The organism is Mesorhizobium sp. M7A.F.Ca.CA.003.01.2.1 (assembly GCF_003998945.1).
Classification (GTDB): Bacteria; Pseudomonadota; Alphaproteobacteria; order Rhizobiales; family Rhizobiaceae; genus Mesorhizobium; species Mesorhizobium ciceri.
This window is the reverse complement of the sequence record NZ_RZRA01000001.1, coordinates 1-41,443: the sequence shown is the minus strand read 5'-3', so window position 1 is coordinate 41,443 and position 41,443 is coordinate 1. Positions and strand designations below refer to the sequence as shown.

General features: G+C 57.9%; 35 protein-coding genes and 2 pseudogenes. 22 read left to right on the top strand and 15 right to left on the bottom strand.

The window, feature by feature from the left end:
• From EN969_RS00185 to EN969_RS00130, 12 genes and pseudogenes are all read right to left on the bottom strand, one after another.
• Window positions 1-1,106: acyltransferase (locus EN969_RS00185; RefSeq protein ID WP_164758118.1), on the bottom strand; the 1,106-nt coding region annotated here is incomplete at its 3' end.
• Window positions 1,107-1,189: 83 nt separating this feature from the next.
• Window positions 1,190-1,750: a CpaD family pilus assembly lipoprotein gene (locus EN969_RS00180; RefSeq protein ID WP_063169261.1), complete on the bottom strand. Its 561-nt coding sequence runs from the start codon at window positions 1,748-1,750 to the stop codon at window positions 1,190-1,192.
• Between the two features lie 12 nt (window positions 1,751-1,762).
• Window positions 1,763-3,184, bottom strand: coding sequence for a type II and III secretion system protein family protein (locus EN969_RS00175; RefSeq protein ID WP_063170365.1), 1,422 nt, complete (start codon window positions 3,182-3,184; stop codon window positions 1,763-1,765).
• 71 nt (window positions 3,185-3,255) lie between these two features.
• The gene (locus EN969_RS00170) at window positions 3,256-3,942 is read right to left on the bottom strand and encodes a response regulator transcription factor (protein ID WP_063169262.1); all 687 of its coding nucleotides are present in this window, start codon (window positions 3,940-3,942) and stop codon (window positions 3,256-3,258) included.
• An 805-nt stretch (window positions 3,943-4,747) separates the two neighbouring features.
• Window positions 4,748-4,916, bottom strand: a pseudogene (locus EN969_RS35725) (transposase); the annotation flags it as partial.
• A gap of 714 nt (window positions 4,917-5,630) precedes the next feature.
• Window positions 5,631-6,665: an L-threonine 3-dehydrogenase gene (gene tdh / locus EN969_RS00160; RefSeq protein WP_127312796.1), complete on the bottom strand. Its 1,035-nt coding sequence runs from the start codon at window positions 6,663-6,665 to the stop codon at window positions 5,631-5,633.
• Between the two features lie 65 nt (window positions 6,666-6,730).
• Window positions 6,731-7,744, bottom strand: a complete 1,014-nt coding sequence (locus EN969_RS00155; RefSeq protein WP_063170366.1) for an adenosine kinase — start codon at window positions 7,742-7,744, stop codon at window positions 6,731-6,733.
• A 100-nt stretch (window positions 7,745-7,844) separates the two neighbouring features.
• Complete coding sequence (metK, locus tag EN969_RS00150) at window positions 7,845-9,020, bottom strand: methionine adenosyltransferase (RefSeq protein ID WP_063169265.1); 1,176 nt, start codon at window positions 9,018-9,020, stop codon at window positions 7,845-7,847.
• A gap of 57 nt (window positions 9,021-9,077) precedes the next feature.
• Window positions 9,078-10,415 (bottom strand): serine hydroxymethyltransferase, encoded by a 1,338-nt coding sequence (gene glyA / locus EN969_RS00145; protein WP_063169266.1) that lies wholly within the window; start codon window positions 10,413-10,415, stop codon window positions 9,078-9,080.
• A 37-nt stretch (window positions 10,416-10,452) separates the two neighbouring features.
• Window positions 10,453-10,797, bottom strand: a complete 345-nt coding sequence (locus tag EN969_RS00140; protein WP_082826567.1) for a helix-turn-helix domain-containing protein — start codon at window positions 10,795-10,797, stop codon at window positions 10,453-10,455.
• Window positions 10,798-11,853: 1,056 nt separating this feature from the next.
• Window positions 11,854-13,788, bottom strand: a complete 1,935-nt coding sequence (locus EN969_RS00135) for an HrpF/NolX family T3SS translocon protein (protein ID WP_024505366.1) — start codon at window positions 13,786-13,788, stop codon at window positions 11,854-11,856.
• Window positions 13,789-14,089: 301 nt separating this feature from the next.
• Window positions 14,090-14,788: a secretin N-terminal domain-containing protein gene (locus tag EN969_RS00130; RefSeq protein WP_024505367.1), complete on the bottom strand. Its 699-nt coding sequence runs from the start codon at window positions 14,786-14,788 to the stop codon at window positions 14,090-14,092.
• Between the two features lie 187 nt (window positions 14,789-14,975).
• Here EN969_RS00130 and EN969_RS00125 point away from each other — a divergent pair, with 187 nt between their 5' ends.
• From EN969_RS00125 to EN969_RS00070, 12 genes are all read left to right on the top strand, one after another.
• A complete protein-coding gene (locus EN969_RS00125; protein ID WP_024505368.1) occupies window positions 14,976-15,485 on the top strand; it encodes a nodulation protein NolB in 510 nt (169 codons plus the stop codon).
• Between the two features lie 9 nt (window positions 15,486-15,494).
• A complete protein-coding gene (gene sctJ / locus EN969_RS00120) occupies window positions 15,495-16,358 on the top strand; it encodes a type III secretion inner membrane ring lipoprotein SctJ (protein ID WP_024505369.1) in 864 nt (287 codons plus the stop codon).
• The gene (locus tag EN969_RS00115; RefSeq protein ID WP_306462320.1) at window positions 16,351-16,989 is read left to right on the top strand and encodes a nodulation protein NolU; all 639 of its coding nucleotides are present in this window, start codon (window positions 16,351-16,353) and stop codon (window positions 16,987-16,989) included. Before sctJ ends, EN969_RS00115 begins: the two co-directional genes overlap by 8 nt.
• Complete coding sequence (gene sctL, locus EN969_RS00110; protein ID WP_024505371.1) at window positions 16,986-17,609, top strand: type III secretion system stator protein SctL; 624 nt, start codon at window positions 16,986-16,988, stop codon at window positions 17,607-17,609. The genes EN969_RS00115 and sctL overlap by 4 nt, the downstream gene beginning before the upstream one ends.
• Window positions 17,606-18,964, top strand: coding sequence for a type III secretion system ATPase SctN (sctN, locus tag EN969_RS00105; RefSeq protein ID WP_063169268.1), 1,359 nt, complete (start codon window positions 17,606-17,608; stop codon window positions 18,962-18,964). The genes sctL and sctN overlap by 4 nt, the downstream gene beginning before the upstream one ends.
• Window positions 18,940-19,452 carry a hypothetical protein gene (locus tag EN969_RS00100; protein WP_063169269.1) on the top strand — a complete coding sequence of 171 codons (513 nt, stop codon included), beginning with the start codon at window positions 18,940-18,942 and terminating at the stop codon, window positions 19,450-19,452. The genes sctN and EN969_RS00100 overlap by 25 nt, the downstream gene beginning before the upstream one ends.
• An 89-nt stretch (window positions 19,453-19,541) precedes the next feature.
• The gene (gene sctQ / locus EN969_RS00095; protein WP_095769044.1) at window positions 19,542-20,570 is read left to right on the top strand and encodes a type III secretion system cytoplasmic ring protein SctQ; all 1,029 of its coding nucleotides are present in this window, start codon (window positions 19,542-19,544) and stop codon (window positions 20,568-20,570) included.
• Window positions 20,563-21,228, top strand: coding sequence for a type III secretion system export apparatus subunit SctR (gene sctR, locus EN969_RS00090; RefSeq protein WP_029354851.1), 666 nt, complete (start codon window positions 20,563-20,565; stop codon window positions 21,226-21,228). Before sctQ ends, sctR begins: the two co-directional genes overlap by 8 nt.
• Before the next feature lie 29 nt (window positions 21,229-21,257).
• Entirely contained in the window at window positions 21,258-21,506 is a 249-nt protein-coding gene (locus EN969_RS00085) for an EscS/YscS/HrcS family type III secretion system export apparatus protein (protein ID WP_081714428.1), read from the top strand.
• A gap of 8 nt (window positions 21,507-21,514) precedes the next feature.
• Window positions 21,515-22,333: a type III secretion system export apparatus subunit SctT gene (gene sctT, locus EN969_RS00080; RefSeq protein ID WP_063169270.1), complete on the top strand. Its 819-nt coding sequence runs from the start codon at window positions 21,515-21,517 to the stop codon at window positions 22,331-22,333.
• Window positions 22,330-23,367, top strand: a complete 1,038-nt coding sequence (locus EN969_RS00075; RefSeq protein ID WP_024505377.1) for an EscU/YscU/HrcU family type III secretion system export apparatus switch protein — start codon at window positions 22,330-22,332, stop codon at window positions 23,365-23,367. The genes sctT and EN969_RS00075 overlap by 4 nt, the downstream gene beginning before the upstream one ends.
• A 355-nt stretch (window positions 23,368-23,722) precedes the next feature.
• Entirely contained in the window at window positions 23,723-24,526 is an 804-nt protein-coding gene (locus EN969_RS00070; RefSeq protein ID WP_024505378.1) for a hypothetical protein, read from the top strand.
• A 525-nt stretch (window positions 24,527-25,051) separates the two neighbouring features.
• Here the strand turns inward: EN969_RS00070 and EN969_RS00065 are convergent.
• Window positions 25,052-27,166: a hypothetical protein gene (locus EN969_RS00065; protein ID WP_224570035.1), complete on the bottom strand. Its 2,115-nt coding sequence runs from the start codon at window positions 27,164-27,166 to the stop codon at window positions 25,052-25,054.
• A gap of 1,348 nt (window positions 27,167-28,514) precedes the next feature.
• On the opposite strand from EN969_RS00065, the gene EN969_RS00060 reads away from it, so the two are divergent.
• The 6 genes from EN969_RS00060 to EN969_RS00035 all read left to right on the top strand — a co-directional run bounded on the left by EN969_RS00060 (window position 28,515) and on the right by EN969_RS00035 (window position 34,423).
• Window positions 28,515-28,844: a hypothetical protein gene (locus EN969_RS00060; protein WP_081714433.1), complete on the top strand. Its 330-nt coding sequence runs from the start codon at window positions 28,515-28,517 to the stop codon at window positions 28,842-28,844.
• A 71-nt stretch (window positions 28,845-28,915) separates the two neighbouring features.
• Entirely contained in the window at window positions 28,916-29,158 is a 243-nt protein-coding gene (locus tag EN969_RS35720; RefSeq protein WP_224570034.1) for a nodulation protein NopA, read from the top strand.
• Between the two features lie 117 nt (window positions 29,159-29,275).
• Window positions 29,276-30,166 (top strand): hypothetical protein, encoded by an 891-nt coding sequence (locus tag EN969_RS00050; RefSeq protein WP_024505382.1) that lies wholly within the window; start codon window positions 29,276-29,278, stop codon window positions 30,164-30,166.
• 232 nt (window positions 30,167-30,398) lie between these two features.
• On the top strand, window positions 30,399-32,462 hold the full coding sequence (sctV, locus tag EN969_RS00045) for a type III secretion system export apparatus subunit SctV (protein WP_063169272.1): 2,064 nt from the start codon (window positions 30,399-30,401) through the stop codon (window positions 32,460-32,462).
• A gap of 53 nt (window positions 32,463-32,515) precedes the next feature.
• The gene (locus tag EN969_RS00040) at window positions 32,516-33,058 is read left to right on the top strand and encodes a tetratricopeptide repeat protein (RefSeq protein ID WP_082826568.1); all 543 of its coding nucleotides are present in this window, start codon (window positions 32,516-32,518) and stop codon (window positions 33,056-33,058) included.
• An 894-nt stretch (window positions 33,059-33,952) separates the two neighbouring features.
• Entirely contained in the window at window positions 33,953-34,423 is a 471-nt protein-coding gene (locus tag EN969_RS00035) for a MucR family transcriptional regulator (protein WP_024505385.1), read from the top strand.
• Window positions 34,424-34,651: 228 nt separating this feature from the next.
• Here the strand turns inward: EN969_RS00035 and EN969_RS00030 are convergent, their stop codons facing one another.
• Both EN969_RS00030 and EN969_RS00025 read right to left on the bottom strand, forming a co-directional pair.
• Window positions 34,652-34,864 carry a cold-shock protein gene (locus EN969_RS00030; protein WP_008874821.1) on the bottom strand — a complete coding sequence of 71 codons (213 nt, stop codon included), beginning with the start codon at window positions 34,862-34,864 and terminating at the stop codon, window positions 34,652-34,654.
• A gap of 1,543 nt (window positions 34,865-36,407) precedes the next feature.
• Window positions 36,408-37,529: a DUF418 domain-containing protein gene (locus EN969_RS00025; RefSeq protein ID WP_063169274.1), complete on the bottom strand. Its 1,122-nt coding sequence runs from the start codon at window positions 37,527-37,529 to the stop codon at window positions 36,408-36,410.
• 751 nt (window positions 37,530-38,280) lie between these two features.
• On the opposite strand from EN969_RS00025, the gene EN969_RS00020 reads away from it, so the two are divergent.
• The 4 genes and pseudogenes from EN969_RS00020 to EN969_RS00005 all read left to right on the top strand — a co-directional run.
• Window positions 38,281-38,739, top strand: coding sequence for a response regulator transcription factor (locus tag EN969_RS00020; protein WP_224570033.1), 459 nt, complete (start codon window positions 38,281-38,283; stop codon window positions 38,737-38,739).
• A 244-nt stretch (window positions 38,740-38,983) separates the two neighbouring features.
• Window positions 38,984-39,416, top strand: a pseudogene (locus tag EN969_RS00015) (helix-turn-helix domain-containing protein); the annotation flags it as partial.
• 619 nt (window positions 39,417-40,035) lie between these two features.
• Window positions 40,036-40,695, top strand: coding sequence for a response regulator transcription factor (locus tag EN969_RS00010; RefSeq protein ID WP_024505389.1), 660 nt, complete (start codon window positions 40,036-40,038; stop codon window positions 40,693-40,695).
• Window positions 40,692-41,443 (top strand): HAMP domain-containing protein (locus EN969_RS00005; RefSeq protein ID WP_127418962.1); only part of this gene is annotated, 752 nt, incomplete at its 3' end. The genes EN969_RS00010 and EN969_RS00005, both read left to right, overlap by 4 nt.

The following is a 41,443-nucleotide window of genomic DNA, read 5'->3' as shown; positions in this document are numbered from 1 at the left end:
TTGCCGAGCGCCCCCGCCGCTCCGCCGGCACAAAGGACAACGATCGCGAGCGCTGAAAAGGCGAAGATAGGCCCCGGGGAGGTGAAGGCCCTCTTCTGTCGAAACGGCTGCTCTACAAACTTCCAGGAGAATGCAGCCAATGCGAGGCTTGCCACCAACATCGCACCGGTCATCAACGGATCGAGTTTTTGGAACGAAAGATAGTGCGCGAACGCATTGAGAGGCCAGTGAACAAGATACAACGAATACGAGATGAGCCCAATCCAGACCAGCGGCCTGACTTCGAGCATGCGGGTGGCGACCGTCGAGGGGGTATTTTGGCCAACATAGATCAGAAGGGCCGTTCCGATGCATGGATACAAGGCGTTGTAGCCTGGGAACGGATCACTCGCCGAAATCGCGAAGAACCCGATGGCGAGAAGGCCAAATCCGGCCACCCCCACCGACTCCATCAGGAGTCGGTTGCCCAGCGGCGAGGGGCATTTGAGCATGAGCAGGGCGCCCAACATGAGTTCCCAGATTCGGGTCGGCAGCAGATAGAATCCGGCGGTGGGTGCCAGCGATGTCGCCATCACCGCCACTACGAAGCTGCAGAGAATTATCGGAAGAAGTGTCGTCAGCCAGCGCTTCCCGATGTAGCGATAGATTAGGAACATCAGGATTGGTGCGAAGATGTAGTACTGCTCCGCTACGGAAAGCGGCCAAGTGTGCAACAGTGGTAGAAGCGCGGCATCGATAGAGAAGTAACTTGACGTTTTCCAGAAGAAAACGTTCGACCAGAAGGTCGAGGTAGCTATGATGCTAAGACTGAATCCGCGCAGATCCGGTGGCAGAAGAATGAACAATGCCGCAATGCAGGTGAGAAGCATCACAAAGACGAGCGCCGGCAGAATGCGCCGGGCACGGCGCCAGTAGAAGTTGACGATGGAAAATTGGCCGCGTTCAAGGTCATCCAGGAGGCTTCCGCTGGTTAGGTAGCCGGAGATGACGAAGAAGATATCGACCCCGCTAAAGCCACCCGGGATCGCCGAAATTCCGAAATGAAAGAGTACGACCGGAAGTACAGCAACGGCCCTAAGGCCCTCGATATAGCGCCTATATTGCATCCAGCGGTTCCTTTTATTTTAGATCAGGACGCGATTGGAAGCTTTCAATCTCCGGTAGGAGTGCTGCCGAGATAAGGGCGGTATCAGCCACCTTTATCCGTCCCGAATGTTCTGTAAGTTGCAACTGGTACAGAAGCACGATCGCCATCGCCGGCCTTGACGGCCTGATTGTCGAGCAGATCGCGCGGATCGTTGACCATCACGGCCAGGTTATGTCCTGTCGAACAACCAAGCGGCTGTTTGAAGGATTCTTCATTGGGTAAGGCACCATATGAGGGACAGACCGGCGGACGGGCGTGATAGACAATCGCCTCAATTCGCACTGAGCCGGCGTCGTGTTGATCGCGCAATTGAATGTTGTCTTCTTCGATTGCCAACTGCCTGGCCTGATGGGCTACCCCTGCGCTGAGCTGGGGCGAACCGCTGATGAGGAGGTGGATGGCATCGAACCGGCCGCGACTGGCCTTGTCTAGGAAAACACGCAAACGCTGCCGTTCGGAAGCGCGCAGGCTTTGCAACGTCAGGACGGTGGTCTCCTCTCGGACAAGCATTGGTGCCGATGGTTCGACATCAACTGGCGTAGTGCTTGTGCAGCCACTTACGCTTGGTGCCAGAGCGACAAAGAGGATTATAAAACGCAACATCTTTGGATGACACTATTCGATGATGAAGCCGAGACCGCCCTGGGCGCTTGGCGCGCCCGCACGGATAGCAGCGCGGTCTCGCGGGGGACTTGTCACGGAATTCGTCGGAGCGCCCCCTCCGTTCAAAGCCGGTGCCGCCCGCTCGGTCGGTGCGCTCATCTGGTTTGGGTTGGAGCCTGGTCTTACAATGTAAGGCGTAACTAGAATGACCAGTTCTGACTCCTCTTTTTGAAACGAGGTCGAGCGAAAAAGCGGTCCCAGGATCGCCAGTTCTCCGAGCCAGGGAAAGGCCCTGACATCATTGTTGACGTTCCGCCTGATTAGACCGCCGATTGCGAAGCTCTGGCCGCTGGCGAGTTCGACGACCGTATCGGCTCGGCGCGTGGAAACTGCCGGCACGGAAATTCCGTTGATTTGCACGGCACCTTGCGTCGACAGTTCACTGACTTCGGGCGTTACGTGAATGTTGATTTGATTGTTGCTGAGAACTGTCGGCACAAATTCCAGACTGACGCCGAAGTGACGGAATTCAACCGATACCTGCCTGTTTTCCTGCAGGACAGGAATGGGAAATTCGCCGCCCGCGAGAAAGCTGGCCTTTTCACCCGACATAGCGGTGAGGTTCGGCTCAGCCAGGACGGAAGCTATATGCTCCTTGGCGAGCGCGTCGAGAACCGCGCTGACGTTGACGGCACCGTTGTCGAATCCGATTTCTGCTGTACCGCCACCCTGGGTTGAACCAGACCCAGCGCTTGCAGCGCTTCCGCTTAGAACGCCCACTTTGAAATTGCCGATTTGACCGAAGGCGGACAAGTTGACGCCGAGTGACTTCATGGCGCTGCGTGAGACTTCGGCTACGCGCACGCTGAGGTTAACTTGCAGGGATCCAGCGACCTTGATGTTGTTGACGACTTGCGCTCCGTCGCCCAGATATTGCTCAGTGACTCTTTTTGCGGTGTCGGCGACCTCTGCGTCGGGCGCCGTCCCGCTAAGGATTGCGCCGCGCGGCGTATAGTTGACGCGGATGGGATAGTCGCCGACCTGCTCCCGCAACATGGCGCGTAAATCCCCGATCGGTTGCGTGACAACGATACGCAATTCGGCGAGAGGCTCGCCATTGCCATCCAAGGCGAATAGGCTGGTCCGCCCCGATTTCTTGCCAAAGACGAAGATTGTTTTGCTCGATGGCGCCTGAAAATCCGCGATCGTGGGGTCAGCAACAAAGATGGTCGTGGCTGGCCCGGGCAGATGAACGGTCTCCCCGAGCGAAGAGGAAAGGGTCAGCGTGGCGTTGATGCTATTCGAAGCCGCATGCGGCGGGCCTTTGTCCTGCTTGTTTTGCGCCGCGACACCAAGTGGGAAAGTCACAATAAGCGCGCAGAGGAGATGGCCCAGGTAACGGGGCACTGCAGGTCTTGTAACCTTGTTGGCGATCGCCCGCCAATTGAGCGCAGCGCAAGGATGTTGAAGGATCAGCAAAATAGATCTTCTTTCGATTCGACAAACTATGCGGACGAGGCGTCAGTCAATTCTAGGATGTAACCAATGCCTCGGATGGTCTTGATCCGTGGCGTTGCACCTGATCTGGTCAGATGTCCCCGTAAACGATAAATTCCGACTTCAAGCGCGTTGGCAGACACGTCGTCGTTGAATGAATAGAGGTGATCTTCCAATTGCGCACGGGGCACGATGCGGCCTGCCCGGTTAAGCAGGTGCTCTAGAACACAGAGTTCGCGACGTGCGATCATCATTGGGTGCCCATCAACGAAAACCTGGCGGGCGACCGGATCAAAGTCGAGATTGCCAAATACGAGCCTCAGGTCGGTCATCTGTGTCGCCCGGCGCAGAATGGCTCTCATTCTGGCAATAAGCTCATCGGTAGAGATGGGTTTGAGCAGAAAGTCGTCCGCACCACCGTTGAAGATCGCAATTCGCTTATCGAGATCGTTAAGGCTGCTCATAATGACGGCAGGAACTGAATGCCCGTGGGTCCTCAACTGCCTCAGCCAACCCAAGCCATCGCCATCTGGCAGAGCCAATTCCAGCAGGAGAATTTCATAGCTGGCGCAAGAAAATGCACTCGAAGCCAGTTCCAGAGTACCAACGACATCAACGACGAAGCCGCCATCCCCGAGCGCAAGTCGCATGGCGCGCGCAAGATCCGCATGATGATCCACGAGCAGCGTTCGCATTTCATCTCCTCTCGAAGAGGGACGGCCCATCGAACGCGTCACCGGCGGCCATCTGATCGGAGCACACGGCGCGCAACTCGTCGCAGCTCTCGGAACTGGTCCGAGTCGGAGGGACATGCAAGTCGCTCGGTGGCAATAGGCGCGGGTGAGGACCAACTGACGGGCTCAAATACGCCGGTCGGCGAACCCACGAGGCCAGCAACCCGCGTGCGATTTCTCGTTGCATCATCTCTCCTACGTGCAGCCCCTGCGCTCGCAAGGCAGCGTCGCGGCTCAGAGCCCGATTCCCACAGAGGGTAGGGTTAGCTTTCGAGAAACTGATTGAACAAATCGATTATTTGGATCGAATGCATCCACGGTATGGATGCAGCGCACCATCTTCAACGACTGCGGCGTCCTGATGCACTGTTGTGTCTGTCGTGCTCTGCTTTTTTCGCTGTCCTTCAAGGCTGGCGAGCCTGGTGGAACCTGCGCGTCATTGGCTTGGTAGCTTGAATGCTCAACAACGGAGCGCCCTGCGCAAAGCCGCTCTCATTTCCAAAAAGCCTTGCAATCTGGTTGGAGCACTTCGCGCTCGACACCAAAATAGGCGAGGAAAACTGACGTCTGACAGGGATGTACATGCAACAGCCGATTTGCGGCACCAGCAAACGACCGCGTTCAGGCTGAAGATCGACGACCAACGGCTCCTCGATTTCCGCACTTTTACAAGCTCTTCCTGTGCGGGCGGATGCCGGCAAACAGCAGCACAGGGTCAGCGAAACCGGGAGCGGGCCTGCTTGATCGCCATGATCACATTGCCGCTGTCGCGCGTGCGGAGCGGAATGCAATCGGTCCAGCCGGCGGCAATCCGGTCAGCACCATCGTCTGCACGAAGCTCCCTGACGAAGACGTGCCCGAATGCGCTCAACAAAGCCGGGCGGCGGATCTTTCCAATCGCCGAAGGTGCGGGCTGGCACCGAGCGGCGAACTGCGAACTCATTCCTGCCCGGCGGCGCTGGCCGCCGCGAGCGTCGATGCGGACCCAGCCGCTCCGAATCCTCCCACAACACGATGAGCGCGTCGCGGACATCGCTGCCGTAACAGCGGCTGCGGCTCTTGCCCGCAGACGGCCTCTGCTCACGACGGTTCATAAGACGGATCGCGCGCTTGCGAATAATAGCCGGTTACCGCCTCGAACTCATCCAGAATGCGCCGCTTGTCAACGCCGCAATAAAGCTCCACGATCGCCGCTTCACCGTGTCGCCATGCTGAGCCGCGCCATCCTTCCCCCGAACCGGAATGGCACGACCTGTCCATCCCCTTTGGAACAGGACACTATTGGTAACATTTTGCTTGAGGCAATGCGGCTCGTTGCCTTCCTTTTCGCTGACCGGAAGGGTACCGGAAGTCGTCTATCGCATCTTACCCGCTGAAAGCGGCAACACCTCGACCTCAATCGCAGATCATAGGAAATAGACGATCGCGTCGGGGCCTCAGCATCGGTTCACCGGGTTTCCGTCATCGACTGAAGCGAATTGCCCCATCGACCGTCACCGGGTGGGCCGCGATACGTCGCCGTATATGATTAGCGAGCGCACGTAGCGGAGCCATAGCTCTCCACCCAGCCATGTTCCCCTAGTTGGAAAATGTCCGGCGGACCAGAGGTGCTGTCGTCAGCTTTTCCTGAATAGCGGCCAAGGCAATCCCTACCAGTCCATCACCACCTTGCCGGAACTGCCGCTCTTCATCGCATCGAAACCGATCTGAAAATCGTCGATGCCGATGCGGTGGGTGATCAGGCCGGAGACATCCAGCGGACCCTGCACAAGCGCGATCATCTTGTACCAGGTTTCGAACATCTCGCGGCCGTAGATGCCTTTGAGATGCAGCATCTTGAAGATGACCTTGTTCCAGTCGATCTCGAAGCCGGTCGGCGCGATGCCCAGAATGGCGATCTTGCCGCCATTGTTCATGGTGTCGATCATGTCGCGGAAAGCGGGGGCGGCGCCTGACATTTCGAGGCCGACGTCAAAACCCTCGGTCATGCCGAGTGCCGGCATGACATCGCGCAGCTTCTCCTTCGAGGCGTCGACGACATGCTGGACGCCGAGTTTCTTGGCTAGCGCCAGCCGCACCGGGTTGATGTCAGTGATGACCACTTTGCGCGCGCCGACGCATTGGGCGACGAGCGCGCCCATGATGCCGATCGGCCCGGCGCCAGTCACCAGCACGTCCTCGCCGACCAGATCGAAGGACAATGCGGTGTGGACGGCATTGCCCAAGGGATCGAAGATCGCGGCAATCTCATCGGGCACATCGTCGGGGATCGGCACGACATTGTGCTGCGGGATCGCCAGATACTCGCCGAAGGCGCCTGGACGGTTGACGCCGACGCCGAGCGTGTTGCGGCACAGATGCCCTCGCCCGGCGCGACAGTTGCGGCAATGGCCGCAGACGATGTGGCCTTCGCCCGATACACGCTGGCCGACCTTGTATTCGGTGACCGCTGCGCCGAAATCGGCAACGGTGCCGACGAATTCATGGCCCGTCACCATCGGCACCGGCACCGTCTTCTGCGCCCACTGGTCCCAATTGTAGATGTGCACGTCGGTGCCGCAGATCGCCGTCTTCTTGATCTTGATCAGCACGTCGTTAGGGCCGATTTCCGGCACCGGCACCTCTTCCATCCAGATGCCTGGTTCGGCCTTGGCCTTCACCAGCGCTTTCATCATGTTCGACATCAGGATTTCCCTATTCCGTGATTGCGCTTCTGGCGAGATAGCCTGCACAACGGGAAGGTAGGCCACTAACTCGTTTGAACGTCCGGAATGGTCAGCCCCGCCTGCTCAGCCTCGCGGCGCAAATTCTGACGGGGCCTGGGGCCGATCTGCTGGATCACCAATCCGGCTGCCAGTGAGCCAAGGTCGCCGCAAGTCTGCAGGTCGCGGCCTTGCGTGTAGCCATGCAGGAAGCCGGCGGCATAGAGATCGCCGGCGCCCGTCGTGTCGACCAGTTCCTTGATGGCGGTCGCCTTGATCACCACGGTCTCGTCGCCGCGCACGATCACCGAGCCTTTTTCCGAGCGGGTGACGGCGGCGATCCGGCAATCCTTGCGGATCTGGGCCAGCGCCTCGTCGAACGACGATGTCTGGTAGAGCGACTTGATCTCGTGGCTGTTGGCAAAGACGATGTCGACCGTGCCCGAGCGCACCAGGTCGAGGAATTCGTCGCGGTAGCGGTCGACGCAGAACGAATCCGACAGCGTCATCGACACTTCTCGGCCTGCCGCGTGCGCCAGCTTCGCCGTCTGGCGGATTGCCTCCTTGGCGCGCGGCGGGTCCCACAGATAGCCTTCGAAATAGGTGACCTTGGCGCCGGACGCCTTGTCGGCTTCGACATCCTCAGGGCCAAGCTCGACGCAGGCGCCGAGATAGGTGTTCATCGAGCGCTCGCCGTCGGGCGTGACGAAGATCATCGAGCGCGCCGTCGGCGGCTCACCCTTGAGCGGCGTGGTGCCGAAGGCGACGCCCTGCGCATGGATGTCGTGGGCGTAGATTTCGCCCAGCGCATCGTTGGAGACCTTGCCGAAGAAGGCCGCGCGGCCGCCAAAGCTGGCGACGCCGGCCGCCGTGTTGCCGGCGCTGCCGCCGGACGCTTCGATCGCCGGGCCCATGCGGCTGTAGAGCAGTTCGGCGCGTTGTGTGTCGATGAGGTTCATCGCGCCCTTGATGATGCCGTTGGTCTCGAGGAATTCCTCGTCGCACTGGGCGATGATGTCGACAATGGCATTGCCGATGCAAAGCACGTCATAATCCGGCATCAAAATCTCCGCCAAAACCCGAGCCGGCTTCTTGCCACGCCGGCCGGGCGTGGTCTCGCGAGTTGAAATGGGTTGCCGCATGCGCTTGATCCAGCCGCCCTCACGCAGCTGCCGGTCCGGCTTCACGCAGCAAATCGTCAGCTTTGTCCGTCTTCTCCCAAGTGAACTCAGGCTCTTCACGCCCGAAGTGTCCGTATGTCGCCGTCTTGCGGTATATCGGCCGTAAGAGATCAAGCATCTTGATGATGCCTTTCGGTCGGAGATTGAAAACCTCGAGAACAAGGCGCTCGATCCTTTTTTCCTCGATCCTTGCGGTTCCGAAGGTATTGACCATGACAGAAACCGGACTGGCCACGCCGATCGCGTAGGCAAGCTGAACCTCGCAGACCTCCGCAAGGCCGCTGGCAACGATGTTCTTCGCGACATACCGGGCGGCATAGGCCGCCGAGCGGTCAACCTTGGATGGGTCCTTGCCCGAAAAGGCACCGCCGCCGTGACGCCCGGTCCCACCGTAGGAATCGACGATGATCTTCCGTCCTGTGAGGCCGCAGTCGCCGGCAGGCCCACCGACCACGAACCGCCCTGTTGGGTTGACCAGAAATCTGATCCCCGAAGTATCCAGGTGGGCCGGCAGGACCGGTTTTATGATCTCCTCAATGACGCCTTCGCGGACCGTGGCTTGTGAGACCGCTTCGTCATGCTGCGTTGACAGGACTATGGTATCCAGCGCCACCGGGCGGAGCCCTTCGTAGCGTACCGACACTTGAGATTTCACGTCCGGACGCAGCCAGCCAAGCTGTCCCGCTTTCCGGACCTCGGCCTGTCTTTTCGTCAAATGGTGAGCGAGTTGGATCGGCAGGGGCATCAATGTATCCGTCTCGTTGCATGCGAATCCAAACATGATGCCCTGATCCCCTGCCCCTTGCCCGAGATCCTGCCCTCGTCCTTCATCAACGCCCTGGCTTATGTCGGGCGACTGCTCGGTGAGGGCCAGAACGACGGCGCAACGTCGACCATCAAAGCCAATCGCATCATCGTCGTAGCCAATATCGAGTATCGTATCGCGGGCGACTTGGCTGTAATCGATGTGGGCATGGCTGGTGATCTCGCCAGCCACAACGACCATCCCCGTCTTCACCAACACTTCACAGGCGACGCGCGCCTTCGGATCGGTGCGCAGGACCGCATCGAGAATGGCATCGGAGATGTTGTCTGCCATCTTATCGGGGTGTCCCGCGCCGACGGATTCGGAAGAGAACACGAACTGCCTGGTCATAAAAATGCCCTCGCTTCAAGTGCTGGAGTTAGTGAGGAGTTTCTGGATTGGGGTGGCTTATCGGTCGGGGATGCCGGGAACATCGAACGCAGTGCAGAAGTCGGCAACGTCTCTTCGTACGCTCGCATGAACTTCCTGGTCATCGGGCTGGCGGCAGACCGAGTCGATGAAAGCGGCGATCTGCACCATCTCCGTTTCGCGCATGCCCATGGACGTCACCGCTGGTGTCCCTAAGCGGATGCCGCTTGTCAGCGCCGGATGCCGCCGGTCGCCCGGGACCATATTGAAATTCGCAATGATGCCTGCACGCGATAAGCGCTCCGCATAGGCTTTGCCTGACAGCGACCGGTCCCGAAGATCAAGGATCAGCATGTGATTGTCAGTGCCCCCGGTGACGAGTTCATAACCTCGCTCCAGAAGTGCCTGGGCCAGAGCCTTGGCGTTGTGGACGATCTGCTGACCGTAGACACGAAAGGACGAGTTCGCTGCTTCCTGCAAAGCGACGGCAAGCGCGGCGATAGTATTCATATGCGGTCCGCCTTGCAGAAGAGGGAACACGGCGCGGTCTATACGTTTGGCCAGATTGTGTTTGCTCTTCGGATGATGGAGGGGCTGATAACGGTCTTCATTCCTTGATAAAATGAAGCCACCCCGGGGACCGCGGATCGACTTGTGAGAGGTGCTGGTGACCACATCGCAATGGGACACGGGGTTCGGATGCACTCCTGCGACAACCAGGCCGCAGATGTGGGCGATGTCAGCCACCAGATACGAGTTCACCTCCGAAGCAATTTCGGCCATTGCCGCGTAGTCAAAAATACGCGGATAAGCAGTTCCGCCGACCCAAATTAGCTTCGGGCGTTCCCGCTTGGCGGTCTCGCGCAAGTGGTCATAGTCAATTTGCTGTGTCTTTTCGTGCAGCCTGTACGGGACGCGCTGATAATCGCTGCCGGAAAAATTGACGGACCAACCGTGAGTCAGATGGCCGCCTTCGGGTAAAGGCAAGCCCATGACTTTGTCACGGGGGCTCAAAAGCGCGCGATAGACAGCCTGGTTGGCTGGCGAGCCTGAATAAGGCTGGACGTTGGCATGTTCACTGCCAAATAGCGCTTTCAGGCGCTCGATCGCGAGGGTCTCAAGCTCATCGACGATCTCGTTTCCGGCGTAGTAGCGCGCACCGGGGTATCCCTCGGCATACTTGTTGGTGAAAATCGACCCGGTCGCTTCCAACACCGCCGAGGAGGCAAAGTTCTCGGAGGCGATCAGTTTGAGAGTTGTCCGCTCCTGACGCTCCTGTCTTAGAAGCAGTTCGTGAACGCGGGAGTCGACGGCGGCTAAGTGAGGCCGCCCGTAAGTGTCGGGCTGCGCGATGGCGCCGCCGGCGGAGTTATCCATGGTAGTCGCGCTCCATTTGGACTGATCTATTTCACGATCAAGCAGGCGGTCCCTTCAACCGCGCGTCTTGTATTGCTTCCAGGCGTTGTAGGTCTCTTTTATGATGGCCATCATCGTGGGGCAGGAGATCGACCACCAATTGAGCCAGCTCGCCATCCTTGCCTCCTGCTTGCATATGGTACGAAGACTGCGGACGTTGTTCGTTGCAGCAAAGAAAGTTGGCTCTGACCAGCCGCCGAACGTGGCGTCGAACCTGCTCGCGAGGCAGACCGGTAATATCGGCCAGCTCGCCGACGGTTAGATCCGCATGCGCGCAAAGGCCCAGGATTCGAAGGCGATCAAGATGCGCTGCCGTCCTTAGGCGATTTACCAGTGTCAACATTGGTTAGCATCAACCCGGACGGGATGCAGCAAGCCGCTAGCCCTTCTATCCCCATCAATCCGCATGAGACCTCTCTCGTCATTTGCTGTAAATCCGCTGGTATGGATGCTAATGGAAGATAGATCACAGTCCTTTCTACGACTAAGACGCCAGATATTGGGGCTAATGTACCACCTGACAGGAGACTACACTCACGAACATTATGTGAATTTTTTTTAACGTTGCTGAGAATCAAGGGGGAGGTTTGGCGAATGTCTCGCCGTCGACTGTCGAATCCTGCCCGACGGGATTATAGGGTGCGTAGCCTGCTTGTCCTTTCCACATGACCAGCGACGATGGGGCGAAGGCGGCAGACATAGCTCTGGAGCATGCTGCGGTATCTTTGGCCTGAAGCCGAGGAAGGCGGACCGTGGCTTCCGCGCCGCTGCCGGGAGCCCGCGAACAGGCCAAGTGGATCAGCCGGGTGTTGCCGTCATAGAGCGTGAGACCCAAAGCTGGCCAGCCGCGCCCTGAGGCTGACGCACCGCTCAGCGTCCACCTTGCTCTCGAAGCCCATCGGCATAGCGCCGATAACGACTTGACCGCGTGCGTGTCGACGAGCGATCGGTGAGCGCAAGGATCGAGGGTGCAGTGCAGGATAATGCTGTTTTAAATCAGCGCTGTTTTCAGCCGACTGCCTTGAGCGTGGCACGAGGATATAGGCCCAAGGCAGGAGATCATCGTCTGCTGTTCGGGAGGCCGCCCTGGGCGCGCGACAGCCGTTCCTTCGGCTGCGCCGCTCCGCCACCATCCGCGCCGTGCCTTCCGGAGACCATTCCCGCTACCGGCCGGCGCCCGTGAAAACCTCGACCCGGCGCACCGGCTCGAGATGGCTGGGCTCAGCGTAACTCTGAAGTCGTCATATACCGAAGTCTTCACAGACTTCGGACATCCCCCTCACAGTCCGATCCAGATGGCGTCAGGAACACCGCTTGCGTTGATGCGGATGAACCCCTGCTTGTGCCACAATGACCCTTATGTCAGCGCGCGAGCCAAAGCTTCCGCGCAAGGCGACGGCTAGGATAAGGCAATGCCGACGAAGGGCACATTGCTTGCCACACTCTGGAATGATGGCATGCTCGGAAGGCCTAGGCTTTGCTCAGGGCCGCCTGCAAGGCGCGCTTTGAGGTTATTCACATAGCCTTCTGCGTAGTCCTGCGCCGTCGAGACCGAAAGATCAATGCCTGCCGCCAAGGCCTCTTCCATCAGGTGCTTTACGAGCCCATTTCGAATGGCCAGCTTGACCTCGGGGCCTGCGATAAGGCCGATCGCCTGCGCGGCCATATTGAGGCCAGCTTCCTCCAGCGCTCGCTTCATATCGCCTCCGTTAATGGCCGTACGCAGGAGATTGGCTGCTTGCGACTCAGCCTCGAGAACCATCGAGGCAAGATCGGCTACTTGTCCGAGGCCCGGAATGAAGCTGAGCAGTCCCACCGCCGTTGCCGCCAAGTCGAGCACTTTCGTCTCGATTTTGAGCACGGAGTCGACGACGTGCATGACGGCCCCGCCGTTCTTTTTGGCTGACTTAATGTCAGGCTGGTCCATCAGGCCCATCTTCATGTCCGCGACGGCATTCTGCTCTTCTGCGGTTTGGGCGCCGTGGGTGATTGGCTGCTGAACGTTGCGGTTCGCAGACGACATGTTTGTGCAAAAATGGGCAAAGTCTTTTTTGCTGATATTGCCGGAATCAACCGTATGCCCGCCGCCAAAGTCGAAGAATTTATGATGGGTCTTATAGCCCGTGATCGAATTGTTCAGGAGGCCAAACAAAAGAGGATCTGAAAGGAGCTGAGAGGCTGCTTCCCGCACTTTCGGATCAAGGCTCTTGTCGTCTTTCATTTTCGCCAGTTTGTCGCGAGTCAGAACACCGCTTCCAAAGAACGTGTCCTGATGGTCCTTGATCATCTCGACCGTATTCAGCTCAGTTTGCGTGAGGCTCATCGACGATGAGGCGACTTGCAGGAAATCCTCTTTGTGCATCTTCCCTTTCGAGCCACCGCACAACTGGTTCCAAGCATCGGGGTGATCGAGGAAATATTGCGCCGCCGCAATGACCTGGGGCGGAAATTTGCCGTTTTTCGATTCGCCGCCGACCATTTTCTTGAACTCATCCAGACTCAGGTCCTTGGACAGATTTTCGGAGTACCGGTAAAACTCCCGCAAGGCATCGCTCAAGGTCATGACCGAAGGCTGCAAACCTCCGCTGCCGTCGGATGGTATGTAGTTCTGCTCGTAGCTTCGCGCTTGGGCTTCCTGAAATGCAGCAACTTGTGGGTGGTGGTTTGAAAATCCGGCCAAGTCCTTGGCGTTGATCTTGCCTCCACAGCGGCCGTCGCCCTGCGAGCCAATCGCATAAAAAAGTCCCGAATCCTGCTGCAGTCCCTGGATCGCCGCTTTCAGATCCGGTGGCGTAGAGGGATCATTGGCTTTGTCGGTCAACGACTTCCAAGTAAGCGGGCATTGGTCCTTGTGACGGTTGAGTACCGCAACAATCTGCAACTCAGCCGTGGTCAGCGACCCACCGTTCCACGTGATTCCGGGGCTCGGCCTGGGAGCCGGCTCGATCTTCGGAGTGACGCCGAGCAGATGTTGGGCTTCAGTCGCCTTGGAGCGTTGCGATTGGTCCTCCTTGAGAGCCGCCCTCATATTTGGCGGCAGCAGATCCAGTGGGTGTTGCTCCAAGCCATTCAATGTCAAGACATCCGGTGCCAGATGGCCCAAAGGGTCCTGCCGCAATTTATCCATTGTCGAATCAAGATTCGACGCTGGCAGATCCCCTTGCGCGAAAGAGCCGGGCTTGTCTGCCAGCACACAAGTGGACAGCATCGCTTCGAAGCACGATGCACTTTGCTGATGCTGGGTCGCAAAATGGGAAACTTTCAGGCCCGGCCAACCCCTTGCGGACTGTAGCGAATTTGAGCGGTAGAAAGTTGAAAGATTACTGGCCGACATTATGCATCCTCAGACGTGACGTTGAAATCCCCACAAGAGACCCCGACAGAAGATCCCTTGCGTTTCACAAAATTCGACAATTCCAAGCGTCGGCAGGTCACGAATGCGCCTGCCCTGCCTTCAATTGCTGTGTTCCGGGCCGGCTCCAAGGTTCGGTCCAACACAATGGCCGGAGTCACCGCGAGAGCTGCCGGGACTCATCATGAGCGGATTAGCTTTCGAGAAACTGACGAGTTTGCGAAGAGTTCACAAAGGGGTAGCCGCAGTCATGTTCTTCAGAGCTGCGGGAAATCCTCAATGTTCATTTCTTGCCCAGCTCAGGCTTCCCGCCAACGCTATCCTGTTGTGGGATGTCAGAAGAATAAGAAGCATCCGGTCGTCCGTCGCGAACGACCGTAGTGGAGGAGCCGCGAAACAAGATCAGCACTGATTCCTTTGGCGTTGCCGCTATGTGAGTCTGCGCCTGCGCCTGCGCCACCAAGCCGTTAAAGGTCTGCTCCACGAGTGCGACGAAGCGCGGTGGACCGGAAACGAAGACGAGGCCATTGCCTGGCACGGGTTTGACCACATAGCGCTCGTCGGAGATATCAAGCTTGTCGAGAGCCCCCTTGAACGCATCGAAGCGAATCGACGTCATCAAAAGCATTCGAGTTTGCGATTCTTGTGCAGCAGACACATAGAGCACAAGGCCGTCATAGTACCATTGTAGACCGTAAAGGTTCGTCAAGCGGTCGAGGAACGCGCGCGGTGGCAAATCAGGCATACGTCCGCGAATTCGCCCCTTCACCGCAGGACTGATGTTGACCCTGATATTCAGGTTGTTGCCGAATTCCTGCAACGCTGCAGCGAGCTCCTGATCCAGAACCGTGTATCTATAGGGTGTCGCCGGAAGGGACAGCGGGACTGCATGCGCCGGGTGAATCCCGGTGGACAGAAAAAACCCGGCACAAAGAAGTCTCAAAACATGCAGGGTGACGGGTTGGATAAGCGTTCTCGGCATGTCGCACTGATAAACCAAACGCTGAAATCATCACAAGTGACTAAATTGCCGAAGAGATTTTAGATTGTCGAAATGACGCCGCCGTTAGTCAGCTTGTTGTCAGCTTGCCCCCCTAGGAGTGTTGCGCCGACACCGGGTGATGAATGGGCGGGGCTCGCCCGGTCAGAGAGAGCAACCGAGTCCTTACATGATGATGCCTGTCACGTCGATCTCTGCCACTCTAACGGCTGGCCTCCCCAGGGTCGGATCACCGTCGATTGTCGAGCAGGCCCAGTTTGAGCGCGCCTTAGGGCATGCAGCCGACTCGCTGAAAAACGATGCCGCCGCGGGGCCAGCGAGTGCGGCGCCAGTTGCTGCGGCGATGGATGTTCAGCGCGCGGCTGCGCCGACGAGCGGCATGGGCGATCGCGTGTTGCAGACGATTTCCTCCCTATATCCACACAACACTGTTTCCTTCCCCGCGCTCGACCATGACATAGCCCTTTCGAAGGGCGCTCTACCGGGACCGGCGCAGAAGCTTCCCGTTCCAGGTGAGGCGGGAACCGGAATCTCGGGCATTCCCCAACAAGGGCAAGACTTCGAAACGATGATGGCTGGTCTTCGGGATGTTTACAACGGCGTCACCCAGGTGGCGCTTATCTCCAAAGGCGTCAGCGGCGTCACATCATCCGTGAATAAACTTTTGAAGGAAGGCTGAACCGCGCGCATGATTGGCTTGGCCGAGGGCGAAATCATGCGTGGCCTGTCAGGGTGGCGGTCGGTTAGACTTGTCATGCTGCCAGTTCTCGTCGCCCTCACTGCTTGCAAAGCCGACCTCTACACGCAATTGCAAGAGCGTGAGGCAAATGAAATGCTCGCACTTCTTGAAGACAACGGGGTCGCCGCGATCCGGGTGGTCGCCAAGGATGGAACCAGCACGATCCAGGTTGACGAAAAGCTGCTCGCCTTCTCAATCAACCTTCTGAACGCCAAGGGGCTGCCGCGCCAATCCTTCAAGAACCTCGGTGAGATATTCCAAGGATCAGGCCTGATTGCCTCGCCGACCGAAGAGCGTGCCCGTTACGTGTATGCCCTGAGCGAAGAGTTGTCGCGGACGATCAGCGATATCGATGGCGTTTTTTCTGTACGTGTTCACGTCGTGCTGCCGCATAACGACCTTGTGCGAGCCGGTGCCACGCCATCCTCGGCCTCGGTGTTTATCAGGCACGACGCAAAAACAAATGTCGCGGCTCTGCTGCCAAAGATAAAGATGCTTGTAGCCGACAGCATCGAAGGCCTGTCCTACGATAAGGTGGAAGTGGTTTTGGTGCCGGTAGAACGTTCCGCACACGAGCAACGGCCCGATCCGACTGCTGTTTTGCCACAAGCATCACTACCTCTTCCTGCGCCACTTCTGGCGACCGTAACAGGTTTTGCCGCAGCCGTATTCGCCGTGGCCTGTTATCTCTTGATCGGCGTTGTTACGCGTCGGCGCAAGCAATCAACCGGCGTTTCCAAGGTCGAGGGGCGCCGGGATGCTTCTGCTGTCGAGGCCATTCGCAAAAGAATGCCTGCAATTGGACGTGGGTGACATCTCATTGCCAATGCCTATACAGACCGCCCGACCTGATGGTCCGCACTTTCCGGGCGCGAGCGAGCTTGCGGCTTCGGCCCATCCAACCCGTCTTGCGGCGCGTCTTGATCCAGCGTTATCGGCCGAAACGTTAGTGAAGTTGCAGAAGTGTTCCAGACTGCATCCAAGGCTGGCAGAATTGCTGGGCAACGATGACGTGGATCTGAACCACATCGGCTGCAGGCCGGACCTTCTACGCGGGCATGATCCATATCGAGCGACCCTTCTTGCTGGTAGTATCTGGCATGCCCGTTCGCTGGTCGCGTTTGTCTCTCAGCCTGAGCTTGCCATCCTTGTTAAACGCATCGGCGTGGATGCACACGCATTCGGAATCCGACACCTGCTGCATGCTGTTGACAAAAGACTGATCTCGGACCCAGAAAAACTCGCTCAGCAAATCGAATACGATGGACACGCATGTCTTGGAGCTTGGCTCCAGGACAGTTCAGCGACCGAGCGTAACCGCGTGCTTCTTCGATTGCCCGAGGGGACTGCCGCGGAGACTCCAGCACATGAGCATTGGACCGCCGCCGGCCAATTGCTTTCACTTGTAGTAGCTCATTTTGAGACAGAGACCCCGGTGAAATGACAGTCGAACTTTCCGAGGGGCCAATAGCGCCGCAGATGCGTCCAGTCGGACCACTGATACCCGCGAGCGAGCTCGAAACCTGGCACAGCGCCGCGCAAGCCCTTGCCGCGGCAGAACGGCATCGGCAGCGCGTTCGAAACTGGGCACGCGCGGTTTACCAGCGGGCGTGGGCGCGCGGCCACATGGAGGGCTCGAATGCAGGCACCGAGGAGATGGCAGGGTTGATTGCGGAGACAATCTCCGAAATCGCGCGACGAAAGGCGGCTCTGGAGCAGGAATTGCCGCAGCTCGTGATGGAAATATTGAGCGATCTTATCGGCGCTTTCGATCCGGGCGAGCTATTGGTGAGGGCTGTTCGTCACGCCATAGAGTGTCAATACAGCGGCGCCGACGTTTGCCTTCATGTTTCTCCCATGCAAGTCGACATGCTTGCACGAGAGTTTGCTCGATGCGACGGCCAGGATGGTCGACCAAGGGTGCGGATCGAGCCCGACCCGACATTGTCGCCGCAACGCTGCGTGCTGTGGAGCGAGTACGGCAATGTTGACCTTGGACTTGACGCCCAGATGCGCGCGCTGCGCCTTGGTTTCGGGACGCTCTGTGAGAAAGGCGAGCTATGAGAAAGCCCGTCCCAGAACATAACGCTGACGCCCACACTCGAGCTCTCGTTCCAGCAATCTCGTCTTTGAGGGCTGCGGCCAAGCGAATTGACACGCGTGCGGTGCGCGGTCGGATCACGCGGGCTATCGGCACACTGGTTCATGCCGTCTTGCCAGACACTCGTATTGGGGAACTTTGCCTCCTAGAGGACCCGCGAACCGGGCTGTCGCTCGAGGCCGAGGTGATCGGCCTGTCGGGTGATGGTGTATTGCTGACACCGATCGGGGACTTGGTGGGCCTATCCAGCCGCGCAGAGGTCGTGGCCACTGGCCGAATGCGTGAGGTGCCCGTCGGCGGCGATTTGCTCGGTCGCGTGATCGACAGTCGTTGCCGCCCATTGGACGGCAAAGGCGAAATCAAGACCGTCGAAACTCGGCCCCTGCATGGCAGAGCCCCCAATCCGATGACGAGGCGCATGATTGAGCGGCCATTCCCGCTTGGGGTCCGTGTCCTCGATGGTCTGCTGACGTGCGGCGAGGGCCAGCGGATCGGGATTTATGGCGAGCCAGGTGGTGGCAAGTCGACGCTGTTGTCACAGATCGTAAAGGGTGCCGCCGCTGACGTCGTCATAGTGGCGCTCATAGGCGAACGTGGACGGGAAGTTCGTGAATTCATCGAAAGGAATCTTGGTGAAGAGGGCCTTCTCCGTACGGTCGTCGTGGTTGAAACATCCGACCGCTCGGCGGTAGAGCGTGCGCAATGCGCTCCAATGGCGACTGCGCTCGCGGAATATTTCCGCGATCAAGGCCTACGCGTTGCTCTCATGCTGGATTCGCTGACGCGCTTCTGCCGCGCTATGCGCGAAATAGGCCTTGCTGCGGGTGAGCCGCCGACGCGACGGGGCTTTCCTCCTTCCGTTTTTGGCATGCTGCCAGGCCTGCTCGAGCGCGCCGGCATGGGTGAGCGGGGCTCAATCACGGCCTTCTATACGGTGCTTGTAGAGGGTGATGGCACGGGTGATCCAATCGCCGAGGAATCGCGTGGTATTCTCGATGGCCATGTCATCCTCTCACGCGCTATTGCGGCGCGATCGCATTTCCCCGCTATTGATGTGCTGCAGAGTCGCAGCCGCGTCATGGATGCAGTCGTTTCGGGGACACATCGCAAGGCAGCATCCATTTTCCGCGAGCTCCTGTCGCGCTATGCCGAGACCGAGTTCTTGATCAATGTTGGCGAATACAAGCCAGGTGGAGATCCCCTGACTGACCGGGCTGTCGCGTCAATCGACGAACTGAGGGAGTTTCTGCGCCAGAGCGAAGATGACGCGTCAGATTTCGAGGAGACGGTCGCATGGATGTCGCGTCTGACCGCGTAAACTGGATTCAGTCTTCGAGTATACGGCTTCTGAAGGAAATGCAAGAGCGTCGTGCCCTTGGCGAGCTGTCCAAGAAGGAAGCCCAGCGCGATGTGGCCGCCTCAGCCGTACAAAATGCCTCTAGGGAGCTTGCAATGATACAGCAACATTGTTCAAGAAAAGAAGCAGCGCTCTATCAGCATCTGATGTCACTCGACAACTTGTCTAGCGCAGCGCTCGACCGTCACCGCCTTCACACTGAACAACTTGCCGCTGAGATCAATTCCAGACGGCAGATGCTTGATGATACCCAAATCGCTCAAGAGGAGGCTGAGATGGCGGCGTCCAGGACGAGGGAGCTATGGGTCATATGTTCGGCGGCAAGGGACAAATGGCAACAAATCGAGGACGACGTGCGGCGCGCCGTCGAGACTCATTCGGAGGCCGCAGCCGAGATCGAGGCCGACGATGAGATACTGCTGAAATATGCGAGGGGGTCGCTTGCCTAAATGCCGCGCAACCGGATCCGACGGTCGCAAGAGGTCGTCCGAATGACACGACCGTGCAGTCTTTGATAGGCGCTGCGGTCACACCCGCCATGTTCGAACCAGTTCTGAAACTGTCCCACACGGTTGTCTCGTGGCTCAATGATACAGCAGCGCCGCGCACGCCGTTTCAAAGCCGGATCAACGAGGTGCCGCTATCGGTGCGAACGGCAGGGCTTGTCTGGCAGCAGGAACCTGCTGCCATTCCGATGCTTGACTGCGTCTGGAGAGTGGGAGCCGAAACGGTCATCTTGTCACTGTCGCGCCCGCTCGTAGAGGAGTTCATCACGACAGTGCAGAACGGCTTGGCCTTCCCTTCCGAGCCAACTGCTTCGCTAATTCTCGAACTCGCTCTGGAGCCGCTTGTCACTCGACTGGAGGAGACGACGCGTCTGAACGTGCAACTCGTGCGGGTATGCGAAGCCACGATGCTGGCTCCTCATCTTGAACTCGACATCATTTTCGGCGCGGTCAAGGGCAAGGGCCGTCTATTCCTGTTCACGCCACTTGACGGCTTAGTACCGCCTGCGTTTCGCGCGCTAGGCGAACTGCTTGCCCAGTTGCCGCGGCAGCTGGGCGGGCTGCCTCCAGAGCTCCCGCTCATTGTTGCAGGAGAGGTCGGCACGCTTCGCCTTCCTGCGGCGCTTCTTCGAAGCGCATGTGTCGGTGATGCATTGTTGCCCGATATTGCGCCGTTCGGCCGCGGCCAGATCACCCTAGCTGTCGGCCAGTTGTGCGCCGAGGCGGATCTTGACGGCGATGAATTAATCTTGCGGGGGCCTTTCCGCCCGCGACCGTGTCCTTTGGAGAGTGCGCATATGACACAACCCGGATCGCAACTGGAGCTTACTAAGGATCTCGACGATGTCGAGATCGTGCTTGTCTTTGAATGCGGCCGCTGGCCTATTTCTCTTGGGGAATTAAGAAGTGCCGGCGAAGGGCATATTTTTGAACTTGGATGGCCGATCGACGGCCCGGTCGACATAGTGGCCAATGGTCAGCGTATCGGGCGTGGCGACATTGTCCGCATCGGAGAAGAGCTGGGCATCAGGCTCCGTGGCGGGTTTGCATGCAATGAGTGAAGCTCAGCCGACAATCCTGGCGCTTCTTGCGGTTACCGCCGGACTCGGTCTGCTGGTTTTAGCAGTTGCCACGACAACGGCCTTTGTAAAGGTATCAATTGTTCTTTTCCTCGTCCGCAATGCGCTCGGGACCCAGACCATACCACCCAATGTGGTGCTGTACGCCGCGGCGATGATCCTCACTATGTTCGTTAGTGCGCCCGTTGCTGAGCAGACCTATGACCGCATGTCGGATCCCAAGCTCCACTATCAGACATTCGACGACTGGGTAAGCGCCGCTAAAGCCGGAAGTGAGCCCTTGCGCGAGCATCTCAAGAAATTCACAAATGAAGAGCAGCGGCGATTTTTCCTATCTTCGACAGAAAAGGTCTGGCCAGAGGAAATGCACGCTGCAGCCACGCCTGATGACTTTGCAATACTTGTACCATCTTTCTTGCTATCAGAATTGAAGCGCGGATTTGAGATAGGATTTCTACTTTATCTGCCTTTTATTGTTATAGATCTGATAGTGACAACTATCTTGATGGCAATGGGTATGTCGATGGTCTCACCAACTGTTATATCTGTTCCGTTCAAGATCTTCTTGTTTGTTGCCATTGATGGTTGGTCAAAATTGATGCATGGGCTTGTGCTGAGTTATACGTTACCGGGAGGCTGATCATCACTGAATCCAGCATCATTACTCTTATGAGCCAATCACTGGTGGTTTTCATGATCTGGATTCTACCGCCGCTCATTGCATCAGTGGTTGTCGGCCTCGTCATCGGCATCCTCCAGGCGGCGACGCAGATCCAGGATGAAAGCTTGCCGCTCACCGTGAAGCTTCTGGTCGTTGTCGCGGTGATTGGGCTGTTTGCTCCTGTGCTAAGCGCCCCGCTCATAGAGCTAGCCGATCAGATCTTCACCGAGTTTCCCGCAATGACACTTAGCTACTAGTCCGCCCCATGGACGCGCCATCGGCCGATATTCAAATTCTGATCCAGACGGCTTTCGAACTCGTCGTTGCGGCAGGTCTTGGGGCAGCCCGCGCGATGGGCATCATGCTGATCTTTCCCGTATTCACACGCTCGCAGATCAGTGGGCTGATCCGGGGCTGTTTGGCTGTTGGCTTCGCACTACCATGCCTGGCACACGTCAGCGGCGGATTGCCGGCGCTGGATCCTGATACGCGCCTGATCCAGCTAACCCTGCTCGGATTCAAGGAAGTTTTTGTCGGTGTACTCCTTGGCACTTTTCTTGGCATTCCGCTTTGGGGCCTTCAGGCTGCCGGGGAGCTTATCGACAACCAACGCGGCATCAGCAGCCCGACCGCTTCGGCCGATCCCGCGACGAACAGTCAGGCTTCCGCGATGGGCGTTTTTCTGGGGATCACTGCGATTGCCATATTCGTCGGATCAGGAGGCCTGGAAACTTTGATCAGTGTCCTGTACCGCAGCTACTTGATCTGGCCGGTGTATCAGTTTCACCCGACACTGAGCGGGCCAGGAGCAATGGAGTTGTTGGGGCTTCTCGACAGCATAATGCGCACGGCATTATTGGTTTCGGGGCCTGTCGTGTTCTTCCTGATACTGATTGATATATCGATGATGCTGCTGCGTCGCTTTGCCCCGCAATTTAAGGCGAGCCAACTGTCTCCGGCAATCAAGAACATTGTCTTTCCAGTTCTCATGGTCACCTACGCTGCCTATCTGGTGGAGAGCATGAAACTGGAGGTCACACGTGCCAACGGCGTGCTGGAGTGGTTCGACAAATTGCTGCCATGAGCGACACAAGTGAAGAGAAGACACACGCCGCCAGCCCGAAGAAGTTAAGTGAAGCGCGCAAAAAAGGACAGCTGCCACGTAGCTCCGATTTCGTCCGCGCGGTCGGGACTTGCGCTGGGCTCGGCTACCTTTGGCTAAGAGGCAGCGTGATCGAGGACAAATGCCGGGAAGCGCTCCTATTAGCCACCAAGTTGCAGAGCCTACCTTTCGATACCGCGGTGCCGCAGGCATTGGTTGTGCTCGTCCAACTCACAGTCGCGGCTGTTGGCCCGCTGCTTGGAACCCTTGTCGCCGCGGTGATTTTGGCCAGCCTGCTAGCCAATGGTGGATTTGTCTTCTCTCTGGAGCCGATGAAGCTCAGCTTTAAGAAAATTGACCCCTTTGAAGGGCTGAAGCGCTTGGGGTCTGCTCGTTCCATGGTCGAAGTCTGCAAGACCATGTTCAAGGTATTGGTTCTCAGCGCAACCTTTTCCATTGTCCTTCTCGGGATGTGGAAGACAATGGTCCCTCTGCCGATCTGCGGCATGGGCTGTGTTGGCCTCATCTTTATGGAGACAAAATTGCTGATGGGAATTGGCGCCGGCGCACTGCTGGTCGGCGGACTGATCGATCTTCTGCTCCAGCGCGCGTTGTATCTGCGCGAAATGCGCATGACCAATACCGAAGTGACGCGCGAGTCGAAGGATCAGCAAGGAGCGCCAGAGTTGAAAGGTGAACAGCGTCGCATCCGCGAGGAGGCGGCCGACGAGCCTGCGCTTGGCGTGCATCGCGCCACGCTGGTCTTAACAGGAAGGGCGGTCCTGATCGGTCTGCGTTACGTTCGCGGTGAAACCGGGGTGCCGTTCTTAGTTTGCCGTGCCGAAGGTGAGCGCGTTTCACATGTGTTGAGCGAGGCGCGGGCACTACGCCTGACGATCGTCCATGACCATGTCTTAGCGCGTCAGCTGATAGGCACTACAAAACTCGGCCACGCGGTTCCTATGCAATATTTCCAGCCTGTCGCGAAAGCATTCTTTGCCGCAGGCTTGGCCTAGTCATGGAAGTCCACGACTGCCCAGTTCAAAACTGACCTGGCTCCATGCTAGTGGCAAATGTCGGCTGGCCATCCGTGCCCCAGTGTCTCTGTCAGGCCAACCGCGCAACCGCGGGCCTGGGGCAATCACTCCCCTCGGATCTGCCACCCAGCAACTACGGCAAGTCCTCCGGGCATGACCTTGCAGCCTCTGCTGGCCGGTGCGTGGCGCAGTCCGAGGTTTTGAGGCCGGCAGTGCGGATTTGATTGGTGCAGCCGTTGGAATGCCCTCGTCAGCTAGTCGTCAACTAAGCGCCCTATGTTGAACAGCCGTGCTAACTTGAGCTCGGTTGCGAAACATAGGAGTACGAATCGTCATGTATGGTCGAATTGGTGGCTCATCCGATAGTTACCGCGCGCATAATGCCGGCGAGCAATCGGATGCAGGAAGCGAAGGGTTCGCGGACACATTTGCCCGAATGCACTTATCCGGATCGGAAGGTAGCGGCGCCTCATCATCGGCGGCTCCCCAAGCATACTCCCTCAATTCCCGACCTCCTGTGGTGGAGATCAACAGGACTTCCTTCAGGAGACAGGTGAGGCAATTTCATGGTGATGAAATCACGCACATCGCCGACAATCCTCAAGAGTATTCGGAGTTCGTATCGTCACGAGCCAGGCGCACCGCGGACGTTGCTCAGCAATATGGCATCCGTCGAGATACGGAGCACGCGCGATATTTCAGTTACCAATTGGGAGACCGGAGTGCCGGACTGCTGAGAATGGAAGGCGGATTCAGCATGAACGAGTTCGAATCGGAAAGTTGGCGGGAACAATTTCCTGGTCGAACTGAGGTCACTTCCATAGTGGATCTTCAAGTCGCCCATCCGCTCGTCGAAAATGCGGGCGATATTCTGCTGGAGCATCAACTTCGGATAGACGGCGACCGACCGTTGCTGAATTGGCGTGCGGCTAATCCGGAAGCACAAGCGCGCGCGCAGACGATGGGGTTTGTTGAAGTGGATCATGGCGACCTGGTGCTTGACCCTACGCAGCATCCCGACAAATGGACGAAGAACAGTGCCGGTGAGTGGCAGCGTGCAGGCAAACCTCCACTCTATCTCCACAAAACCGAGGATAGCGACAGCAGCGATAGCGGGTCCGACGACGATTTCATGTGATTTGTCGACCCGCCGCCGAGCCTTGCAACTGGTGACGGTTGCAAGGCTGTTGGCAGTGAATGCTAATTGTCCGGCGACAGCCCCGCCTTAGCGCCAGCGCCGCCGAGCAATCCAGCCCATCTCCCAGACAATAAACTGCGGATGCGCATCGTGGGTGCTTGCGAGCGGATTGTATTCGGGCCGGAACTCCGCCTCTTGGAACCGAGCTCTCCCGAATCCAATTTTCTCCACCACACCGTTGGGTCGTTGCGATGCGCCGATCCCGATCGGATCGGCTATGCCTGCTCCGCGCTCGCAGGAAGACCTTCCGCCTCGATCTTGGCGGCGCGATCTCGGCGATAAGTTGGATGGGAGGCAAGATACGCCGCCACGTCAACAGCCGGTAACGCGACATCGCAAATCGGCCCTGACGGTAGCCGATCGACTCCAATCGCCGGACCGCAACTCGCGCAGCGGCATTCGCGGTTTGGCCAGGAGAAATGCTCGCTGACTCACAGCGTGGCCGGCCGCATTCTGAGTGCCCTGTCATGCAGCCTGCGCCGACGGGAGCTCGGCACGCGAATGGCGTGGTTGGCGGCCAAGCCCTGAGGTCAACAAGGACTTACAGAAAGCGGGGGTGAGTTTGCCGCGATGAATTATGACCTTCTCGCGACCGGACCTAGCATCGGCTTCCTCTCGCTCTCGATTGTAGCCGCGCTGTTCGTTGGATTTAACGTGGCAAGCGGTGAATTCGGAATCAGCCAGCCCTTCCAAGTTTCTGGCCATGACGGGGCGACTCGTGTGGATGTGCACCCACATCGGGCTCGGCATCGCACCATTGACCAGCATCTTGGGCTGCAGCTTCATCTCAAACAGCTTTCCTGGCTCGCCACGCAGCGCGACCGGTGCCTCCGGCGGCATCAATTCGTCGGCATTGCACAAATGTTCCAGGTATTTTTGCGCCGGAAATGCGTAGGTCTTCATGCAATCAGTCGTAATGCCGGCTTTTCCTTCATTCAATGCGTTGGCCTGTCCCAGCACCATGTTCAGCAACCCTTTGAGCTGGTCTGTGCGTTCGTGCACTTTGGGTAGCTGGGTGGAGGTGAGTAGCAGGCGTACATTACGCCCCTGCAACCCGGCGAGACAGGTTTGCATCTCAATGGCCTGGGCTCGCAGGTACTGGGCCACATCGTCCACGACCTTACCGGCCTCCTCAGGCTTCATCTGGCGCACTTGGGAGACGACGCTTTGCTGACCGGCCAGATCGAACTGCAAAAGTTCGTCCAATCGTTTGAGCCGCTCCGTCAATACCTCCATTGACAACGCGGCGCCCCCGATTGTCGAGCCTGCCCCCGACGAACTCGCAGCCACCTCTTGCGCTCTCACCTGTGTACTCGCAACTTGATCCGAGCGCGCGAGAACCTTGGCTGCTGGCACTGTGCCGGCGTTCGCAGCGACTGGTGTTGATGGCTGCCCGGCGGCAGAAGTCCCGGCGCGAGCTGCCGACTTATGCTTTGACTTCCCTTTCCTTCGCGCTGTAGTGCCTTCTGACACTGCAGCCGTACCAGCAGTGTCAGCCGGTATCGCAGCGCCTGCCCTGGCCGGCATCGCAGCGCCCGCCTGGGCCTGTGGCGCCATGATGGCTGACGGCGGAGACTGCAGGTTCAACAAGTGCATGGCATCGTGCGCAGTGATCCATGCATCGTCCACGATCCGTTCGAACAGTTTCAATGGGAGGCCGGCATCTGGGTAGGTATGGCTTAGCTTGGTATGCACCTCGTGCAACGCCAATCCAAAATCCGAAAGCCGCTCCATGATTTTTTCTACAACCGCGCAATCATGAGCGTTGAGTGTTTTGCCATCATCCATTATGCCCTTCGCCAAAGAGAGGGCGCGAAGAGCTTCTTGAGCGGCGCTTGCCATCAGCTGCACCACTCCATTTCGACCGACGAGGAGTTCCTTCAAATCTGGCTCGAACCTGCTCGCCCGCAGTTCAATCTTGGCCCGCGCAAGACCGATCCGCTCACGGACCAGCCAGATCCTGACACTCAGTACCGAGCCGGCACGCAGCCGCAGTGCGCACCGCTCGGCTTCCCGCATCACGGGCGTTCCACTGGATAGGCTAGCGGTGGCAGCGCAGGCGGATCGCTGCCGTTCGGAGCGCCATGCCTTTTTTTCCCACCACTTAATTGCCGCCGTATGGTGGTTCTCCACATTTAAAATCAACAGCTCCTGCCGGTCCGCCTGGGAGTAGGAGTAGAGTTTATCGACCATACCTGCCGCTTTCTTGGTCTTTTTGTCCAATTTCGTGATCGTCGACAGGCCAAGTTTGTCTACTTCATTCGCGGCGTCGCACACGATCTGGCAACATCTACGCACCTTGTCGTCTGGCATAATTGTCTGCGCCTCAGCCGCAGGCAGGCTAGCGCGGTACTCCAGAATTGCTGAGGCTGCATCGACGACCCCACTGATCAGCTCCACCGCCTCCTCGGGGACGTCGGTTTTCCTGGCCGCAGCCTCGCAATCAGTCAGTTGTTGAACAAGACTGTTCATTCTGAGCTGTGTCGGACTGATATCTTTATTTGACGATGAGCTGGTGCCTTCCACCTGCGCGGTTGATAGTTGGCTACCGACCGGCGCCATGGCTTCGCCCTCAGACATGGAGGGAGAACCGCGCCGCCTTGCGGCTGCGCCACGTGGCGCTACGGTTCCGCGTGGTGGCGCAGCGGCTCCACGTGGCGGTGTGTTCAGGATTTGATCTTCGCCAATCGAGGCGCCTGGCAGACTTTCGCGGGCATCGCCTGGACCGCGCGCAACTGGAAGGGAGGAGGGCCTCCTATCGGCGTCCCCAGAGCGCATCTGCTCCACAACGGAATCGAATGACTGTCCACCTTCTCCCGCAGCAAGACTTGATTGCGAAAGGGAACTGCTCGCCCGCCCCGCGCGGCTGGCTCCAGTTTCAGCCTGCGATTTCCGTGGTCGGCCAATGCCCTTCATATTGCGTCTCCGTAGTAGGCGAGAATGTGCTGCTATTGTGCTGGCGGCTGACGAGACCAGCGGCATCTTTCGGTTAACGTCACGGTCAGCCAGACCCGCGACGGCGTAATGTTCCCGCCAAAGTGCTTCTCAGTAGCAGGCCAAGATTGGCCCGAGCTCACAGGACTTTCGCAACGTTGCCATCGATGTCCTGAGATTATCAGCGCTTCAGTCCGCCGATTTCCAGGAACAGCGAATGAAATCAGACCAACTCGGCTAGCTCCCCTTCCTAGACACGTGCCTGACGATTTTATTGATGCGTCACTCCTCTCGTTCGCCACCGACAAAGTCACACATTTGCTTCAGAGAAGCGTGTGCGTTGCGTATCACGCGGACCATTTCGATCTATAGTTACAAAAAGTGTCGAGACGGGACCTTTGGATCCGAAGGTCAGGCACGGCCGGCCTAGATAGACCGCTTGGCTGACGATTAGCTGACGATGGGAGTTCTCACGAACAGGGCAAGAAAATCCGACCGCTTCAAGCTTTCGATATGGTGAGAAGAGGATCCGCACCGGCCTCCCAAAGCCGGCAGACCATCCCATGTTCGTACGGTCGCCGACCTTCTCGAAGCCAATGAGCTCACCGCGCCGGGCCGTGATGTGCAGGCGAGAGAATGGTGATGCAAAGACCGAGTTCCTGCTCGTTGCGTGCGCCCGTGGAGCCAGCAAGAATACGGTCATTGCGGTCATGCAGCACGTGGACCGTGTCTCCTGTTCGACACCACAGCATCGAGGATGCAAACGAGCTGCTGCGGCTGCCATTCGGTCGCGGCATGCGTGGACGGCGGGATTGGCCGAACAGCCGAGATCGTGGTCGACTGTTCGATGCGAGAGCAACATCCTGCAGAGCATACGTTTTTGCGCTGGCCGGTTTTTGTCAAAAGCCGTCAGGTTCTCGAAAGCTCCCGCCCTTAGCTTGATCGAGGCTAACCTTTAACACGTCGCCGCCAATGGCAAATGCCGGAGTACCTGATGATAGCAGCAATTGGGAGTGGAGTTGGCAACCTCGGGACTTCCTTGATCCGAAAGGGCCATGGGGATTCGAAATCCGAGCATTCTGGTGATGGCAAGCCGGCTGATGGCAATGATGGCAAGCCAGCTGGTGGGAATGATGGCAAGGCAGCTGGCGGGAACGATCGGGCGGATAACCGGACCGTTTCAAATGATCAACTTCAAGACAACTCACAGTCTGCAGCACAAAGTGAAGCCTTCCAAAGTATCCTGCGATCGTTCGCGTTCCAATTCGCGAACGATGCGATGGCTGAGGCCGATGAAGCTTTGGATGACACAGAAGATGCCTGACGCGGGAAATCCGGCGTGAGGTCATACAGGCCGTTATTGACGGCACAACTCCAACAGAAAAAGGAATGATCATGGCTGCAGTTGATAATAATAAAAAATCAGGCAATACCAATACCAGTAGCGCCGGCAATACCGATAAAACTAACAGTGGCACTCCCGGCAATACAAGCGGAGCTGATGCTACTGCTTTTCAGGCGCAAGTGCAGGAACTAACCAATGTTAGCTTGGAGGCGACGAAAAGGAGTGTCCAGTTGCGCACTCTAACGACCAATCTCCAGACCATCAAGAAGGCCGCCGACGAACGCGTTTCGTAATGTCGGAAGCGGGTTTTAGACTGCCCCCTAGCGCGTCTCCTTATTGACGCGACGTAGTCCCGAAATGAGCCGCATGGCAATTGCCATGCGGCTTCTATCCTGTTTGAGAGATGCTCTGTGGATGACGCCGTTTCCCTCCGTTTCGAAGTGCGTTCGGGGCACTATTGCGGTCTGACCGGCAAGACGGATCTTCAAAAGTGTTTAATCGGCAGCGGCTTCGATGCCGATTTGGTCTTTGTCGAGCAGGGACTGGCACCGCATCACCTTCGTGTAACTCTTCTTGGCAAGTCGATCGAACTGGAGGCGCTTGCACCCGGACTCAGTATCGAGGGCAACCGGAATATCGCCGCAGGCCAGTCCGTTGTTGTGCCCCTTCCTGTCGTCCTGCTCGTAGGCGAGATGTCCATTGCTTTGTCCGTGCAGGATGCAGAGCCGCCTGGTTCGACCGGCATACCGCGCCTACCGATCGGTGTGCTCGCCATGGTCATAATCAGCTCACTCGGGATCGGCGCGCTTTCAGGCACGATCTCCTATCTTGGCAATGCAAGTGGATCGAGCCCCAATTCACTTCGGGCTGAAGTCGCGTCCAGAACGATCAGTCACCGCGCTGACAATGAACTTACGGAGGCAGCGGCCCAAGAGCTGCAGGAGGAAGTCGATCGAGCGGGTCTTCTCGACGTCAAGATTGGGTCGGCAAAGGGTGTTGTGACCGCCGAAGGCACCGTCACGTCTGAATCGGTCATCAGTTGGCAGAAGCTTCAGCAATCGTTCGATCGTCGCACCAAGGGTACTCTAACACTGGTGAACGGAGTGCTCATCAAAGAGGAGAAGGCGCCATCCGCAATCGCGGTCGAAGCTGTGTGGCATGGGGTCCAACCATATATTGTCATCGACAGCGAGAAGTATTTTGTCGGCGCCATTTTGGCTGATGGATGGGTGGTCGAACGTATTGAGGACAGCCGTGTGCTGCTGAGCAGGAATGGCCGCATTGCTGCTCTCCAATATTGAAAGCTCGCAGGCCCCATCAAGCAGCACTCTATGGCCAGCCAAACATCCTGTCGCGCTCGGTGCTGACAAGCTGGCTGCGTTGGAAACATTTGCTGCCCAGCCATTTCGCGCCTGCTTGTGGCTCTCATGCAGGGTCACGCGCTGGCCAAGGCTGAGGCGCCTTCGGAGTTCGAAAGCCACGTTTCATGGCGTAACAGCAGAGTAAGTCTCAACCGATTGCAAAGGTGTCTCGATGGCCAACGTCCTGCGTGACTTCATCAAGCGTGCGCCGGCCAGCCCGGATTTAATGGTTGCGTTGATGCTGCTTCTGGCTGTCGCGATGATGGTCATGCCTATCCCGGTCGTGGTGGTCGACGCCCTGATAGGATTCAATATGGGGTTGGCCATACTGCTGATGATGGTTGCCCTGTATGTCAGTACTCCACTTGATTTTTCCTCTTTGCCCGGCGTTATTTTGATTTCCACTGTATTCCGTCTCGCGCTCACGGTCGCAACGACGCGACTGATCCTGGCCGAGGGGGAGGCCGGCAGCATTATTCATACTTTTGGCGATTTCGTCATTTCAGGCAATATCGTGGTGGGTTTCGTCATATTTCTGGTCGTCACCATGGTGCAATTCATGGTCCTCGCGAAGGGTGCCGAACGGGTGGCAGAAGTGGCGGCGCGTTTCACGCTGGATGCTCTGCCGGGCAAGCAAATGGCGGTCGACGCAGAGCTACGCAACGGCCACATCGATGCCAACGAATCCCGCCGGCGGCGCGCCGAATTGGAGAAGGAAAGCCAACTCTATGGCGCGATGGACGGCGCGATGAAATTTGTGAAGGGCGATTCCATCGCCGGGCTGGTGGTTATCTGCATCAACATGCTGGGTGGAATTTCGATCGGCCTGCTCTCCAAGGGCATGTCCTTCGGCGAGGTACTGCATCACTACACTCTGCTGACGATAGGCGATGCATTGATATCGCAGATTCCGGCCCTTCTGCTCTCCATTACTGCGGCGACCATCGTCACCCGTGTGACTGGGACGGCGAGGATCAACCTCGGTACAGAAATGGTCAGTCAGCTCACGGCCAGCACTCGAGCCTTGCGACTGGCGGCCGGCGTCCTGGTTGTAATGGGGTTCGTTCCTGGGTTTCCCCTCCCCGTCTTTCTGATGCTGGCCGCAGTGTTCGCTGCGGTAAGCATTGTCAAGGCTGATGTGCTGGGCGCCGGCACTGCCGATGCGAAAGGTGGAACTGCAGCGGAGCCTAAGCAAGCCGCGCCTGCGAAGGAATTCCCGATCGCATTTTTTCTAGCGCCAGATCTTATGCAGGCGGTCGATCAAGCCGAATTGCAAAAACATATTGGGCGCGTTTCGCTCCTGGTCACAGCCGATCTGGGCATTATCGTTCCTCGCATCCCTGTCTTGGTTGACGAGCAGCTGCCTGAATCGCAATTCCGAATTGATGTCGAGGGCGTGCCAGTCGAACAGGACGCCTTAGATCCAAACCAGATGGCGCTCCGAGCCGATGTAGCGCACGTCGACTCGAGCGGTGTCCCCCTTAGACGTGAGCCGAAAACGGACAGACTCCCGGTTGAACATACCCCTGCAAAGGCCCTTACGGGCGCCGGCACGGAGCATAGGGCTCCCGGCGAACTCCTCGCCTTGCGCGTCCATGCAGCGTTGACCCGCTACGCACCGCGATTGGTGGGCATCCAAGAGACCCGACATTTCCTGGGCCGAATGGAGCAGGAATATTCTGAGCTTGTGAAAGAGGTGCTACGCACGACGCCGATTCCTCGGATTGCCGATGTTCTGCGCCGCCTCCTGGAGGAAGGTATCCCAATCCGCCACACCCGTCTCGTGTTGGAGGCATTGGCCGAATGGAGCGAGCGTGAGCAGAACGTTGCCCTGCTGACGGAATATGTCCGTTCTGGTTTGAAGCGACAGATCTGCCACCGCCATGCCAACACGGAGGGCATCGTGTCCGCCCTGGTCGTCGAGCGCGAGAGCGAGGATGTGATGCGTGGCGCGGTTCGAGATTCGGATGCAGGCCCCTATCTCGCACTGGAGGATCGGCAAAGCGAAGCGATGCTATCACAGATACGTCAGGTCCTTTCGAACGCAGAACCGGGTCAAACCCGCCCTATTCTGTTGACGTCGATGGATGTCCGACGTTTCGTCCGCGGCTTTCTGACGCGAAACGGGGTTGATCTCGCCGTGCTGTCTTATCAAGACCTCGCCTCCGACTTTACAATTCGCCCCGCAGGATCCGTCACACTCCCGCACGGATCGAACAGCGGATTGTTAGAGTAGTCCCACCTTTCCTAACTGAACGCCACGCGCCTCCCCGATAACTGAGAGATAACATGAATAGTAATACAGTTTCTCCATCGCCTATGTTTCTGCGCCGGAACTCACTTCTTTTTGCCGTACTCGCCATTCTGCCTTTGGGCGGTTGCGCCAGCTGGCAAAAGCCGGCTCTTTCCGTGCAGGAGACATCTTCCCCCGAGTTGCTCAGCGCCGATCAAATCGATCCGGCTATGCGCGAACGCATTTTGCGCGAAGTTGGTCAGGATGTTCAAGAGCGGGCTTTGCGGGATGAGGTGAAGCAGCACCCGGACAATGTTGATGCGGCGATACGACTTACAAATGCCTTGGTGGGCCAGAAGCGCCCGCACGAAGCGGTTGAGGTGCTCGACAGCGTCTTGGTTGCAGCCCCAGGAAACGTACGTGCATTGAATGCGAAGGGCGTGATTTTGGACATTGAGGGGCGGCATGACGCGGCACAGGCCCTGTATCGGCGAGCTCTCGAAAACGAGCCAGGCAATCAGATGGTGCAGCATAACTTCAATCTGTCGCTTGCCTTTAACGGCAAGTCCGAACAACCAAGGTTAGCACGATCGCAATAGGTGGGCACAGTGCATGCGCAGCCTGTTCCCCGGCTCGAACACGCGCTCGGCTCCCATCATAGATGGCCCCCTGAAGAGAGCCATATCTATGCAAAACAGTTGCTCCAGATCTGGCCGGCAGAGATCGGCAGGAGAGCCGGATGACATCACGCGGCCACCCGCAAGGCCACCCGCCTCGCTTCGTTGCCAGAGCGCCCTCTCCCTCGCCGGTCACCGTCTCGCAATGCGGCGACCTGGCTTAAGGCGGTCGACCGAGCGCCCGATGCAGTAGCCATGAATACGTAACGCAGCGATGGACCCGCCGGATCGTGTCGCGCTTGTGCTGGCCGTCCCTGCCATTACAGCACGGTGATTGTAGCTGGATCATATTCTAGAGGCATCGATGGTGTGGATGCCTTCGATCCAAACAATCGATTTGTTGAATTCGTCCGCCTGAGGAAATTAGCTGCGGCGATCCGACTTCCGACGCCTGCAGGCGCAAAACCAACAGCGTGAGCGCTGCGGGTCCGGAGGCAGGCTGCAAAGTGCAATCACCAGCGCTGATAAGCGGCAAGTGAAGAATGTATCGCTCGGGCAACTCCTGTGTTGTGCACGGTTGCCCCGCGAGGTGAACTGTAGCAGCTTGGCAGCTCAGCGTTCACGAAAGGAGAAAAGATTTGGGGCCAAGCAAAGACCGGCTTTTTTGATTGTCTTGCTGTATCGCTATGGTGGGGCGGGCGCGACCGCTCCCATAATTCAATACGCTGCCTTTAGCGATGGACGATGACGGGATGCGTCGCCGAGACTTCAATGGTGGAGGAGCAGCGCACCCGTCGATCCATTTGCTTTCAGCGGCAACCGCCACTATGAAGCGACACTTCGCCCAACTGTGTTTCAAGCTGCCCGGAGAAGTTTATGACAGAAGAACCCCACAAGACCGACATCCTCATCGAGCTCACTGCCGATGTTGTATCAGCCTACGTCTCCAACAACCCCGTCCCGGCGGGGGAGCTTCCTGCCCTGATCGCCCAAGTGCACGGGGCTCTAAACGGCACGGCTGGACTCATACCGGCAGAAGAGCCTGTGCCTGTAAAAAAACCTGCTGTCCCGATCAAAAAGTCGATCGAACCGGACTACATCATTAGCCTTGAAGACGGCAAGAAATTCAAATCGCTAAAGCGCCATCTGGCGACGCACTATGGTCTGACCCCAGACGAATATCGCGCCAAATGGGGTCTGCCGTCGGATTATCCCATGGTGGCGCCGAATTACGCCGCTGCGCGCTCCGCCTTGGCCAAGACCATGGGACTCGGCCGCAAACCGAAAGAGCCGGAAGCCCCAGCCACGGCGCCGGCGAAACGGACCCGCAAGAAGGTCGCAGCCTAAATCCGTATCAACAGTCGTTCGGACGCGCAGCAGCCGTTGGCCCAATCTGCGCGGAATCAAAGGGCGGGGATGAGCCCCGCCTTTCCCGTCCAAGAGCCTCATTTCCAGAGTAATTCATGATGGCTCCAGCAATCCCTGCCGCGGCATTAACTTGCATGCTCCGGCCCGGGTTTCGAGCCGTCAATGCGTTCCGGCGATGACGAACCTTGCCAAGGCTTTCCCGGACCGTTAGCCAGCCTTGCTGAGGCTGCCTGCAGAGGACTTTCCCGTGCGGCGATCCTGTTCCACCTCGTAGTTGATCTTCTGGCCCTCATTAAGGGTCGACAGGCCCGCTCGTTCAACAGCGGAAATGTGGACAAAGACATCCTGACCGCCGTTGTCAGGCTGAATAAAACCAAAACCCTTCGTGCTGTTGAACCACTTCACCGTTCCAGTCGCCATATCCATTCCTTTGTAATAAGTCGCAACTTAGGCAGGCCATTCACGCCAGCCTGATTTGTACACGAGACTTTAGGCGCATCAAAATCGGAAAATTGCAAGGCCCACTCGATCGCCTGATCTCCAGCAGCAACTGCAACATATGCGAGGCGCGTGCCAGACGAGGCGTATGCCAGACGTTTCGTCGTGCGCTGTCGCTCGAACGTTGACAGAAACAATGACACACCTTGCAAACTCGGCACATCTTGTGGACGTGCTCGGGTCGCTTCTCGACTGCGATACCCGCTCCTGACCGGGTATCGTCGGCCAAAATGAGAGTTTTTGTCATGTGCCGCCAGACCGAAAGATCAGGCGCGCAGCGACCTGCACATTCAAACCGGAACCCGCGAACCTCGATTAGCTTCTGCCTGCTCCGAAGGGCGGTAGCCTGCTCTGAGGCGGGCCACTGTCGGGTTGAAAACCAACTGTCGGGTTCGGAACCCCAGATTGTCGGCAAGGTACGCGCCGCCCACTGGTTGGCCAAAGGGGCACTGGCTCCTGATCCTGCCGCCATGCTCGCCCGATCTCAACCCGATCAAGACAGGTCTGCTCAAAACTCAAGGCGCGGCTGCGGAAGAAGGCGGCCAAAACTTTCGACGCTCTCTGCGGAACTCTCGGCGATATCTGCCAGCTGTAGGAGCCAAATCAAAAACCATTAATTGCGACAGGTGATTTTATGACATTCATTGCGAAGAGGCCAGAATGAACAGCGGAAGAGAGTAGCAGCTCTCTGGTCGCGGCGAGGTGGATCGTCGACACGATCGGCACCTGGCCCGTGCGGGGATCGCACCGCAGCCAGCACCAGAGCCAGACCTTGACCGCTTGCCTTGCTCAGGCGCCACAACAACGAGTGGCTGGAAGCAGATCCACGTGAACTCAGCGATATCGATCAGACGATGCTTACCCTCATGAAAGCCGATCCCGACGCTGTCCAGCGCCGCGAAATCCTGACCAGCATATGGCGCATCGGATGCCACCGCCTGCACACTCACCATCGACATGCCGGAACTCGGAACCAAAGGCCGCAAGCCTCGCCGGCCTCGGCAAAATGGAGCGGCCGCGCCTTCATCCGGGGCGGCCGGGCCAATGTTCGCCAGGCCCTCTACATGCCCGGCCCTTCGCCCTGCGCTTCAACCCCGACCTCAAGGCAAAATACCAGGCGCTAAAGGCGGCAGGCAAACCCGCAAAGGTCATCATCTTGTTGCGAAAGCTCCTCATCCTAGCAAACGCTCTCCTCAAGGCGCAGCGAAAATGGCCCCTAAAACCCTTGACCGAAACGGATACCTTAGCCTTTCAGGTGAGGCGGGCCGAGATAGACCAACCGCGGGTTTAACTTCGCGAGTTTAAGCTGATTATGCCGATGCAACTCTAGCGCCTGCGCGACCGTTTTAGCTTCCATCAACAAGGCGGCAGGCTGGGAGGAAGTACCCTCCCCTGCCGCGAACAAGCTTTGGACAAAGCCCCACCTTGTCCGTAATGTGATCGGGAGGCCGGGGCGCGGCGGTGCTCAGCGGATGTGACGCGCGAGATCTGCGACCCTACCCATCAGCACTTCCATCGGTCCTCGCTGGAAGATGCGCAGCCAAAGCACCGCAAAAGTGCTGATAACCACAACGAAGCCAAAGAGCGTGGACAGGCTCTCGTCTTTGAAAATGTTTATCTTCATAAGATAGGCTATTCCCGCAATGTGCAGCACATAGGCCGTCAAAGACATCGAGCCGACTGCGATTATTGGCCAGACCAGCTTTCGCAGACGCGGGAGCGCATCCACAGCGAGCATGCAAGCCGCCAAGATGATCATTGCGCAACCGGTGCTGCCCACGATCGAAAGCGTCGTTTCGCTATGAGGTGCGGCTATCCATGACGACTTGACTATAAATGACGACTTGGAAGGCTCAAAAGCGCCGTCAACGTCAGACCACCACAAGGAGGTTTCAGTCAAAGCGCGGGAACTCAGCGCGAGCAAGGATCCCCCATGGCCCAACACGGCCAGCGCGACCCCCGCCAGACCAAGGCGCCAATGCGCTGCTAGCGTATTAAGATTAAGGCGCGCGATGGCCATGCCAGCGATGAGGAAAGGAACCCAGGTCACCGCGGGATAGTAGCCGTTGACCATGAGGTTGAAGACCGGGTCGAGGAGGTTGGGGGCAACCGACAGAAGGGAGGAACGGACTTGCGGGAGAACTAATGCCGTAGCGGCAGCGATCAAGCCCAGCTGATATGCGCTGAGCCGATGGAGCGGCAATACCAACAAGAAGCAAATTCCGTAGTATTCTAGGATGACTTCGACCTGGGTACCGAGGCAGCCCAGGATTGAGCCAAGCGCGAGCAAAACAAGGGCACGAATTGCGACTCTGGCGATGGCCTGTCTACCGGCTATCCCCGACTTCGGCGCCTTGCGACCTGTAATCAGGAGGATTGAAAAACCGGCCAATACGGCAAACAGGGCCGACGGCCGCCCATGGGTTAGTTCCATCAGAAACCCGACTAGTCCTCCTTCGCCGGGGTCGGGACCGAGATGGGCGGCATACATCCCGAAGACAGCCAGGCCCCGAGCGAGGTCGATGCCGACCAGCCGATCTACTACCGACCCATTCCTAGCGTCGGCAACCGGTGCCTTCATTACCATGGTAGATTCCCTTGTTGGGTGTGTGGATCGCGGGAGCCGCGATAGGAGAGCCGGTCGGCTGCTGCCGTCGCCTCGTGAAAGGGTTCAAAACATCGCGCCATCTGGCGCATCGAGCCGGCGACAGAGCTGTTCAGCCATTAGCCTGGGGTAAGAACAACAGATCGGCTCACAAAGCCTGTGTCACGGACCTGAAAAGTGGTGTCGCGGAACCGTCGTTTTTTGCATGATGGCTAAGCCGAGAGATCCACTGCACCGACGAGAGACTCAGCGACGTTAGATATCCGATCAGTACGCCGCGGCTCCGCCGGTGACGATCACCCCGGGTGTCAAGGCCAGGGCGTAAACCTGCCATAATCTGTGGTAGTGCGCCCGCGACCAATCCGTTCGACAAAGCTCGGCGCATGGTCGAGCCAATCATATTCTTCCATGTGGCTGTTGCCTGAAAAACCGAAGACGCCGTTCGCTGGTCCAGCTCCAGACCTCGGCCTGCGTCGGTCATTAGAACCGGCGCGCCTGTTTCCCAAATCAATTTGCTGATGCAGCCGCCGGGGGTCACATTGAGCAAAAGTGCCGAGTTCAGGACGGGTTTCATAGGGGCTCTTCGTTTGGCTTTGTTAACGACCCCTTTCTTGCAAGTTGTAGCTGACAGCAGCCTGAAAGCTCCCCAAATAATTCGCTGCCGCCGGTTCAGCCTATTGTCAGCTTCGACCAATAAGATGGGAGCCTTGCCCTCATACCGGAGCTCGGCAGCATGATGCGAATACTGCTCACTGAAGACGATAAGGACCTTGGAAGTGCTATGCACGATCATTTGGTGGCTGGTGGCCACGCGGTCGACTGGGCCAAGAACCTGTCCGAAGCGCGCGATTATGCAGCTGTGGTCGGCTACGACCTTATTTTGCTCGACGTTCACCTGCCGGACGGCAATGGGATCGACTATCTGCGGGAGCTGATCAAGGAACTTGAATCGGCACCGGTCATCATTCTGACAGCCTGCGATCGGATTTCGCATCGCATCGAGGGCTTCAACGCTGGAGCCGACGACTATTTGGTCAAGCCGTTCGATCTGGGGGAACTCTCAGCGCGTATCCATGCAGTGGCACGTCGCCATGGGCATTTTCCGGAGCCGCAATTTTCGGTTGGGACGCTTTCCATACAGGCAGCCGAGCGACGCCTCTTCCGCGACGGGCAGGAGGTCTACCTGACTTGACGCGGATGGGCGGTGCTCGACTACCGTCTGCCCCAGCCCTGCACGGTCGTTTCAAAAGGGAAGATCGTGGACGCGCTTTTCGGCAGACGGCGCTGATTCATACTCTAAAAGAAAATTCGGCTTCCAGTTGCCTTGGCCATGACTTTCCTTCCCGAGAGATGGGTGACAGTTCATTCCGGATAGATGGGTTACACTTTCGGCCCTTTGCAAGGAGAGCAAGGTGCCTTGGAAGGAGTGTAACGTCATGGAAGAGCGGCTGAAGTTCGTCGCCCGGCTGCTGGACGCGAGAAGATGGCGGTGCTTTGCCGGGAGTTCGATATCTCGCGCAAGACCGGCTACAAGATCCTCACGCGCTACAACGACAGCGGCCTGGAGGGCTGACGGACCGATCGCGGCGGCCCTATCGCCACGCCAATCAGCTTCCGTTTCAAATCGAGAAGCTGATTGTGCGCCTCAAGCAAGACAAGCCGACATGGGGTGCGCCGAAGATACGCGAGCGGCTGGCCCGGCTGTATCCGGATGTGCACCGGCCCGCGATCTCGGCCGTGCATGCCGTGCTCGACCGCCACGGCATGGTCGAGCGCCGCAAGCGCAGGCGCAACAGGGCGACGGGGACACCACTTTCAAACGGCTGTCGCCCTAACGATCTTTGGTGTGCCGACTACAAGGGCGAGTTCGGCAGAGAACACGGCCGGGACAGGGGATCACAAACACTTGACCGTTCCAGACCCTGGCAGTGGCGCATCGATTGACCGTTGGCTCTGTTCGTGGGCACCGAAAATAGGGCCTTCTTGGTCCTCGGCAGAGAATATGGCCCGGACGGGGGATAACAAACACTTGACCGTTCCAGACTCTGGCAGTGGCGCATCGATTGACCGTCGACTCTGTTCGCGAGCGCCGAAAATACGGACGACCCCTATGGTCAAAGTGCACTTCTGACCTGCTAGGCACTGTTCGATAACTGGAGGCACCCGCTACGGTGCCCTCGTATTTAAGACACCTGTCAGTTTCAAGCCTGGACATTGACGCGTGGCGCGGCTGCCATTCGTTGACCGCCACGTCGAATTGCCCGCCAACCAGTGTACAGCCGCCGGTGGTCACATTGAGCAAAAGTGCCGAGATCAGGAGGGGTTTCATAAGGCCTCTTCGTTTGGCTTTGTTAACGACCCCTTTCTTGCAATTGTAGCTGACAGCAGCCTGAAAGCCCCCAGATATTCGCTGGCGCCGGTTCAGCCTACTGTCAGCTTCGATCAATAAGGCAGGAGCCTTGCCCTCATACCGGAGCTCGGCAGCCTGATGCGAATACTGCTCATTGAAGACGACGACGACCTTAGAAGTGCTGTGCACGATCATTTGGTGGCTGGTGGCCACGCGGTCGACTGGGCCGAGGGCCTGTCCGGAGCGCGCGGTCATGCAGCTGTGGCCGGCTACGACGTTATTTTGCTCGACGTTCACCTGCCGGACGGCAATGGCATCGACTATCTGCGGGAGCTGATCAAGGGGCTTGATACAACGCCGGTCATCATTCTGACAGCCCGCGATCGGATTTCGCATCGCATCGAGGGGCTCAACGCTGGCGCCGACGACTATTTGGTCAAGCCGTTCGATCTGGGGGAACTCTCGGCACGCATCCGTGCAGTGGCACGTCGCCAAGGGCATTTTCCGGAGCCGCAATTTTCGGTTGGGACGCTTTCCATACAGGCAGCCGAGCGACGCCTCTTCCGCGACGGGCAGGAGGTCCACCTGTCTGGACGCGAATGGGCGGTGCTCGACTGCCTTCTACGCCGGCCCGGTTCGGTCGTTTCAAAGGGGAGGATCGAGCACGCGCTTTATTCATTCAATTCGGAGTTCGAGAGCAACACAGTGGAGGTTTATGTCAGCCGGCTCCGCAAGAAGATCGGCGGGGATAGAATAGCAACCGTGCGTGGCTCCGGATACAGGCTCGTGGTCACATGACGAACTCGAACAGCATGACGAGAAAGCTGATATCGTGGTTAGGCGGGGCAACGCTCCTGGTTTGGATCGCCGCCCCAACCATTGCTGCGTTCATTTTTTGCAATAATGTAAACGAAAGTTCGGATGACTTGCTCCAGGGGAGCGCAGAGTACAGAGAACCAGAGCTGATCAAGGTCTTGAATGGAAAACACGTTGATCAATACAATAACCACTTGCCAACTTATGAAAAGTACTGGACCTATCGTGAGCAGGTTATTAATAAGTACGGGGTAGTGCTTATTTCTGAACCGGAAGAGGGTCAGCAGCCCTTCCCTGATGCTCCCCTGAGTAACGGCTTTTGGCGAAACGCTGATTACCGCGTCTACACAGAGGAGATCCAAGACGGCGTGTATCATCAGTTGGCCGAACCGCTTGATGGCCGCCGTACCACAATCGCGAAGGGCGCACTTTTTGTCTTCCTTCCGACACTCGTGCTCCTGCCCTTTAGCTTAGCTGTTTGGTGGATCGTGATCCGGCGCTCGCTGCGGCCAATCGAGGTACTGCGACAGCAGATCGGATCGCGCGACGGCGGCAATCTGTCACCAATGGACTTGGGCGATTTCCCGGCAGAGTTGGCTCCAATCGCGGCATCCGTCAATCGGCTTCTCGATCGTCTGCGGGCGGCTCTCGAGGCCGAACGCGAGTTCGCCGCAAACAGTGCGCATGAACTGCGCACGCCGATCGCAGGTTCAATCGCTCAGATGCAGAG

Excerpts from the sequence above, each read along its gene's own strand:
- tdh (WP_127312796.1), bottom strand. The coding sequence starts at position 6,665 with ATGTCGAACATGATGAAAGCGCTGGTGAAGGCCAAGGCCGAACCAGGC.
- EN969_RS00040 (WP_082826568.1), top strand. The coding sequence starts at position 32,516 with ATGAATAGTAATACAGTTTCTCCATCGCCTATGTTTCTGCGCCGGAAC.
- EN969_RS00060 (WP_081714433.1), top strand. The coding sequence starts at position 28,515 with ATGATAGCAGCAATTGGGAGTGGAGTTGGCAACCTCGGGACTTCCTTG.
- EN969_RS00100 (WP_063169269.1), top strand. The coding sequence starts at position 18,940 with ATGGATGTCGCGTCTGACCGCGTAAACTGGATTCAGTCTTCGAGTATA.
- EN969_RS00020 (WP_224570033.1), top strand. The coding sequence starts at position 38,281 with ATGATGCGAATACTGCTCACTGAAGACGATAAGGACCTTGGAAGTGCT.
- EN969_RS00170 (WP_063169262.1), bottom strand. The coding sequence starts at position 3,942 with ATGCGAACGCTGCTCGTGGATCATCATGCGGATCTTGCGCGCGCCATG.
- sctV (WP_063169272.1), top strand. The coding sequence starts at position 30,399 with ATGGCCAACGTCCTGCGTGACTTCATCAAGCGTGCGCCGGCCAGCCCG.
- EN969_RS00135 (WP_024505366.1), bottom strand. The coding sequence starts at position 13,788 with ATGTCGGCCAGTAATCTTTCAACTTTCTACCGCTCAAATTCGCTACAG.
- metK (WP_063169265.1), bottom strand. The coding sequence starts at position 9,020 with ATGACCAGGCAGTTCGTGTTCTCTTCCGAATCCGTCGGCGCGGGACAC.
- EN969_RS00070 (WP_024505378.1), top strand. The coding sequence starts at position 23,723 with ATGTATGGTCGAATTGGTGGCTCATCCGATAGTTACCGCGCGCATAAT.
- sctL (WP_024505371.1), top strand. The coding sequence starts at position 16,986 with ATGACAGTCGAACTTTCCGAGGGGCCAATAGCGCCGCAGATGCGTCCA.
- EN969_RS00075 (WP_024505377.1), top strand. The coding sequence starts at position 22,330 with ATGAGCGACACAAGTGAAGAGAAGACACACGCCGCCAGCCCGAAGAAG.
- EN969_RS00130 (WP_024505367.1), bottom strand. The coding sequence starts at position 14,788 with ATGCCGAGAACGCTTATCCAACCCGTCACCCTGCATGTTTTGAGACTT.
- sctQ (WP_095769044.1), top strand. The coding sequence starts at position 19,542 with ATGTTCGAACCAGTTCTGAAACTGTCCCACACGGTTGTCTCGTGGCTC.
- EN969_RS00140 (WP_082826567.1), bottom strand. The coding sequence starts at position 10,797 with ATGTTGACACTGGTAAATCGCCTAAGGACGGCAGCGCATCTTGATCGC.
- EN969_RS00030 (WP_008874821.1), bottom strand. The coding sequence starts at position 34,864 with ATGGCGACTGGAACGGTGAAGTGGTTCAACAGCACGAAGGGTTTTGGT.
- sctJ (WP_024505369.1), top strand. The coding sequence starts at position 15,495 with ATGATTGGCTTGGCCGAGGGCGAAATCATGCGTGGCCTGTCAGGGTGG.
- sctN (WP_063169268.1), top strand. The coding sequence starts at position 17,606 with ATGAGAAAGCCCGTCCCAGAACATAACGCTGACGCCCACACTCGAGCT.
- EN969_RS00125 (WP_024505368.1), top strand. The coding sequence starts at position 14,976 with ATGATGATGCCTGTCACGTCGATCTCTGCCACTCTAACGGCTGGCCTC.
- EN969_RS00025 (WP_063169274.1), bottom strand. The coding sequence starts at position 37,529 with ATGGTAATGAAGGCACCGGTTGCCGACGCTAGGAATGGGTCGGTAGTA.
- EN969_RS00155 (WP_063170366.1), bottom strand. The coding sequence starts at position 7,744 with ATGCCGGATTATGACGTGCTTTGCATCGGCAATGCCATTGTCGACATC.
- sctT (WP_063169270.1), top strand. The coding sequence starts at position 21,515 with ATGGACGCGCCATCGGCCGATATTCAAATTCTGATCCAGACGGCTTTC.
- EN969_RS00085 (WP_081714428.1), top strand. The coding sequence starts at position 21,258 with ATGAGCCAATCACTGGTGGTTTTCATGATCTGGATTCTACCGCCGCTC.
- EN969_RS00010 (WP_024505389.1), top strand. The coding sequence starts at position 40,036 with ATGCGAATACTGCTCATTGAAGACGACGACGACCTTAGAAGTGCTGTG.
- glyA (WP_063169266.1), bottom strand. The coding sequence starts at position 10,415 with ATGGATAACTCCGCCGGCGGCGCCATCGCGCAGCCCGACACTTACGGG.
- EN969_RS00035 (WP_024505385.1), top strand. The coding sequence starts at position 33,953 with ATGACAGAAGAACCCCACAAGACCGACATCCTCATCGAGCTCACTGCC.
- EN969_RS35720 (WP_224570034.1), top strand. The coding sequence starts at position 28,916 with ATGGCTGCAGTTGATAATAATAAAAAATCAGGCAATACCAATACCAGT.
- EN969_RS00065 (WP_224570035.1), bottom strand. The coding sequence starts at position 27,166 with ATGTCTGAGGGCGAAGCCATGGCGCCGGTCGGTAGCCAACTATCAACC.
- EN969_RS00180 (WP_063169261.1), bottom strand. The coding sequence starts at position 1,750 with ATGTTGCGTTTTATAATCCTCTTTGTCGCTCTGGCACCAAGCGTAAGT.
- sctR (WP_029354851.1), top strand. The coding sequence starts at position 20,563 with ATGAGTGAAGCTCAGCCGACAATCCTGGCGCTTCTTGCGGTTACCGCC.